Genomic DNA, 57,671 nt, shown 5'->3' with positions numbered 1-57,671 from the left:
CATTCTGGCCGGGGTACGCGGGTTTCTGTTCAAGTCAGACGCACGCAAGCACCTCATTTCCGCCATCGAGGCCCTGCTGGACGGCAGGCCTTACTTCACCAGCATCCTGCTGGAGAGGTTGCTGCACGACTACCAGGGCAACAAGGAGAACCGGACCGACATGCTGCTGACTTCGCGCGAGCAGAGCGTGGTCCAGCTGATCGCGGAGGGGCATACCAACAGGTCGATCAGCTCCATCCTGAAATTGAGTGTGAAGACCGTCGAGACCCATCGCGCCTCGGCCATGCGCAAGCTGAGGATGTCGTCCACCGCTGAGCTCGTCCGCTATGCGATCCGCAAGAAGTTGGTCTTGCCCTGAACAGATGCTGATGTCGGCAGTCGCCAAAGGCGCCGGAGTTTGCGCCTCGACAAAGTGGTCGTGACTGCAACTGCTTACCTTTTCGGGTGCCGACACGGGTTTCGTGTCGCACGCGGGAAGCAAGCCGTGACAGGAACCAGCCTCTGTAAATGGGCCATCAGCTACTTCGCGGTCGCAATCGTATGGCTGCTGCTTGCGGAAGTGCTTGTTGTCGCCGGGTTCGGCTTTCCGAACCACGACATCGGCGGCCCGGACACGCTCGTCATCGTGCACATGGTCAGCATCGGCTGGTTGAGCACGGTCCTGTGTGGCGCGCTGTTCCAGTTAGTGCCGGTGCTGATCGCAAGGCCGCTCTATGCGGAGCGCTGGACACTGCCGGCTCTGGCGCTGCTGACGCTTGGGCTGACCATCCTGCTCGCGGGCTTCCTGACGCTTGGCGGGCACTTCACCGGGCCGCCCTGGCTGCTTCCGGTCGGCGCGAGCCTGCTGATTGCGGGTTTCGCGTTGGTCGTTGCCAATCTCGGCATGACGCTCTGGTCGGCCCGTCCGCTGCCGGGGCAGGCGCGGTTCGTCGCAGCCGGGCTTGCCTGCATCTGTGTCACGGCGGCATTCGGCGGCATGTTCTCTCTGGTGCTGTCCGGAACCGCCGTCGGCACGCAATGGCCGGACCTGCTGGTGTCCGGCGTTCCGATCCACGCGATTGCCGGGCTTGGCGGATGGCTGACATTCACGGCCATGGGCGTCAGCTATCGCCTGCTGGCGATGTTCATGCTCACGCCCGACGGCGATGCGCGGCTGGGCCGGCTGGCCTGGCTTGCCGGCGTTGCCGCGCTGACCGTCGGAGCTGTCGGCGGCGTGCTCGCACTCTGGCGCGCGACCGGGGTGAATTTGGCACTTCTGCTGGCAGGAGTTGCGGCGCTGCTGTCGCTAATCGCCTACGGCCGCGACATGCTCGGCCTGTACAGAGCCCGCAAGCGCCGCGCGCTCGAGCTCAATACGCGCATGAGCCTCGTTGCGCTGGCGAGCCTGGTTGCGGTCGCAATCCTCGGCGCCGCGTTTGTTGCGACCGGTTCTCTCCCGTCGCATGTCGGGGTGCTCGCCTTTCTCGGCGCGTTCGGCTGGCTCACTGGCCTCGTGCTCGCCAATCTCTACAAGATCGTCCCGTTCCTGACCTGGCTCGAGACCTACGGTCCGGTGATGGGCAGAGTGCCGACGCCCCGCGTGCAGGATCTCGTTGACGAGCGCCGCGCGTTGAAATGGTTCGTGCTGTTCTTTGCCGGAAGCTGGGCGGCAACCCTGATGCTCCTGGTCGACGCGGCGCTCGGTTTCCGCGTCGCCGTCGCCGCCGTGACACTCGCGACGCTCGGCCTGAGCGAGGAGCTCATCAGGGCAAGGCGGCTTGCGGACGTGGCGGAGCCGCTGCGTCTGCCGACCGGAGCAGTCGTGCCCCAACTGTTGGTCTCGCGAAACTGAAAGGAGACTGCAATGACCGAGTTCATCGACGTCGATGTCCGGCCGATCCTGCGTGCAGGCGGCGAGCCGTTCTCGATCATCATGGCCGCGCTCGCGCGGCTCGCGCCCGGGGAGGGGCTGCGGCTCTATGCCCCCTTCAAGCCGGTTCCCCTGTTCGACGTCATGGCGAGCAAGGGCTTTGCGCATCGGGAGGCCGAGCTCGAAGGCGGCGAATGGGAGATCCGGTTTCTGCCGGACGACGGCTCGCCCGATGCGGCTGAACCGGCGCCCGCGGCGGCGAGTGGTGGCGATTGGCCGGAGCCCGCGGTTCATCTCGACAACCGCGACCTCGATCCGCCGGAGCCGATGGTCCTGATTCTGGCTGCAGTGGAGCGGCTCGCCCCCGGGCAGACGCTCTGCGCCTTGCTCAGTCGTGAGCCGGTCTTCCTGTTTCGGGAGCTGACCAAGCGCGGCCATCAGTGGCGCGGCGGCTTCACGCCGCAGAAGGATTCTTATCAACTGACCGTGAGGGTGCGCGCATGAATTTCAACGATGATGATCTCGTGGAGCAGATCAGGCAGGCGCTGAAGGTTGTGATCGACCCCGAGCTCGGCCACAACATCGTCGATCTCGGCTTCATCTATGATGTGTCGGTCGAGGACGGTGCCGCGCATATCACCATGACGGCGACGACACGCGGCTGCCCCGCCGCGTCCTTTCTCAAGGAGGGCGTCGCCAACAGCGCGTGCCTGGTTCCTGGCGTGGAATCGGTCGACGTCACCATGACGTTCGAGCCACCCTGGCAGCCCTGGATGATCGCGCCGGGAGTCAAGGCGTCGCTCGGATTTGCCGAGGTGAACTGATCCGCCGAGGCGGCCGGCTAGACGCCTTCGGCGCCCGGGCCGGACCAGATCTTTGCGGGGGCGCGAAGCTCTGCCAGGTCGAGCAGGTTGATCGCCCGGGCGGCGATCTGGTCGATCACCTCATCCAGCGACTGTGGTTTCAGATAGAAGGCCGGCATCGGCGGGGCGATGATCGCGCCGATCTCGGTCGCCTGCAGCATCGCTCTGAGATGGCCGAGATGCAGCGGGCTTTCGCGGACCAGCAACACCAGCCGGCGCCGTTCCTTGAGCTGCACGTCGGCCGCGCGCGTCAGAAGGTTGTCGAGCTGCCCCCAGGCGATGGCCGAGAGCGTACGGATCGAGCACGGCGCCACGATCATGCCCGCGACCGGATACGAGCCGCTGGCGATCGCGGCGCCGATATCGGAATGAAGATGATGGCGGAAGGCGAGGGCGCGCAGCCGCGCGAGCGCATCGCTTCCCACTTCCTCGCTCAGCGTACGCTCTGCCGCGGGCGAAACCACGAGGTGCACCGCGTAGTGTGGATCATCGGCCAGAAGCTCGACGATGCGCATGCCGATCGCAGCACCCGAGGCGCCGCTGATGCCGACGATGATGCCTTGCCGCCCGCTCATGTCAGGACCAGCGCGCGCATGGGCGTGCCCGACAGGCCGAGGCTCGACCACATCGCATCGACACGCGCGACCACGGCGGGATCCATGGCCAACGGAACGCCCCATTCGCGATCCGTCTCCGGCGGAATCTTCGTGGTGGCGTCGATGCCGAGCTTGCCGCCGAGACCGGATTTCGGCGAGGCGAAGTCGAGATAGTCGATCGGCGTATCGGTAAGCGTCACGAGATCGCGCGAGGAATCGCTGCGCGTCGAGACGGCCCACATCACCGCGCGCCAGTCGCGGATGTCGATGTCGTCGTCGACCACGATGAGGAGCTTCGTGTAGCTGAACTGCGGCAACATCGACCACAGGCCCAGCATCAGTCGCCGCGCCTGGCCGGGATAGCGTTTCTTGATCGCCGCGATCGCGACGCGGTAGGAGCAGGCCTCCGGCGGCAGCCAGCAGTCGGTCACCTCGGGGAACTGCTGCCGGATCAGCGGCACGAACAGCTGGTTGAGCGCCTCGCCGATCCGCGACGGCTCGTCCGGCGGCCGGCCCGTGAAGGTCGATAGGTACACAGGCTGACGCCGGCTGGTGATCGCCGTCACGCGCATCACCGGGAATTCCTCGACGGAATTATAGTACCCGGTGTGATCGCCATACGGCCCCTCGGGCGCGGTTTCGGTCGCGGAGACGAAGCCCTCGATGACGATTTCGGCCTCGGCCGGGATCGCGAGCGGGACGGTGAGGCATGGTGCGAGGTCAGGCCGCTCGCCACGCAGGATGCCGGAAAAGCGCAGCTCGGACAGCGTTTCGGGCAGCGGAAGCACGGCGGCAAGGATCGTGGCGGGATCGGCGCCGATGACGATCGCGACCGGCATGTCGCGCCCGAGCGCCTTCCATTGCTGGTGATGCCTGGCGCCGCCGCGATGCGCCAGCCAGCGGATGATGGCGCGGTCGCGGCCGAGCACCTGCATGCGGTAGACGCCGACATTCTCCTCCTGGTCCGCCGTCGCGGATTCCGGCGGCAAGGTGATCACGAGTGGCCAGGTGATCAGCGGCGCCGGCTCGCCGGGCCAGCAGATCTGGACCGGCAATCTTGCAAGATCGACGTCGGGCCCCATCGCGACGCAGTCCTGGACCGGGGCCGCCGCGCGTGTGCGTGGGCGCGTCGCCAGCGCGGCGCGCGCGAGCGGGAGCTTATCGAGGACATCCCTGATGCCGTGCGGTGGTCGCGGTGCGCGGAGCTCGGCCATCAACTCGCCGAGCTCTCCAAGACGGTCGGGCGTGATGCCCATGCCCCATGCGATCCGCTCGACCGTTCCAAACAAATTGGTGAGGAGCGGCATCTCCGAGAGGCGGCCGTCGTCCTTGATGGGCTGCTCGAACAATAGTGCCGGTCCGTGTGCCTCGAGCACACGCCGGTGAATTTCCGTGATCTCGTGGACGACGGAGACCTTCTCGCGAATGCGTCGCAACTGTCCGCGGCCTTCGATGAAGCGCAGGAAGTCGGACAAGTCGCGAAAGCGTGGCACATCACGTTGCAACTGGACAAGCTCCTAAAAAATGAGAGCTAGCCGGGTTGTTTTCGGTCTTCATTGTTCCCGCTCAAATACAGCGGCGTGCAATCCGTCCAGATGTGTGGCCATGAATGATCCGTCCGCCGCATCGCCCGGCCCGTTGCCGACGATTCCGCCGCTTGTCGCATTGGCCATGCGTCCGCTGCCTCTGCTGCCGCTGCAGCTCGCTCTCGGCGGTGTCCTGCAGCGGATCCATCGGCGCAACCCCGCAATATTCGACAGGCTCGGGGATCACGCGCGCGCGCGGTTCGGTATCAAGCCGATCGATCTGCCGTTCGCCTTCGTGGTCGAGGCCAGGCCGCCGCGCCTGTCGGTGGTGCGTGACTTGCCGCGTGGTCTGGATGCGCGGATCTCGGCTTCGCTCGCCAATCTTCTGGCGCTGCTCGAAGGCAGGGTCGATGGCGATGCCCTGATGTTCTCGCGTGAGCTCGTGGTCGAGGGCGATGTCGAGGCGGTGCTGGCGCTGCGCAATGCGATCGACGATGCCCAGCTCGATCTGGCCGAAGAGCTGTCCTCGCTGTTCGGTCCGCTGGGCGCGCCGGCGAGGCGGGCCTTCGAGGCGACCCGTGGCCGCGTGATCGCCTCATCCGGCCATGGCGGGCAATCGAGATGATGGAGCTGATCTGTCCTGCCGGCACGCCGGCGGCGTTGAAGAGCGCCATCGATGCCGGCGCCGATGCGATCTATTGCGGCTTCAACGACGAGACCAACGCGCGCAATTTTCCGGGGCTGAATTTCAGCCGCGACGAACTGCGCAAGGGGATCGCGCTGGCGCATGGCCGCGGCGCGAAGATCCTGGTGGCCATCAACACCTTCCCGCGCGCCTCCGCGGTCGACATCTGGCATCGCGCGGTGGACGACGCGGCGAGTGCGGGGGCCGATGCGCTGATCCTCGCCGATATCGGATTGATGGACTACGCCGCGCGGCGCCATCCGAACCAGCGCTTGCACGTCTCGGTTCAGGCCGCGGCCGCAAATCCCGATGCTATCGCCTTCTACGCCGAGAATTTCGGGGCGCGGCGCGTCGTGCTGCCCCGCGTCCTGAGTGTGCCGGAGATCGCCGAGATCACCCGGGAATCGGCCTGCGAGACCGAAGTCTTCGTGTTCGGCGGCCTCTGCGTGATGGCCGAGGGGCGCTGTTCGCTGTCGTCCTATGCGACCGGCAAGTCACCGAACATGCAGGGCGTCTGCTCGCCGCCGAGCCATGTGACCTACGAACAGACTGCGGATGGGACGAAGTCCAGTCTGGGCGGCTTCACCATCAACCGGTTCGGGTCGAGCGAGCCTGCGGGCTATCCGACGCTGTGCAAGGGGCGCTTCTCGACCGCGCAGGGCGCCGGCTATATTTTCGAGGACCCCGTCAGCCTGGATGCCACGACGCTGCTCAAAGGCTTGCGCGATGCCGGCGTGACCGCGCTCAAGATCGAGGGCCGCCAGCGCGGCCGTGCCTATGTCGAGAGCGTGGTGCGCCATTTCCGCCATGCGCTCGCGGCGCTCGCGAGCGGCAGTGAGGCAGACATCGCAAGCCTGAAGCCGTTCACCGAAGGGCAGGCCTCCACGGTCGGCGCCTATCGCAAGACCTGGCGCTAATCTTTTCGAATAGGTGAGGTCCGGAAGATGCAACTCAGCCTCGGTCCCGTTCTGTACAATTGGGCGCCGGAACGCTGGCGCGACTTCTATTTCCGGATCGCCGACGAAGCGCCGGTCGACGTCGTATCCATCGGCGAGGTCGTCTGCTCGAAGCGCTCGCCGTTCTTCGCAGACTTCATTCCGGGCGTGGTCGAACGGCTGCAGAGCGCGGGCAAGCAGGTGTTGCTGGGTTCGCTGATCCTGGTTTCGCTGCGGCGTGAGCGCCGTCAGACCGAGGAGCTTGCGGCGGCCGAAGGCGGGCTGGTCGAGGTCAATGACCTGACCTGTCTCAGGGCGCTCGCAGGCCGGCCGCACGCGATCGGGCCGTTCGTCAACATCTACAACGAGGCGAGCGCGGCCTTTCACGCCGCGCGCGGGGCGAGGCGCATCTGCCTGCCGCCGGAGCTGCCGCTGGCCTCGGTGGCGACCATCGCAAGGGCTGTTCCCGATGCCACGATCGAAGTGTTCGCGTTCGGCAGGGTGCCGCTGGCCATCTCGGCCCGTTGCTATCATGCGCGCCTGCACAAGCTCGCCAAGGACAATTGCCGCTTCGTCTGTGAGAAGGACCCGGATGGTCTCCTTCTGAACACGCTGGAGCAGCAGGACTTCCTGACCATCAACGGGGTGCAGACCCTGTCGCACACCTGCGCCAATCTGCTGGGCGAGGCCGGCATCTTGCGTGAGAGCAACGTCGGCTCACTTCGCCTGTCGCCGCAGGATTGCGACATGGTCGTCGTCGCCAGGACCTTTCGCGACGTGCTGAACGGCCGTGACGATGTCGAGGGCGGCAACCGCCGGCTTGCGGCGGCCTATCCTGGTGTGCCGTTCTCGAATGGGTTTCTGTGGGCAGAGCCAGGGCACGTCTATCGTCAGGCCCGATCAGGCGACGCGCAAGGCTCGGCGCAAATCGGGCCTCTCTGAACGGGTTCGGCGTTGGCGGGCGCTCAGAAATTCGTGGCCATTGCGGCCAGACGTCGATGGGCCCTTTCCCGCGCAGCCTCAATCGGCTGCTGCGGTCCCGTGGTTGGCCCGATCGGCACGAAACGGACATTGTCGATACCGATGAAGCGCAGGATGTCTCGCAGGTAAGGCGTTGCCATGTCGATGCGGCCGCGGTTCATGCCGGTGGCAAAGTCGCTGCCGCTGGCGAGAATCACCAGCGTCGGCCGGTCCTTGAGCAGTGGCAGATAGCCCTGTGACGGGTCGAACCGGAACGTCAGCCCGGGCTGAACGATGATGTCGAACCACTGCTTGAGCTTGTAGGGAATGCTGAAGTTCCACATCGGCGTCGAGATCAGCACCCGATCGGCCAACGAAAACCGCAGCGCCATGCGCTCGGCCTCGGCAAAGCTGTCGCGTTGCGTGTCGTTGAAGGCTTGCCCGTTCATCCGTGCATATTTGGCCTCGGCGATGGGGCCCGAGAATTCCGGCATCCGCTCCCGCCAGAGGTCCACGACATCGAGGTCCCAGTCCGGCCGGACTTGGCGAAAGCCGTCAAGAAAGACGCGCGCGCCGGCACTTGACTCGGAGTCAGGACGTGGCGAGCAGGAGAGGTGCAAAATCTTTGCCACCGCTCATCCCAACGCCCTGATGACGGCATCTGCCCTCGTGACGATCGCGACGTTCTGCATGGCGAAATTGATCGACGCGTGGTGCCAGTCGGCGTTCATGGTCGAGCAGCAATCTTCGGGGACGATCATGAAGTAGCCCTTGTCCGCCCCGGTGCGGGCGGTGTGCTCGACCGACATGTTGGTCCAGGCGCCGGTGTTGATGATCATGTCGCGCCCGGTCGCCTTGAGGATCGTCTCCAGCCGAGTGCCCTCCCACGCGCTCATCCGCATCTTCTCGACGACGAAATCGCCGGGCCGGGGTTCGAGGCCGGAGACGGGCGCCGCGCCCCAGCTTCCGCGCACCATCGCCTTGCTGTCGACGAGGCCTTCGAACAGCGGTGCGTTCAGCGTCACGCCGGGCGCGCCCGGCTCGACGACGAACCAGACATGAATGATCGCAACGCCCCGTGCCCGCGCGGCTTCTGCGAGGCGGCGGACATTCTCGACGACGTGCTGCTGCTTCGCATGCCCGGGAGCGCCCGACTCGGCGAAGGCGCCGCCATCCATGATGACGTCGTTCTGGAGGTCCTGGATGATCATGGCACAGCGCTGCGGATCAAGCCGCATGTCGCCGTCAGCAAGGATAGGCGCCGCCGGCGAGGCGCTTGGCGTCGCGCCGCCGCCGCTTCGCCGGCCGCTCATGTAAGGTTCGTGCCGCGGACCGACCTTGGTCGGAATGGCATAGACCGAATGTGTCGAGGTCAGATAAAGCGTACGGAAATCCGGCCCGCCCCAGGCGAGGTTGGCGACCATCTCGGGCACGCGGACCTTGCCGAGCAGTTCGCCGCGCGGCGAATAGACCCAGACCCCGCCGGGCGCGGTGACCCAGACATTGCCGTGCTGGTCGCACTTCATGCCGTCGGGCAGGCCGGCCTCGAGCTCGGAGCGGATGCCGCTTGCGAACACCCGCGCATTCGACAGCGAGCCGTCGGCATTGACGTCGAAGACGCGGACCACCGCCTGCACGGTGTCGTTGACATAGAGCAGCTTCTCGTCCGGCGAGAAGCACAGCCCATTCGGCTGGTCGAACAGATTGCGCTCGACCACGAGCTTCGGTTCGCCGCCGGGCACGAGGCGATAGACGCCCTGGAAGCCGAGCTGACGCGGCCGCTCGACGCCATAGACCGGCATGCGGCCGTACCAGGGGTCGGAGAAATAGATCGCGCCGGAGGAGTGCACGCAGACGTCGTTCGGGCTGTTCAGCTCCTGGCCCTGGAAGTGCGAAGCCAGCACCTCGCGCCGCCCGTCCGGCCGCTCGCGGATCAGCGACGATGTCGCGTGCTCGCAGACGATCAGATTGAGCTCGGCATCATAGGTCATGCCGTTGCACTTGTTCGAGGGACGCTTGACCTCGGCCACGCCGCGCCGCGCATCCCAGCGCCGGCGCACGTCACCCGGCATGTCCGAGAACAGCAGATAGTGATCGACCGGATGCCAGATCGGCCCCTCCGTGAAGTCAAAGCCGGTGCCGACCTGCGCGACCGGCGCATAGGGGTCGATCAGGGTTTCGAATTCGCTTCGCAAGGTGACGTGCGTCATCGGTCGATCCCCAAGATCATCTCAAGCCGGGAACCAGTTGCGTGCGGGCAGGGATTGCACGATCGGTCCGGGGACCTGATCGTGCAGGCGCCCGACGACGTTGCCGCCTTCGATCTTGGCGGGACGGTCGTGCACCGGCAGCAGATAGCGCGAATTGCTCAGCAGCTTCTTGATCGAGGCCTTCTCGGCGCGCTTGCTGGTGCCGTGGTTGCCCGTCGTGCGCGGCTCCCAATCGTGGATCTCGTTGAAGGGCGTCACGATCTGGTCGTTGAAATCGTAGATCACGTCGCCGCAGATGGTCGCAATCCCGTCGGCCGTCTCGACGATGACGTTCATCGAGCCCTCCGTATGCGCATTGGCGGCGTCGCAATAGACGCCGGGCATCAGCTCGATCGGACCGGTGATCTCGAGGTCGAGGAAGCGCAGCGCGCTCTTGGTGTGCAGCCGGTCGATCAGGTGCTTGATGTCGGGCGCCGGATATTGCGGATGCATCAGGCCGGAGACGGAATATTCGAGCTCCTTGCGGTTGAGCACGACGGTCGTGTTCATCGGAAACAGATCGTCCTTGCCGGCATGGTCGATGTGCAGATGGGTGTGGCAGACGAAGCGGACGTCGCCCATGCGCACTCCGTGGCGCGCGAGCTGGTTCTCGATCATGTTCTCGTGGTACTGCAGGCCGCGCATGCCCAGCGTCTCCATGATCTGGTTGGAGCGGTAGCCGGTGTCGACCACGACCGGATATTTCCCCCCGAGGATCAGGAAGCCGAGGGTGAGGACGCGGCGGGTGCGACCGCAGTCGCGGCCGAGAACCAGAAAGCTCGATTCCAGCTCGATATCGCCATAGTCCAGGATCTTGATCTCCAGCGCCATTCGTTGCCCTCCCTCATCTGTTTCTTGTCTGTCAAAGCCGGTAGACGCGCGTCGCCGTCGTCCTGAAGATGGCGTCCTGCTGCTCCGCGCTGAACGGCGCCGCGGCCGTGCGAAAGGCGCCGACGAGCTCGCGATAGGTGGTCCACAATTTCTCGATTGGGAAATTGGAGCCGAACAGGCAGCGCTCGGCGCCGAAGATCGCGACGGTATCCGCGAGTACGGCAGCGATGTGTGCGGGATCGTTGCGATGGATGAAAGTGCCGAGCCCGGAGAGCTTTGAGACCACGTTCGGACAGGCCGCGAGCCGGGCCATGCCACCGCGCCAGGCGGCGCGACCGCCAGGCGAGAGATCCTCCAGCATGCCGGCATGCTGGAGGATGAAGGTCACGTCGGGGCAGGCCTCGGCCAGCGCTGCGGCGTCCGGCATCTGCGGGGTGAACACCTGCAGGTCGAAGCTCCAGCCATAGCCGGCAAGACGCGCGACGTTGCGGCGGATCATCGGATCGGCGCAGAGATCCGCCCGGGCCGCAAAGCGGTACAGCGGGTTCTCATGCCAGTGCAGCTGCATGCGCACGCCGCGCACCAGCTTGTAGCGCTTTAGGCGGTCGAGCTGCGGACGCACGTCGTCCACGGCGAAATTGGCATAGGCGACGATCGCGTGCGGCCAGCCGTGTTCGTCCGCAGTCTGCTGCACCCACGCGGCCTCGTCCTCGAAGCGGTCGTTGGCCCAGTTGGTCTGCACATAGACCGAGCGCGTGACGCCGGTACCCTTGAGGTCGTCGAGATATTCCTGGATCGGGTAGTCGCGCCGGATCGGCTCGTAAGGTCCGAAGATGCGCGGCTGCATGGGGCCGATCAGCCACGGCAGGTCGGCCTGCCGCCAGATGTGATGATGGCCGTCGACAATATCGGTCACGCCGCTCTCCTTCGTCCCAACGCCAGAATATGCGCGACGATCGACGCGCTCGAACCGCCATCCACGAGGTCATCGACGAAGCGCTCGATGGCGACGAGCGCTTCGGTCTGCGGGCGGAAGCCGGGGCTTGTCGCCAGCGGCGTCAGCCAGCTCAAGCGCCAGGCCCGCCGCGACAATTTCGCGACGGCGTCGCGAAGTGCGTCGGTCTCGCCGCGCTCGAGTCCATCGGAGACGATCACCACCGCGGCGCCGCGCGCATAGCCGCCGAAGCGGGGCACGGCGAGGAAGGCCTGGAGCGCGTCGCCGATGCGGGTGCCACCGTCCCAGTCGCTGACCAGGTGCGCGGCGGCGTTCATGGCCTGCTCGCGGCGCTTCAGCCGCAGCGGGCGGGTGATGCGGGTCAGCCGCGTGCCGAAGGTGAAGACCTCGACACCAGGCGCGGCCTGCAGCAGCGCATGCGCGAGCTTCATGTTCTCCTCGGTGCGGCTCTTCATCGAGCCGGAGACGTCGATCAGCAGCAGCATCTTGCGCGGACGCTGGCGCCGCTTCATGTGACGGAGCCGCAGGATCTCGCCGTCGCTGCGGACAGAGTCGCGTAAAGTGCGGCGGAGATCGGCAAACGATCCGCGACGTGCGCGCATGCGGCGATGGCCGCGCCGTCGCGGCAGGCGGCGCGGTGCCTCGCGCGCCAGGCGGCGTAGGGCGTCGGCGGTTGAGGTCATCCGAAAGTGGCGCTCGACCAGCGCCTCGCTTCGGCTCGCGGCGAGGCCTGACTCGTTGGCCTCGTCGGAGAGCAGGGGCGCTTCGTCGCCGCGGCCCTCCTCCTGGAGGCGGACTGTCTCGTCATCCTCGCCCTCGTCGTCTCGTGCGATGGCCTCGCTGCCGCGGAAGTGGAGATCGAACAGCCGGTCGAAGGTCGCGCGGCGTTCGGGCGGCGGAGCCAGCGTCGCCAGGGCGGCCTGCTTGACCTGCTCGATGTCGCGCGGGCCGAGCAGCTCGATCGCGGCGAGGAATGTCGTGGTCTGCTCCGGCGCCACCGCAAAGCCGTTCGCGCGCAGCAGCGGGACGAACGCGACGAAGATGCGCGCGGCGCGCGGAAGCTGCGGCTCGGGGTTCATGCGGTCGCCTCCGCGAGCATGGCATCGAGCCGCGGCGAGATGAAATGCAGGTCCTCTTCGTCCTTCAGCGCCACGCCGATCGAGCGCTTGAACGCGTCCGGCCAGCGCGCGCCGCCCTTGTGCAGGAGCGTCGCGGCCTCGGCCCAGTCGACGGCCTCGGCAATGCCGGGCGCCTTGCTCAGGGGCTCGCGCCGCAATTTCTCGACGGCTGCGACGACGGCACGTGCCGTGGCTTCGGCGACGCTGGAGGCGCGCATCATGATGATCCGGGCCTCGCGCTCGGCGGTCGGATAGTCGATCCAGTGATAGACGCAGCGCCGGCGGAGGGCCTCATGCAGATCGCGCGTCCGGTTCGAGGTCAGCACGACCACAGGGCGTTCGGCCGCGCGCACCGTGCCGCGCTCGGGAATCGAGATCTGGAAGTCGGACAGGAACTCGAGCAGGAAGGCCTCGAACTCCTGGTCGGCGCGGTCGATTTCGTCGATCAGCAGCACGGTGGAATCGGGCGCGCGGAGCGCGGCCAGCATTGGCCGCTCGATCAGGAAGGTCTCGCCATAGATGTCGATGCTTTCGTCGCCGGCCTGGCGGATCGCCAGCATCTGGCGCGGGTAGTTCCACTCATAGAGTGCGGCGGAGGCGTCGATGCCCTCGTAGCATTGCAGGCGGATCAGTCGCCGGCCGAGCACGGCCGCGATCGCCTTGGCGGCTTCCGTCTTGCCGACGCCCGGCGCGCCTTCGAGCAGCAGGGGCTTGCCGAGCGCGAGGCCGAGATAGGCTGATGTCGCAAGGCCTTCGTCGGCAAGGTAATAGGCCGCCCGAAGCGCTCTCTCCAGCGCCTCCGGACTGTCGATGCCGACGATGTTGCTGCGAACCGCCACGACCGATCCTCTAGCGCCGCGCCTGCGGCCGCGCGCCGCCCTGGGCCTTGATTGCGCGCAACACCTTTTCAGGCGTGATCGGCAGGTCGTCGATGCGTACGCCGACGGCGTTGAAGATCGCATTCGCGACGGCCGGCAGCACCGGATTGGCGCACATCTCGCCGGGGCCTTTGGCGCCGAACGGACCGTCGGGAGCGGGCCGTTCCAGCACGGCGATATCGTGCGGGCAGATGTCGCCGGGGCCCGGCATCAGATATTCGACGAAGTCGCGCGGGCCGTGAACGGGATCGGGATAATAGGGCTCCGGGGTTTCGTAGAGCGCGTGGCTGACGCCCATCCAGGCGCCGCCGACCAGCTGCTGCTCGACCAGACGGGGGTTCAGCGCCCGACCGAGCTCATAGGCGGAGTCCATGCGCACCATCGCGACATCGCCGGTCTCGTCGTCGACCTCGACTTCCGCGACGAGACAGGCATGGGCGTAGCATGTGGCCGGCGACATCTCGCCGGTCTCCGGATCGACGTTGGAGAGCGGGACGAGAAAGATGCCGCGGCCCGAAATGGTCTTGCCCTGCTTGAACTGCGCGGCAATCGCGACATCCTTGGTCGAGATCGAGCGATGCGGCGCGCCCTTGACGTGGATATTGCCGCGGCCGTCGGTTTCGAGATCGGCGGCATTGACCTCGAGTTCCTCGGCTGCCGCCTCCATCATCACCCCGCGGGCCTCTCGCGCCGCGGCCATCACGGCGTTGCCGACCCGGTGGGTGCCGCGCGAGGCGAACGAGCCCATGCAATGCGGGCCGGTGTCGGAATCCGCCGTGTCGACATAGACGTCCTCGACCGGCACGCCCAGCGTCTCGGCGCAGATCTGCCGCGTCACCGACTTCATGCCCTGGCCGAGGTCGATCGACGACAGCGCCACCGTGAACTTGCCGCTGGGATTGGAGTGAACCAGGGCCTGGCTCGGGTCGCCGCCAAGGTTCATGCCGATGGGGTAGTTGATCGACGCCATGCCGCGTCCGCGATGCCTGGTCATGTCAGCGTCTCCTGGTGCCGAACACGGATGAGAACCGCGTCGCGCCATGCGATGGCGAGGCCGGGCGCGGCGGGGGAGGCGGCGGCGTCGGCGGAGGCGGCTCGCGCGGCGGTTCCCGCGTCGCGGTCACCGGCGCGCGGTCATAGCTCGTGCGCTGCTGTGCAGGCGCAGCCGGACGCACACGCGACTCCGTCGGTGTCGGCGGGATCGCGGCGCGGCTGCCGCCGCCGTCCTTGCGCGAGGAGGCGCGCCTGAAATCGTCGCGGATCGGCCATTTGGCCTTTTCGGCAGCGACCTGAACGCATTCGATCAGGGCGGTGTTCTTGGCCTCGCGCCGGTGCGCCTTCATGTCGCCGTCGCGATAGGCATTGAGAATGCGAAACTCCATCGGGTCCATGCCGACGAGGTTTGCGAGCTTGTCCATCTGGCATTCGATCGCAAAGTCCATCGCGGTGACGCCGAAGCCGCGCATCGCGGTCGCGGGCGTGCGATTGGTGAAGACGCAATAGACGTCGCCATAGACGTTCGGGATGGTGTAGGGGCCCGGCAGATGCGCGGCGCATTTCACGGCGGCGTAGCTCGACAGCCGCGTATAGGCGCCGCTGTCGAAAAATGCGCGGATCTTGCGCGCGACGATGCGGCCGTCGCGCATGACGCCGTCCTTTATGTAAATGCGTTCAGCACCGCGCGGCGGGCCGTACTGCATCTCCTCCTCACGGCCGAACACGTAGCGGACGGGCCGTCCCGTCAGCATGGCGCCGAGGATGGCGAGCGGCTCGGTCAAGGTGTCGACCTTGCCGCCGAAGCCGCCGCCGACGGTGCCGCCGATGAAGTGGAACGTGTTGGAGGGCACGTCCAGAATCTTGGCACAGGTGTCGACGGAGAAGAACAGCGCCTGGGTCGAGGTGTAGACGACGTAACGGCCGTTGGTGTCGGGCGCCGCAATGGCGCCGTTGGTCTCGGTGGGCGCGTGCTCGATCGGCGACATCTGGTAGCGCTGCTCCAGCACGTGGTCGGCGCTCGCGAGCGCCGCGTCGGCATCGCCGAAGCGCAGGCGCTGGTGGTCGTAGACGTCGTGATAGATGAAGGCGTTCTTCGGATAGGTCTCGTTGACCACGGGCGCGCCAGGCTTCAGCGCGTCCTCGACGTCGAACACAGCCGGGAGTGGCTCGTAATCGACCTTGACCTTTGCGATGGCCTCGAACGCCTCGCGCTCGCTGTCGGCGACGATGGCGAGGATCGGCTCGCCCTTGTAGCGGACCTTGTCGACCGCCAGCGACGGCTCGTCATCCTTGCCGAAATTGATCAGGCTGAGAAGCGTGTTGAGATTGACCGGCACATCGGTGCCGCGAATGATCCGGCGTACACCGGCCGAACGTTCGGCCTCGGTGGTATCGATGCGGCGGATCCTTGCATGGGCCTGCGTCGAGCGTACGACCTTCAGGTGCAGCATGCCTTGCAGCTTGTGATCGTTGAAGTAGCTCGACGTGCCCGTGACATGGCCGAGCATGTCCTGACGCTGGGTGCCCTTGCCGATTTCTTTTAAGTTATCGTCGCGCTCGTCAGCGAAGATATCTTTGCGCAGTTCCAGCATGGTCGCGTTCCCTTACGCGCTGACCCGGCCGCTCGCGGCGGCAAGGATGGCATTGATGATCGGCTCATAGCCGGTGCAGCGGCAGATGTTGCCGGAGATGGCCTCAATGACCTCGTCGCGGCTCGGCGAGGGATTGCGGTCGAGCAGCGCCTTGGCGGCCATCAGCATGCCTGGGGTGCAATAGCCGCACTGGGCCGCGAAATGGTCGGCGAAGGCGCGCTGCAGCGGGTGCAGGTTCGGGCCCTGCTTCATGCCGTCGAGCGTCTCGATGGAACGGCCGGCTACCGTCTCCGCCAGCGTCAGGCAGGAGAGATGAAGCTCGCCATCGATGAGCACGCTGCAGGTGCCGCAGCCGCCCTGGCCACAGCCGAATTTTGGCGTCATGTCGCCGATCAGCTCGCGCAGCGCCACCAGGAGATTGGTGCCGCCGTCGACGAAGATCGCGACATCGCGGCCGTTGTGACGAAACTGCAGGGGGATTTTTGACATGGCGATCTATTCCTGGCCTGACAGCAGGCGCCGTAGATGCACGCCGACGATCTCGCGGCGATACCAGGCGCTGCCGAGCGCGTTGTCGAAAGGCGATGTTCCCTCGGTCGCGGCGGATGCGGCGGCCGCGATGGTCGCGGCATCGAGCGAGCGGCCCTCCAGCGCGCGCTCGGCGGCACGGGCGCGGATCTGGGTCGGCGCCATCGATCCCAGCGCGATCCGGGCGCCCGCAATCCGTCCGCCGCTGATCGGCAGATGCGCGGCGAGCGTGACGACCGAGCCGCCCTTCGGCTTGATGCGCGCGATCTTGCGGTAGCGGAACGCGTCGCTGCTCGCTGGCCGGGTGCAGGAAACCGACAGCACCAGGGTTCCGGCCTGCCGTTCGCGCGCCTGTAGGAACTCTTCGATCGGGATATCGCGCGCGCCAAAGCCGCCCGCGACGGCGACGGTCGCGTCGAGCGCCAGCAGCGCCACGGTGAAATCGCCGTAAGGACTCGGCGCGAAAAGATTGCCGCCGACCGTGCCCATGTTGCGCACGGCGGGACCCCCGATCGAACGGGCGGGCGCGTGCAGGAAGGCAAGGTCCCGTTCGGCAAGGATGCGCGCGAAGGTGACGCCGGCGCCGAGCGTAATGCGTGGCCCCGAGGCGTCGATCCGGGTCAGCGCCTGGTCCTGGGCGCGGACCACGGTCGAGATCGCGACATCGCCTTCGTTCAGCGCGCGCATCACCAGCGTGCCGCCGCCGAGATACCGCGCGGTGCGGTCCGAGGACAATGCTCCCGCCGCCTCGCTGGCGCTTCCAAACGTCTTCACTGTCACGGCCATGACTATGCGGCCTCCCTCAGATGCCGGCGGATTGCCTCGAACCCGGCCTGGTAAATGTCTTCCGCGACCATGTGGGTGATGCGGTCGCGATCTTCCGGCTTGGTGGTGAAGCGGGACTCCCAGTGCCAGAAGGTGCGGTCGCCGTCGGTGACCGGCAGCAGCCGGACATGGGCGACGTAGTTGAACATCGGCACCGGCGTATCGAGCAGGCAATAGCTGAAGGACTGTTCCAGGTCCGACAGTGCCAGCAATTGCTCGCGCAGCTCGGAGCCGTCGTTGAGCTTGAACCGCCTGATGCAACCGATCTTGTCGGAAGACTGCGCGCGCTCGATCGAGGACGTCGCGACAACCGGATGCCAACGATCGTGTCCGTTGAAATCGCGCAGCACGGTCCACACCGCATCGGTCGGTGCGTCCAGGATCGTGCTCTTGACGACATGCGGCACGGTCAGCCTCCGAACACGCGCTTGAGCGCATCAAATCCGCCCTGGAACACGCCGCCGCCGATATTGCTGACGAGCTCGGTCTCGCGCTCCGGCGCGCAATCGAATTCGGCGGTCCATTCCATGAAGGTCTGGTCGCCGTCGGTGACGGGGGTCAGCCGCAGGGTTGCGACATAGTTCTCGACGCCCATCGGAGATTCCAGGATCGAATAGGTGCAGAACATGTCGTAGTCGGAGAGGCCGAGCAGCTTCTCGCGGATGCGGTCGCCGTTGCGCAGGCGGAAATCCCTGACGCAGCCGATCTTGTCGGCGGGCTCGCCGCCCTCGATGCGGCTTTCGGCGATGGCCGGATGCCAGTTCGGCAGGCCGTTGAAATCGCGCACCCGCGCCCAGACGCGGTCGTTGCGGGCATTGACGACAGTGGAGACGTAAACGCGGGCCATGGCGCGACCTCAGCTCTTCTTCCGCGGCCCGCGCTCGGCCGGCGGCTCGCCGCCCTCGGCCGCGGGCGGGGCGGCCGCCGGCTTGTCGCCGCCACCTCCGCCACCACCGCTCTTGCGGGCGGAGTCCTTGATGCCCTGCATGTCGCGGGCTTCGCGGATCAGGCCCGGCATCTTGGCGAGGCTGCCGCCTTCGACGCCGATGTCGGAAAGGATGGAATCGATCAGCGGCGCCTGGACGCGATAGCGTAGCGCCGAGTCGATGACCTCGTCGGTGGCGCTGCGGCCGCCATTGCCACCATGGCCGTTGCCGTTGAGGCCGTCGACCTGGAGGATGCGGATGCCCTCGATCTTCTCCATCGGCTTGACGCTCTCGCGGACGATGCCCTCGATCCGGTCGAGCAGCTTGCGGCGGAACAGCGAGTAGCGCGCCTGGTCGGTCAGCACGTTCTCGGCCTCGTTCAGCATCCGCTGCGCTTCCGCCTCGACGGCCGCGCGAACGCGCTCGGCTTCCGCGGCGATCCGGGTCTCCTCGGCCTGTTTCTCGGCGAGCAGCACCTCGACCGTCTTGCGCCGTTTGGCGATCTCGCTCTCGCGCGCGGTGATGACGCGCTCGGTGGCTTCGGTCGCGCGCATCCGCGCTTCCTCGGCGGCAGCGCGGGCCGCGGACTCTTCCAGCGATTTCTGGTGGATGGCGATGGCCTTTTCCATCAGCACAGTCTCGACGTCCTTTTCGCGGTTGACCTCGAGCTTGCGTAGCTCGCGCTCACGGCCGACGCGGGCCTCGTCGAGGCCGCGATCGGACGCGATGCGGGCGCGCTCGACTTCCTCGCGGGAGGCGATCTCGGCTTCCTGCAGGGACTGCACGCGGGCGACCTCGAGCTGCTCGATGGCGCGGCGGCGCTCGATGCGGGCGGCCTCCAGCGCCTGCTCGCGCGAGACGTCGGTGGTCTCGACCTCCTTGCGCGCGACGATCTCGGCCTGCCGGACCTGGCGGTCGGCGTCGATCCGCTCGGACTTCTTGGTCGACAGCGCGATGACGCGGTCTTCGTCGGCGATCTCGATCGCCTTCTTCTGCTCGATGTTGAGCACTTCGCGCTTCTTCGACGAGTTGATGCGCTCGGCCTCCAGCGCCAGGTCGACTGTGATGCGCTGGCGCTCGATGGCGTCGCGCCGCTTGAGCTCGGCCGCCTCCAGCACGCCGGCGCGCTCGATTTCGAGCGAACGGGTGTCGCGCTCGGCCTGGATCCGCTCGGCCGCGACCGCCTTCTCCTGGGCGATGCGGGCCGCCTCGATCGCCTCGCGCGAGGCGATGTCGGCCTCCTCGACGGCGCGGTTGCGGGCGATCTCCAGCGAGCGCACGCGCTCCTCCTGGGCGATCCGGCTGGCCTCCGTGGTCTCGCGCGCGGCGATGCCGGCGACGTCGAGCGCCTGGTTGCGCTCGATCTCCAGCTGCCGCGTGTTCTGCTCGGCGGCAATGCGCTCGGCGGCGAGCGTCCGCTCGCGGGCGATGCGGGCGGCCTCGACCGCGCGCTGGGCCTCGATCTCGGCCTCCTGGATGGTGCGCACCTGCTGGATCTCCAGCGCGCGGGTGCGTTCGTCCGAGGAGATGCGCTCGACATTGACGATCAGCGTCTGGGCGATGCGGGCCTTCTCGGTCGCCTCGCGGGCAGCGATCTCGGCCTCGTCGACGGCACGCGTGCGCTCGATCTCGCGGCGCCTGGTTTCCTCCTCGTTGGCGATGCGGGCGTCGGTGACGACGCGGTCCTGCTGGATCCGCGCCTTCTCGATGGCTTCACGCGCCGCGATCTCTGCTTCCTCGACCGTGCGCATCCGCTCGATCTCACGCTGGCGCACGTCGCGCTCGGATGCGATGCGGGTGGTGTCGATCGAGCGCTGGTTGGCGATCCTGGTCTTCTCGATCTCCTCGCGCGCCAGCAGCTCCTTTTCCTCGATGGTGCGGGTCCGCTCGATCTCCTTCTGGCGGGTTTCGCGCTCCGAGGCGATGCGGGCTTCCGCGATCGCCTGGTCGTTGGCGATGCGGGCGCGCTCGATGGCCTCGCGCGCGGAGATCTGCGCCTGCTCGGCCTCGGTTTCGCGCAGCGCCCGTTCGCGGGCCACTTCCGTGCGCTGAAGCGCACGGCGCATCTCGATGTCGCGTTCCTGCTCCAGGCGTGCTGTCTCGCTCTCGCGCTCGATCTCCAGCGCCTGCCGCTCGGCTTCCAGATTGCGCGCGCGGATCTTGATCATCGAATCCTGCTCGATGTCGTTGCGCAGCTTCCGCTTGGCCTCGATGTCCTGCATCAGCTGGGTCAGGCCTTCGGCGTCGAACCGGTTCGACGGGTTGAAGAATTCGAGATCGGTCTGGTCGAGATCGGTGATGGCGACCGATTCGAGCTCGAGGCCGTTCTGGGCGAGGGCTTCGGCCGCGTTGGTCTTGACCCGCACGACATAGTCGCCGCGCCGCTCGTGCATCTCCTCCATGGTCATCTCGGAGGCGACCGAACGGATCGCGGAGATGAACTTGCCGGCCAGCAGCGCATGGAGCTGCCCGGGCTCCATGGTGCGGCGGCCGAGCGTGGCAGCCGCGATCGAGACGGCCTCGCGGGTCGGCTGCACCCGGACATAGAAATCGGCTTCGATGTCGACGCGCATGCGGTCGCGGGTGATCACGGCGTCCTGCCTGGAGCGGACGATGCCCATCGGCAGCACGTTCATGTTGACGGGCGTGTAATCGTGGATGAACGGCAGCACGAACGCGCCGCCATTGATCACCACGCGCTCGCCGAGGAAGCCGGTCCGGACGAACGAGGTCTCCTTGGAGGAGCGATGGTAGAGCCAGTTCACGATATAGACGCCGACCACGATCACGACGACCGCGACGATCAGCCAGAGGATCAATTCACCGACCAACATCCCCGACATCTTTTCCTCCCTCGAACCTTCAGGCGTTACCGCGCGCCGATCGCCTTGAATTGACGTACCTGCTCCGTCAGCGCTCGCTCCACGGGAAGCCGCTCCATCGAGGAGGCCCCGTAGAAGCCGTGGCAATGGCGGGTGTTCTTCATGATGAAATCGGCATCGGCGGGATCAGCGATCGGGCCGCCATGCGCCAGCACCAGGATATCCGGGTTGACGCTGAGCGCGGCGGAGGCCCAGGTGTCGATCTGCGCCGGACAGTCCTTCAGCCTCAATGCGGTCTGCGCGCCGATCGACCCGCCGGTCGTCAGCCCCATGTGGCAGACGACGATGTCGGCGCCGGCGATCGCCATCGCGGCCGCTTCCTTCTCGCTGAACACATAGGGCGTCGTCAGCATGTCCTTGTCGTGCGCCTTGGCGATCATGTCGATCTCGAGCGCGTAGGACATCCCGGTCTCTTCGAGATTGGCGCGGAAGGTGCCGTCGATCAGGCCGACGGTCGGAAAGTTCTGCACGCCTGCGAAACCAAGCGCCTTCAGCTGGTCGAGAAACGCGTCCATGTCGCGGAACGGATCGGTGCCGTTGACGCCCGCGAGCACCGGCGTCTTCGTGACTACGGGCAGCACCTCGCCGGCCATGTCCAGCACGATGGCGTTGGCGTCGCCGTAAGCCATCAGGCCCGCGAGCGAGCCGCGCCCGGCCATGCGGTAGCGTCCGGAATTGTAGATCACGATGAGATCGACGCCGCCGGCCTCCTCGCATTTGGCTGACAGCCCGGTGCCGGCGCCGCCGCCGACGATCGGCTCGCCGCGCTTCGCCATCTCGCGGAACCGCCTCAGGAGTGCTGCGCGTTCAAACCTTGGCATCGCTTACCTCGCTAGTCTCCGCCGCGCGCCGGCGCGGCCGAACAGGGTTCGGAACGCACCGACGATGGCGGCGGCGAAGTCGGGATCGTTGATGTTCTTGGGCGTGCGGATGAGCTGCCGATTGCCGGTCTGCCGCACGGTGCGCTCCAGCGTGCGGAACAGCGCGGCATCGGCGTCCGGATCCCAGAACGGCTGGCCCCGCGCATCGAGTGCGGAGACGCCGCCCTCGGGCAGGAAGAAGCGCACCGGGCCATCCATCTGGTTGAGGCGCTCGCCGATCCACCGGCCGATGCGCTCGTTCTCTTCCACGCTCGTCCGCATCAGCGTCACCTGCGGATTGTGGACGTGGAATTTGCGGCCGCGGTAGCGCTCGGGAATGGTGTCGGGCGCACCGAAATTGACCATGTCGAGTGCGCCGACCGAGCCGACATAGGGGACGCGCGTGCGGATGATCGCACCGAAGCGATCCTCGGTTGCGGGAAACACGCCGCCCATCAGGAGATCGCAGACTTCCGTCGTGGTGAGGTCGATGACGCCGGCGAGCTGGCCGGACTCGACGAGTTTCTCCATGGAACGGCCGCCGACGCCGGTGGCATGGAAGACCAGGCACTCGAAATCGTCGCGCAGCTCGGCAGCGATCTTCTGCACCGCCGGCGTCGTCACGCCGAACATGGTGATGCCGACCGCAGGCAGGCCGCCGGCCTCCCGCGCCGTCGCGGCCCGCACATCCAGCCGCGCCTTGACCATGCCGGCGAGCGCATTGGCACCGTTGGCGAGCACCGCGCGCGAGATCGAGTTCAGCCCCTGCACGTCGGTGACGGAGTACATCATCGCGATATCGGCGGGGCCGACATAGGGCCCGACATCGCCGGAGGCGACGGAGGAGATGATCAGCTTCGGCACGCCGACGGGAAGCGCGCGCATCCCCGGGGCAACCAGCGACGCCGCGCCCGAGCCGCCGGCCGAGATCACGCCGGCGACATTGCCCTGGCGCCGCAGCCAGCTGGCGAACGCGTCGGCCATCGCGGTCACGGCAGCGCCGCGGTCGGGGCCGAACACCGCGGCACCGCCGCGGCCGTGGTTGAGCGCGATCTCCTGCGCGGAGACATCGCAGCTGGAATGCTTGCCGCTGGTCGAGACGTCGACCAGCCGCGTGCGCAGGCCGGTTTCGGCGATGATGTCGCGGATGAAGCGCAGCTCGAGGCCCTTGGTGTCGAGCGTGCCGACGACCAGCACGACGGGCGGGCCGGCGGTCTGCGCCGCCAGCGGCTCGCGCTTGCGCCGCGCGGTCTCGTCGAGCCGCGCGACCTGGGTCGAGAGTGTGCGCGCCGCCGCCTCGATGCGGGCGATCGGCACCGGCTGCGACCATCGCGTCGGCAGCGTTGGGTTGGAGACGTAGATGCGGATCGGCCCGTCGCGGCGCGGCGCCGGCACCGGTTTTGTGTCCGGGCCGGACGCTGAGATCTCGAGATCCGGCTCGAGCTCGGCGTGGAGCCCGACGCCGAGCAGGCGTTGCTGGAGCTCGCGGTCGGCGGCGAGCCGCGCGGAGTCGATGATGCGATTGATGCGGCCATTGACCATGATCGCGACGTTGCGCGAGACAGCGGTGGCGACGCCGATGTTCTGCTCGATCACCAGCACGGACATGTCGCCGTCCTCACCGAGCCGCAGCAGCATCTCCTCGACCTGCGCCACGATGACGGGTGCGAGACCCTCGGTCGGCTCGTCCATGATCAGCAGATGCGGATTGGTGAGCAGCGCGCGCGAGATCGCCAGCATCTGCTGCTCGCCGCCCGAGAGCTGGCCACCGCCGTGATCTTTGCGCTCGGCGAGGCGCGGGAAGGTGTCGTAGATGCGCTCGACCGTCCATGCGCCGGGACGCATGCCGCCGGCCAGCCGCAAATGCTCGTCGACGCTGAGCGAGCGCCACAGGCGGCGTCCCTGCGGCACGTAGCCGACGCCGAGCCGGGCGATCTGGGCGGAGGGCCGCCGCGTGATGTCCTCGCCGCGGACACGGATCGACCCGCCGCTGACGCCGACCAGCCCCATGATCGCCTTGCACAGCGTGGTCTTGCCCATGCCGTTGCGGCCGACGACGGAGAACACGCCGCTCTCCAGCGTCAGGTCGACGCCCTGCAGGGCGTGCGAGTGACCGTAATAGACGTCGAGCCCGCGGACCTCGAGCGCGGCGGCGGAGCGGCGGGCCTCATTCATGGCCGCCTCCGAGATAAAGCTCCTGCACCTCGGGGTCGGACTGGATCTCTTCCGGCAGGCCCTCCTTGAAGATGCGGCCGTTGTGCATCATCGTGACGCTCTCGACGACGCGCAAGGCGACGTCCATGTCGTGCTCGATGATGATGTAGCCGATATGCGCCGGCAGCGAGGTCAGGATCTCGATCAGCTCGGCCCGCTCGGTCGGGGACAGGCCCGCGGCCGGCTCGTCGAACAGCACGAAGCGCGGGGCGCCGGCGAGCGCGAGCGCGATCTCGAGCTGGCGCTGCTGGCCGTGCGCGAGCTCGGCCACGCGCTGGTCCTTTACGGCGGCCAGATGCACGGCCTGGACGAGGTTGTCGGCCGCATGCATCAGGGCATCGTTCTGTCCCGGCCGCAGAAACGAGAACCGTCCGCGCGAGACGCCGCGGCAGGCGAGATAGACATTGTCCTGCACGGTGAGGCCGGGGAACAACGCTGAGATCTGGTAGGTCCGGCGCAGCCCGCGGCGGATGCGTTCATAGGGCGGGAAGTGGGTGACGTCCTCGCCGAAGAAGCGGATGGTGCCGGAGGAGGGCGCGAAGTCGCCGGTGATGCAGTTGAACAGCGTGGTCTTGCCTGCGCCGTTGGAGCCGAGCACGGCGCGGCGTTCGCCGGGCCGCACGGTGATGGTGACGTCGGTCAGCGCCGCGAGCGCGCCAAACAGCCTTGTCACGCCGCGCAGCTCCAGCGCGGCACCGGCGCCGACGGCCGAGAGGCGCTGCGCGACGCTATCCATGACCGCGTGCTCCGCTTTGGCGGTCGGTGCGGGAGCGTTGGCTCTGGCGCCAGCGCTGCCATAGGCCGATGACGCCGTCCGAGGACCAGAACACGATGGCGAGGAACCCGAGCCCGATCAGTAGCCGGAAGCGGTTGCCGTCGAGGCCGAGCCTGACCAGGAAGTCGAGCGCGAAGGTGCGCAGCAGCACGAAGATCAGCGCGCCGATGAAGGGGCCGATCGGACGCGTGATGCCGCCGACGACGGCGATGATCAGCACGTCGATGCAGGCCCCGACGCTGACCGAGCCCGGCGAGATCTGGCGGTAGTTCCAGACCTGGAGCACGCCGGCAAGTGCGGCCACGAAGGAGGCGAAGGCATAGGCGGCGACACGGTGCGCATTGACGTTGAAGCCGAGCGCCGCCATGCGGCGCGGATTGTCGCGTACGCCCTGCAGCGCAAGGCCGAAGGGGGCACGCGAGATATATTCGACCGCGAAATAGCAGAGCGCGGCAACCGCGAGCACGACGTAATAGAAGGGAATGTCGGCGCGCCAGTTCACGCCCCAGAAGTGCGGCGTGGCCACGGTGTTGATGCCGGTATGGCCGTTGAAGATCGCCCAGTTCTGGTTGGTGAAATAATAGAAGGCAGCTCCAATCGCGAGCGTGATCATGATGGTGTAGATGCCTTCGGTGCGCACCGCGAGCGCACCGCCGAGCGTGCCGAAGGCGGTCGCCAGCGCCAGCGCCATGGGCACCGCGAGCCACCACGGCCAGCCCAGGCTGATATTGGCGTTGCCGCTGACGCCGAACACGGCGACCATGTAGGCCGAGAAACCCGCGATCGTGAGCTGCATCAGGCTGACCATGCCGCCATAGCCGGCGAGGAACATCAGGCTGAGCGCCATGATGCCGAGGATCAGCGTGGTCGCGAAGATCTCGATCAGGAAGAAGCCGCTCGCGATCAGCGGCATGATCAGGAGAATGATCGCGACGATCCAGGCGGCGGGATTGTTGATCTCCGGCCATGTCCGCGCGGGGCGCTGCGCGACATCGGCGGGACGAACGGCAATGCGGGCATCGTGGGTGAGCGACATGTCAGCGCCTCGCCAACAGGCCTTGCGGCCGGATCGCCAGCACCAGCACCATGATCAGGAAGGTCACGACGATGGCATAGGTCGGGATGTAGACCGAGCCGAGCTGCTCGGCGAGGCCGATGATCAGCGCGCCCAGCGCCGCGCCGGGGATCGAGCCCATGCCGCCCACGATCACGACGACGAGGGAGGCGAGCAGGAAGCGGATGTCCTCGCCCGGGGATAATGACTGGAAGGTGCCGCCGACGACGCCGGCAATGCCCGCAAGTCCCGCACCGAACGCGAACACCGCGACGAAGACGAGCTGGATGCGCACTCCGGTCGCGGCGAGGATATCGCGGTCGTCGACGCCGGCGCGGATGATCATGCCGGCGCGGGTGCGATTGAGCGCGAGCCACATCGCCACGCCGATCACGACGGAGGCGGCGAAGATCACCAGCCGCACCAGGGGGTACCGGAGATAGACCGGCTCGCCCGATGATTTGATCGCCGTGACCAGCGGCAGCTCGATGGGGCCGATCAGCCAGTTCGGCGTCTGGATCTGGTAGAAGTCGCCGCCACAGGCCCACAGCATGAGATCGGCGAACACGATCGAGAGCCCGATCGTCACCATGGTCTGCCTGAGGTCCTGGCCTTCCATCCGGCGGAACACGATCAGCTGGAGCAGGACGCCGACCAGGGCGGTGAGGATGAAGGCGACGATGAAGCTGAGCAGCCAGGAGCCGGTCGCCGTGCTGATGGCGTAACCGACATAGCCGCCGAACAGATAGAGCGAGCCGTGCGCGAGGTTGACGTTGCGCATCAGGCCGAAGATCAGCGTGAATCCGCTGGCGACGAGAAAGTAGAGTCCGCCGAGCGTGATGCCGTTGAAGACCGCGTTGAGGAAGACGCGCTTGCGGCCGATGGCTTCTTCGAGGCCGGGCGGCCAGACCGCGAAGACCAGCCAGAGCGCGATGGCAATGGCAATGATCGAGATCAGCGCCCAGGCCGGATGGCGTTCGACAAAGCGGCTCATGTGCGCCACCCGCTTGGCCAGGGCGCATCCCGAAGGCCCACCAAATACAGGTCAGGCAGCCTTGCGCCGGCCGCTAGCCTCGCCATGAACGTGCGCTCCCGTCGGTCGCGACCCTCTTTCGGGATCGCGTTGCCCGCATCCTAGCGGGGCTGCGAGGGCGACGTTTGATTGTGAGTATCTTTTCGTGGCCCGCTCAGGCGCGCAAAATCTTGGCCGCGCGACGATAATCGGTCGGGGCCATTCCCACATTGGCGGCGAAGAAGCGGGTGAAGCCGCTCTGCGACGAGAAGCCGAGATCGAAGCCGATATCGGCGATTGGCGTCTCGCTGGCCACGAGCGCTTCGAGCGCATGTTCCATGATCAGCGTGTTGAGATAGAGGTTCGGCGTCACGCCGGTCTGGACGCGGAACAGCCGGTAGAAGTGCGGTCGCGACAGTCCTGATTCCCGCGCGATCGTATCGAGCTCGATCTCGGCGCCGGGGCTCTCCGACATCATCTTGATGCATTTGCGCACGCGGAAATCGGTGACGGAGCCGTTTGCGCGTGGATCGCGCGCGATCTCGGCCTGCTGCCAGCTTTCGTCGTAGCAGATGTCGATCAGCCGCCGCAGCTCGGAATCCAGGCTGGAGAGTGATGGTGCGCCGCACACGAGCGCGGCCGTCCGCCTGATGTGCTTGTCCAGCGCCGGCGTGCGCCGGAACTGGGTGCGGCCGAAACGCATCCGGTGGGTGCCGGAGGCATCGGGCGCAAACCATTCGGCGTTGACATAGAGCACGAAGAAGATCGCGCCGCCGTCGAGATCGGCGGGCAGGAAATTGTGCGGCTCCCAGGGATTGACCGCGACGACGGACGTCTCGTTGAGATCGTGGTGTCCCTCGGAGACGTCGATGCATGCGGGCATGCCGCCAACATGGAAGATCAGGTGACCTTCACGATGGGCGTGAATATTGAAAGGGCGGTTCAACTGATAAACCGTCGCCCGGCCGAACCGGCCGTGGAAGACGGCGAGCGCACGGCTCATGCCTTCCCCTCCCGAATGTTCTTGTCTTTTCGCTCAGCGTTCAACAACGCCGACGAGATTGCAAGAGCGGAGAGCGACCGCGTCAGCAAGTCGCTCCCCGGGATGCGCATCGCAGGGGTGATGCGTCAGTATTTCTTACATTCCGGCACGGTGCGGCTCGGCAGCCCGATCTTGGAGAATACGGCTGGGTCGTAGCCGAGGGTCTGGTTCACGTTCGGGATCACCTTCACGACCTTGCTGAACAGCGCGCCCTTGCCGTCGTCGACCACCTCGGTGACGAAGTTGGTGCCGATTGCCTGGCGGTTGGAGTCGAGCTTGATCTTGCCGTTCGGCGCGTCGATCTCGATCTTGGCGAGGGCTTCCTTGTACTTGGCTTGGTTGTTGGAGAGATCGCCATTGACCTGACGCAGCGCCAGGATCAGCGCCATCGTCGAGTCATAATAGTTGGTGGCGAGCAGCGACGGGCTCGGGAAGCGTTTGTTGGGCGGGAAAGCGTCCTGATAGGCCTTCACGAATTTCTGCCAGCCCGGATCCTCCCAGGTATCGGCCTGGCCGCTCGCCGCGATGGTGCCGACCAGGGCGTTCTTGGCGTTGCCCTTCGACGACAGGATGGTCTGGTCGATCATGATGGAACCGCCCATCAGATGCGCCTTGCCGCCGGCCTGCTGGTACTGGTTGAGGAAGTTGACGGCATCGGCGCCGCCAAGCCCGAGATAGATCGCGTCGACATCGTCGGGCAGTGCGGCGATCACCGAGGCGAAATCCTTGGTGCCGAGTGGCACCCATTGCCGGTTGGTGACCTGTCCACCGGCGCCGCAGAACTCGAGCACGAGGCCGAACACCTGCGTGTAGATGAACGAATAGTCCTCACCCACGGTCGCGATCTTGCGATACTTCTTTTCCTCATAGGCATATTTGCCGAGGCCGACCTGCCACTGCGCGCCGTCCATGTTGTAGCGGAAGAAGTTCGGGGCGGGATCGACATAGGTCGTCTCCTGCGCGCCGGAGGCCGCGTTAATGAAGGTCAGCTCGGGATGGGTTTTTGCGAAGTTCTTCACCGCGATGCCCTCGTCGCCGGAGAGCGGCGAGAGCAGGATCTGCACCTTGTCCTGCTCGATCAGCTTGCGCACGGCGCGTACCGCGCTGTCCGGCGTTGCGTCGGTCGAGGCGACGATGAATTCGAGTTCCTTGTCGCCGACCTTCTTGCCCAGGACGTTGAGGGCCGTCTGGTGGCCGCGCATGCCGTCCTCGCCGAGCACCGTGTACGTGCCTTCGAGGGTTGCGGTTACGCCCACCTTGATCTTTTCCTGGGCGATCGCTGCGCTTGAAAGAAACAAGCTGCTCAGCGCGAGCAGTCCCACACTGCATTTCGACATTGTGCTCCTCCCTGTGTGCCGTCTTTTGTCGCCGCGTGGCTCTCGGCCCGCGGCTTTGATGGGAAAGCTAACCGAAGTCGGATGCGGTGCATGCGTTGGCGCCCCCTTTGGTTTGACGGGCAGTCTCATTTTTGAATGGTGCGGCGCAAATGGTTTCGCGGTGCAACAGGCGGTCACAGGAACGCTTCCGGCGGGGCTCCGTTAGCGGAGCAAATTGCTGGAGTTGTCCATGATCGAATACCCCAAGCCGCCTTATCCTTCGCAACAGCAGCCGATGCCCGGTTCGACGCGTGCGATGAATCCGCGTCCCGATCATGGCGAGGAGAGTTACAAGGGCGCCGGACGCCTGGCCGGGAAAAAGGCGCTGATCACCGGAGGCGACAGCGGCATCGGCCGCGCGGTCGCGATCGCCTATGCCCGAGAGGGCGCCGACATCGTCATCTCCTATCTGAACGAGGACGAGGATGCAGCCGAGGTCAAGGCGCTGGTGGTGCAGGCGGGACGCAAGGTCGTCCTCATTCCCGGCGACATCAGCAATCCCGAGCACTGCCGCGGCATCGTGCGTCGCACCGTCGACGAGCTCGGCGGCATCGATATCCTCGTCAACAATGCGGCCCATCAGGCCACGTTCAAGGACATCGCCGACATCAGCGACGAGGAGTGGCAGCGTACGTTCGCGACCAACATCCACGCCATGTTCTATCTGACCAAGGCTGCGGTCCCTCATATGAAGCCGGGAGCTGCGATCATCAACACGGCGTCGGTGAACTCGGACATGCCCAACCCGACCTTGCTGGCCTATGCCACGACCAAGGGCGCCATTCAGAATTTCACGGGTGGGCTGGCCCAGATGCTCGCCGAGAAGGGCATTCGGGTCAACGCCGTCGCTCCAGGTCCGATCTGGACGCCGCTGATCCCGTCGACGATGTCGGAGGAAAGGGTCAAGAATTTCGGCAAGCAGGTCCCGATGCAGCGCGCCGGCCAGCCGGCCGAGCTCGCAACCGCCTACGTCATGCTGGCCGATCCGCTCTCGAGCTACACCTCGGGGGCCACGTTGGCCGTCACCGGCGGGAAGCCGTTCATCTGATTGGATGCGCCTCGTCAGCGTCTGCGACGTTGAGAGCAGCGCAAGAATCGTGGCGGCGCCGGAGGCCGGGCCGCCACGTCCTGGCCAGCAGATCGATCAGGCGGCGTTGGACGCCTTGGCGTTGACGCCCTTGCGGAGCGCCACCGTGTTCAGCTTGGTGTTGGCCGCCTTCTCTTCGTTCAAATTGGTCGTGAGGAAGCGCACGATGTCGTCGTGGCCGAGCTCTTCCGCCCAGGCGATCAACGTGCCGTAGCGGCAAATCTCGTAGTGCTCCACGGCCTGCGCGTTGGCCACGATCGCGGCATCGAGCACCGCCTTGTCCTCGATCTCGCCGGCGGTCGCGTCGGCTTCCTCGATCAGGCCGTCAATGGCCGGACATTGCGTGCCGCTGGGCTCCTTGCCGAGCTTGGCGAACACCTTGTCGAGCCGTTCGACCTGCTTGTTGGTCTCGTCCAGATGAGCCTTCAGGCCGGCGGCGAGATCCCTGTTGGTCGCCTTGTCGGATCATCTTCGGCAGCGCCTTCAGGATCTGCTGCTCCGCGTAATAGATGTCCTGCAGCCCGTGCAGCAGCAGGTCTTCCATCGATTTGATGTCCTTGGTGAAGAATCCCATAAAAGACGCCTCCTTTTCACAATGATGACACTGGAACGCTGCGCAGCCGCAGCTGTTCCATTCCCGTGTGCAGATCGGGAGAGCCGAATGAGCGATGGAATTGATCATCTTGCAGGCCTGCTCGGACGCGCGGCGATGGACGTGTGGGGCGACATGCCTCGCGACATCCAGGAAGCGCTGTTCGAGTCCGCCATGAAGGGACGCGAGAGCGAGCGCGAGGAGCTCGCACGGCTGCTGCACGAGCGCCATCCGCGCACGCTTCATCCGGCCCGGCCGGGATGATGCAGCGGGTGGAACGATCGTACGCGCCGCTGATTGGTAAACTGAGCGACGCGTCGCCGAATGGCTCGCATGGGGCCGCGGGAGGCGCATCGCTCGACCGTTGGAAAATTTGTGAGTCGATCGCCGTGACTGAGGTAAACATCGGAAAATGGTACGACCCGATCTCGGAACGGTGGATCGTGCCGCGTGAAGCGCGCGCCATCGCCGGCTATGGTCAGTCCGGCGCCGAGAAGGTGCCGGAGAGCCACGAGAGACGCGAGGCGCAGCGGATCTGGGAGCTGTTGGTGGATTGCTGCGCAGGGGAGTGATGCCGAGCCTCAGGCGGATTTGGGCCGAAGCCAAACTGTCGTGGTCCCCCCTTTTAAGCGCCCGTCAAATAGTTGTGGTCAGATAGATCCCGGGCGCTCCGCGGCACCTTTGAAACCGCTGAGCCTTTCGTTCCTCGCAGTGCGGCCGATAGCTCCGGGCTTGGGCGAACGCCTCCTGCAACGACCTCTGGCATCGCGGGGCAGCCCAGCGTTTCCGTCATCGCTGATCTCGACGACCTCACGATCGGATCGGTATATTACCACCCCGATTAGCAGGCCGGACGCCGGAACAAGGATCACGCGATGGACGATACGATTGGCTTTCCCGATCCCGGTCTCGACCTGTCGGATGGCTTCAAGCCGCACACCTCGCATTGGGGCGTGTTTTCCGCGCGTCAGGGCGCGGCCGGGCTGGAGGTCAGGGCCTATGCGGGCGACCCCGATCCGAACGGCATCATCGACAATTTCCCTGGTGCGCTCCGCCATCAGGCGCGCATATCCCAGCCGGCGATCCGCCGCGGCTGGCTCGAGCGCGGGCCGGGTCCCGACGATCGCCGCGGCCGCGACGAATTCGTCTCCGTGAGCTGGGAGAAGGCGCTTGACCTGCTCGGCGACGAGCTGTCGCGCATCCGCGACACGCGCGGGCCGGGCGCCGTGTTCGGCGGTTCCTATGGCTGGTCGAGCGCCGGCCGCTTTCATCACGCCCAGAGCCAGGTGCACCGCTTCCTCAACATCGCGATGGGCGGCTATGTGCGCTCGGTCAACACCTATTCCTCCGGCGCGTCCTCGGTGCTGCTGCCGCAGATTCTGGCGGGTTACGAAGACATCACCAAGCGCAATGTCACCTGGGAGCAGATCGCCGATTCCACCGACATTGTGCTGGCCTTCGGCGGCATGGCGCTGAAGAATTCCATGGTGGCCGGCGGCTCCATCAGCAAGCATGTCGAGCGTGGCGCCATGGCCGCGGCCCGCAAGCGCGGTTGCGAGTTCATCCTGGTCAGCCCACTGCGTGAAGACCTGCCCATCGAGGCCGGTGCGGAGTGGATGACCTGCGTGCCGAGCACCGACACCGCCTTGATGCTCGGCCTCGTCCACACGCTGGTCAGCGAAGGCCTGCACGACCAGGCCTTCCTCGATCGCTACACCGAGGGATGGCCGGTCTTCCTGCGCTATCTCACCGGCGAGAGCGACGGGCAGGCAAAGCATGCCGAATGGGCCGCCGCGATCTCAGGCGTCGAGGCGGAGACGATCCGCAAAGTCGCGCGCCGGCTCGCCGGAAAGCGCGCACTGATCACCGTCTCTCATTCGCTGCAGCGCGCCGAGCATGGCGAGCAGCCGGTATGGATGGGCATGGTGCTGGCGGCGGCGCTCGGCCAGATCGGCCTTCCCGGCGGCGGCTACGCCTATTCGCTCGGAGCGATCGGCTATTACGGCCGCCGCGTCAACGACGTGCCGGGGCCGACGCTGGGGCAGGGCCGCAACGGCGTCGCCGATTTCATTCCGGTGGCGCGCATCGCCGACATGCTGCTCAAGCCGGGCAGCACCTATCGCTACAATGGCGAGACGCGGACCTATCCGGACATCCGCATGGTCTACTGGGCTGGCGGCAATCCCTTCCATCATCACCAGGACATCAATCGCCTGCGCAAGGCGTTTGCGAAACTCGATACGTTCGTCGTGCATGAGCTTGCCTGGACCGCCACCGCCCGTCATGCCGACATCGTGCTGCCGTCGACGATGACGCTCGAGCGCGAGGACATCGGCTATTCCAGCAACGACCCCCTCATGGTGGCCATGCACCGGATCGCCGAGCCGTTCGGTCTTTCGCGCGACGATTACGACATCTTTGCCGATCTCGCCGATCGTTTGGGGGCCCGCGAACCCTTCACCGAGGGACGCACGTCGCGGCAATGGCTCGAGCATCTCTACGAGCCGACCCGCGCCTCGCTCGCCAAGCGTGGCCTGGAAGCCCCTCACTTCGACGAGTTCTGGGCGCGCGGCAGCCTCGTCGTTCCGCAGCAGCCCGATGACGGCGGACGGCTGCGCCGCTTCCGTGAAGATCCGGTCAATCACGCGCTGCCGACGCCGAGCGGGCGCATCGAGATTTTCTCGCAGAAGATCGCCGGCCATGGTGATGCGGATTGTCCGGGGCATCCGGTCTGGCTCGACAAGACCGACATGCCCAGGCCGGGGGCGCCGTGCTTCCTCGTCGCCAACCAGCCGGTGACGCGGCTGCACAGCCAGCTCGATTTCGGCGGGCATTCGCTTGGCTCGAAACATCGCGGCCGCGAGGTCGCGCGGATGAACCCGCGCGATGCGGACGCGCGCGGCATCAAGGACGGCGACATCATCCGCCTGTTCAACGATCGCGGTGCGTGCCTTGCCGCGGTCCACGTCACCGACGGCATCGCGCCCGGCGTGGTGCAGCTTCCGACCGGCGCCTGGTACGATCCGATGGATCCGGAAGACGAGGCGCCGCTCTGCGTTCACGGCAATCCGAACGTGCTCACCCGCGACATCGGGACCTCGTCGTTCGCGCAAGGCTGCACCGGGCAGCTGACGGTGGTCGAGGTGGAGAAGTTCACCGGTAATCTGCCGCCGATCCGCGCGTTCGATCCGGTGTAGGGTGTCGTAGCCCGGATGGAGCGCAGCGTTGCGCCAAGAAAATGGGGCCGTCCTGTGTGGGAGCAGGGACGGCCCCGAGAGGCTCGCCGGCCCCGGGAGGAGGAGGGCGCGAGCCGCCGGATGCCTAGGCCGCGGCGCTGGCGGTCCAACCAATCTGCGGGGAAGGACGACGCCGCGGCGGCGCTTCGACCTCGAGCCGCTCACTCCTGCTGGCGAGGCGCCAGCGCGCCGGTGATTGACCGCTGATGCGTTTGAACACGGTCGAGAAATGCGCCTGCGTGCTGAAGCCCACGGCAAGCGCGATCTCCGCCAATGGCCGCTCGGTGCTTGCAAGCAGCGTCTTCGCCTGCTCGGTGCGGTGATTGAGCAGATATTCGCGGGGACGGTAACCGGTCGCGGCGCGGAATTGTGCCGCAAAGTGCATCCGGGACAGGCCGGCGACATTGGCAAGCTCGGACAGGCTGATGCCGCGGTGGAAATGATCGGCGATATATTGCTCGACACGCCGCAGCCGCCATTTCGGCAAGGCATTGACCCTGGCGCGCGGCAACTCGATCCGGGTGAGATGCATCGCCAGGGTCTGGCCGATGCACTGCGTGAAATGCCGGTCTGCGGCATCACTTTGCTCGATCAGCGCCTTGGCAAGCTCGGCGGCGAGCGGATCGCGCAGCAGCACGAGGTCATTGAGCCCGTCGGCCGCAACGACATGGGCCGGAAGATGATCCGTGGAGATGTGGACGTGCAGGAAGGCGCATGGCGACTGGAATTGCACGCCGAGAGATTTCGAGGGAGCGGTGACATAGAGCGTCCCCGCAGGCATGGTGCCGTCGAAAATGATCTGGCGGTCCCGTGTCAGCTTCGCGCGCGTGGTCTTCAGGGCGATGCCGATGAAATAGCGATCGTCCGGCGTCGTCGTTTCGTGCGACGAGCTGCTCCGCGAGTCCTCCCATCGCGAGATCGTGATGTCCTGGATCGCGCCGTCCACAGTGCGATCGATCTGACGCCATTGGCTCTCCCGGGCGATCACCTGCGTCGGGCGAAGAACCTCGTGATCCCGCGAGCCGGCCGGAAAATCGATCCAGGCATGGGCCGCGTGCAAATTGTTCGACATCGCTCGTCCTCTCCTGGCTCTGCCGCGGTTTGCAACGACCGGCAAACGCGCAAAGCCAATGCTGTCCATGCTCGGAGGATAGGCGTGAGCTGGCCAGGACGCCCGTTAGTGGTGATTAGGATCTGTTAGATTTTGTGCGCGTGCACCAGGTGCGACAGCCCGCCGCAGACGTTTGATTAAGTCCAATTTGTCAGAGATTTGCCCGGCTGCCCCTGTTTGAGGGGACCTCAACGAGCATCGCGTGGCGCGCAGGCCCTTCGCTGGACCTCGCATCGGTGCCGGGTATAGTCCCTGCGCGTTTCGAGGAAGCAGTCGTCAAGATGAGCAAGATGTGACCGACCTCTCGGCAGGACATGGCTCCCGCAGCGGCGGCGCCGGAACGATCCTTGATCTCGATGCCGTCTCGTTCGGGCCGTTTTCGCTGCGCTCGCGGCTGCTGGAGAAGGACGGCGTGCCAGTCAAGCTCGGCAGCCGTGCGATGGATATTTTGCGCCTGCTCGTCAGCCGTGCCGGCGAGGTGGTGCCAAAGAACGAGATTCTCAGCTACGCGTGGTCCGGCCTCTCCGTCGAGGAGATCAGCTTGCGGGTTCATGTCGCGGAGCTGCGCAAGGTGCTCGGCGACGGCAAGGACGGCGTCCGCTACATCACCAACATTCCGAGCCGGGGTTATTGCTTCGTCGCGCCGGTGCAGCGTGGTCCACGCGCGGAGCCGCTCGCACTCACGTCGCGGCCGGCCGAAAAGGCGACGTCGTCACCGTCGCTGCCGCATCGTCTGGACCGGATGGTCGGGCGGGACGAAATCGTGGCCGAGCTGGCGCCGCGCTTGCTCCGCGATCGTTTCGTTACGCTGCGAGGGCCTGGCGGCATCGGCAAGACCACCATTGCGGTCGCGCTCGCGCATGACCTGTGCGACAGGTTCGAGGGCAACGTCCATTTCCTCGAATTCGGACCGCTCAAGGACGCCGCGCTGGTGGCGAGCACGGTTGCCGCCGCGCTGGGTCTCGTCGTGCATCACAATGATCCGAGTGGCAGCATCGTCAGTTTCCTGCGCGGGCGGCGGCTGCTCCTCGTTCTCGATAGCTGTGAGCACGTCATCGACACGGTCGCGCGTCTCGCGGAAGACATCTATCGCGAGGCGCCCGGCGTTGCCATCCTCGCCACCAGCCGCGAGTCGCTGCTGGTGGCCGGCGAGCAGATTTTCGAGCTTGCTCCGCTGCCCGGCCCGCCGCAAGGCACGCGCCTCAGCGCCGGCGAGGTGCTGAATTATCCGGCGGCGCGCCTGTTCGTCGACCGCGCCAGTGCGGCGGGGCACCGCGACGATCTCACCGACGAGGATGCGGAAGTCCTGGTGCAGATCTGCGGCAAGCTCGACGGCATCGCGCTCGCGATCGAACTTGCCGCCGCGCGCGTCGGGCTCTACGGGCTGCGCGAGATGGCGGCGCTGCTCGACAGCCGCCTGCAGCTCGAATGGCGCGGGCGGCGAACGGCGCCGCCGCGGCAGCAGACGCTCGGTGCCACGCTCGACTGGAGTTTCGGCTTGATCGGCGAGAACGAGCGCAACGTGTTCCAGCGGCTCGCGGTCTTCGCAAGTCACTTCACCCTGAAAGGCGCAATAGCGGTGGCGGCCGAGGAGGAAACGCCGGAGGAACGCGTCATCGACGCGCTGGAGCAGCTCGTGGCCAAGTCGCTGGTGTCCTCGCAGCCGGACGGCGCATCGCGGCACTATCGCCTGCTGGACGCAACGCGTGCCTATGCCATGCAGAAGCTGGCGGATGGCGGCGAGGCAAGCGTCATCGCGCGCCGTCACGCTTGTTATGTTCAACGCACGCTCGAAGCCGGGCTGACGGCGCAGGGTGGCAGCGGCCAGCCGTCCCGCTCGCAGGAGCGCGCGGGCCTGCTCGCCGATGCCCGCGCGGCGCTAGCCTGGAGCTACGCCAATGATGACGGCGCCGACTTGCGCGTGCCGCTTGCCGGCAGTTGCACGGGCCTGTTCGTCGAGCTGAATTTGCTGAACGAGGCGCGCATCTGGTCCGATCGCGCACTCGCGATGCTCGGCGCCGCCGATCGTGGCGGCCGTTGGGAGCTCGAGCTTCAATCGACGCTCGGTCACGCCTTCATGTTCACCGAGCGCAACAGCGATCAGGCGGAAGCGGCGCTCAGGCGCGGGCTGGAGATCGCGCAGGCGATCGGCGACCACGCCAACACATTCAGGCTGCTGTCGCGATTGAACATGTACTACCGCCGGACCGGCGGCTACCGGCATCTCGTGCCGACTGCGCGTCACGCCGAGCGGATTGCGCGCCTGATCGGCGATACCGCGGGCATTGCCGGCAGCAAGGCGCTTCTCGGCGTGTCATATCACCTCGCCGGCGACCAGGCCGAGGCGCAAGCTCATCTCGACGAGGGCATGCGCGACGACGCCGCGCTGCGGGGCACGCAACCCGGACATTTCGCCTATTCGCGTACGCCGCAAATTCCGCTCGCGCGCGTGTTATGGCTGCGCGGCTATCCCGATCGCGCGCTCGAATGCGTCCTCCCGCTCGTCGGAGCGTCAGCGCCGCGCGACGTGGTCATGCATTGTATCGCGCTGTGCTGGTCCGCCTCGGTGTTCGGTTGGGTCGGCGACTGGTCCGCCGTCGAGACCATGAGCACTCGCCTGGCGACGCATGCGAGGATGCACGGGCTCGTCCCCTATGAGGCCGTTGCGACCGGGTTTCGGGCGCAGACCATGATCGCCCACGGCGAGGTGACCGGCGGTATCGACCTGTTGCGGAGCGCGCTTCCACGTCTGCACGCGGATCGCTACGAGCTCTATATGTCGGCGTTCGCCGCGGATCTGTCTTCCGGGCTGGTCTCGTTGGGGCGCTTGGCGGAAGGCGCTCAGGTCTTGCACGAAACCATCGACCGCGTCGAGCAGGAAGGCGGCGCCTTCGACATGCCGGAACTGCTGCGTCTGCGCGGAGAGCTCGAGGCGCAGAGTGGAAACCTCGACGCGGCCGAGGCAAGCCTTGTCGCATCGGCGGAGCTCGCCGAGCAACAGGGCGCGCTGTCCTGGCGGCTGCGAACCGAGATGTCGCTGGCGCGGCTGCGCGAGCGGCAGGGTGTACGAGATCCGCGCCAACAGCTCGCCAAGACCTATGCGCGGTTCACCGAGGGGTTCGACACCGCCGATCTCAGGGCCGCACGGCTCATGCTGAATCCGCCTTCCGCCTGATCAAGCCGAACAGCGGCGGCGCCTCCGCAGCGATCCGCCACCCGGTTGCTGTCAGCCCTTGTGTCCGTACAGTCGCGCAAGGAAGCCGCGAACGAGCGCAGCGATTTCGTCGGTGGCTTCATCCAGCGCGAAGTGCCCCGCTTCCAGGATGTGAACCTCCGCATCCGGAACGTCGTCGCGATAGGCCGAAGCGCCGGCGACCGCGAACGACGGATCGTATTTGCCCCAGACCACCAGCGTCGGCGGCCGGGTCTTGCGCAACCATTCCTGCCATTTCGGATAGGAGGCGACGTTGGTCCGGTAGTCCAGGAATAGCGTGGTCTGGATCTCGGCCTGTCCCGGACGCGTCAGGAAGGCGTATTCGTCGGTCCAGGTATCGGGGTCGTAACGTTCGGGGTGCGGGCTGGAGCCGAGATGCCGCTGGCGCGTCGCAGCCAGCGAGGTGAAATTGGCCTTGAGCGCCTCGAGCTCGTGGGCCGGATCGGCCCAATATCTGCGACGCGCCTCCCAGAGCGAGCTCAAGCCCTGCTCGTGCGACACGGCATTCTGGATGATGATCCCGCGGACACGTTCAGGATGCGCCAGCGCCATGCGGAAGCCGACCGGGCCGCCATAGTCCTGCATGAACAGGACGTAGTTGCTGAGACCGAGCTTCACCGTAAGCTCGCCGATCACGCCAACGATGTTGTCGAACGTATAGTTGAAATCGGACGGCGGCGGCGCGCTGCTGTTGCCGAAGCCGGGATAGTCCGGCGCGATCACGTGATATTTGTCGGCGAGCAGCGGCAGCAAGGGCTCCCACATCCGCGACGAGGCCGGAAAGCCGTGCAGCAGCAGCACGGTCGGGGCGTCGGCGGAGCCGGCCTCGCGATAGAAGGTCTTGAGACCGCCGATATCGATGGTGTGATAGCTGATCGAGCGCCGGCTCGATCGCAATTCCTGTGCCGATGCCTGTACGACGGCGCAGGCCATTGCGGCGGAGAGGGCGAGTGCGGCTGGAATGCTCATATCGTTGCTCTTGCATGTAGCGTGAGGATTTGTAGGAAGTGCTGCCGCGGCGTCGGGAGCCGCCAACTCAGGCATCTCCCGAGACATGGCCGCAGCCAGGATTTACGAAGCCTTCGCCATCGGCTTGCCCGCGAGAGCAGCCAGCAGGGCCTGCGCGGCCGGACCCGACGAGTGCGGGTTCTGGCCCGTGATCAGCAGGCCGTCGCTGACGACATGAGGCGCCCAATTGGCCTTCTTCGAGAAGGTGGCGCCGAGGCGGAGCATCTCGTCCTCGACCAGGAACGGCACCACCTTGGTGAGGCCGACTGCTTCCTCCTCACCATTGGTGAAGCCGGTCACCTCCTTGCCCTGCACCAGCGGCTTGCCGTCCGGCGTCTTGACGTGGCGCAGCGCGGCGGGGGAATGACAGACGATCCCAACATGCTTGCCGGCGGCAAAGAAGGACTCGATGAGCTTGATGGAGTTCGGGTCTTCGGCGAGATCCCACATCGGGCCGTGGCCCCCGGGATAGAACAGCGTGTCGAAGTCCTGCTGCCTGACGCTGTCGAGGCGAAGGGTCCTGTCGAGCTGCGCCTCCGCGGCAGCGTCCTGCTCGAAACGCACCGTCAGGTCGGTGCGGAATTCGGGCTCGTTGCTCTTGGGATCGAGCGGCGGGCGGCGGCCCTTGGGCGAGACCAGCGTGACCTCCGCACCGGAATCCCTGAAGATGTAGTAGGGGGCTGCAAGCTCTTCGAGCCAGAAGCCCGTCTTGCGTCCGGTGTTGCCGAGCTGATCGTGGGACGTGAGAACCATCAGTACCTTCATGACTGTCTCCCTGAGGGCGTTCGTATGTTGACGCATTCCACGCGCGTGGTTGCGTCGCCTGGGTTTCGTTCGAGCACGTCATTCGTTGCTCGCAAACCCAATCTGCGCTCAAGGCGGGCTGTTGGCTCGTTATGTATTGTTGGGCGTTGAGAGCGGCCATGTCAGGCGTACCGCCGCTATTCGAAGACGGCGTCGAAGATCTCGACGTCCATCAGCACCGGCTTGGCAATCACGGTCCCATCGGGCCGCAATGTCTGCGCGCGCCGAAGGGTCGGCACCACGATGCCGCCGAAGCTGTCATGTGCCCAGGAGGAGTGTGCGACCTTCATCCCGAAGAGATCGTGATCTGTCCGCCGCTGCAGGGCGCTCTCGTCGAAATAGAAGATCTGCTCGGGCGCGAGCGTCATCAGGTGAGCCGGGAAGCGTGCCCGCAGCCGTCGCCAGGTTTCGGCATTCTCCTGCCAGGGCGACAGCTCCTCGATCACGACATCGGGGTGGGCAAGCAGGAATGGAATCGTCAGATAACTCCAGATCGCGACGCCGCAGAAGAAGACGAGATGCAGTTCATCGGCCAGCGCGGGTGGATCGACCTCGGAAAATGCAAGGCCGGGATTAGCCCAGGACCGCAGGACCTCACCATCCAGGCTCTCGATCGTGATTGCATCCGGTTGAAAGGAGCCGGAGTGTTCACCCCCGGTGATGCCGGTGAAGCGCACTGATTGCGTCCGGGTCGAGCCTTCCGCGGTCACATCCTTGAATTCCCGGGCGTGGCCGGCACTGGAGAACAGCGTCCCGCCAACGGAAAGGTGGAGCGTGAACCGGTTCAAGCTGTTCCAGCGGGCCATTCCGCCGCTGGCATCGATTACATCGTCAAGAAGCGCCATGTCCCGCCACATCCACCGTGCAGTGTCTCCACCATGGCGGGGCGCATGCGGCTTGGCGTGTTAGAAGTTGTTAGGAGTTGCGAGCGAGTAGCATGGCAGTATCTCGTTGAAGATACTCTCAATTCAGGGTGCCCAGCAGCTCCCTGGCAGCGATCAGATCGCGGGTCTGGAGGCCCTCCTGGTAGCGCGCAACGAGGGGGTTGAGCAAAGCGCGGACGTCAGCGGCCTTGCCGGCCTGCTCCCAGATGCGGCCGAGGCTGATCGCCCCGCGAAGCTCCCAGCCGACCGCGGATTGACGCCGGGACAGATCGAGCGATTTGCGCAAGGTGCTCTCGGCCTCCGCAGCTTTGCCGGACCCGGCGAGGATGTCACCCTTGATCCTGAGCATCTCCGGCATGTCGAAGGATTCGCCGTGATCGGGAATCTGGGCGATCGCCTCGTTGATCGTCTGCAAGGCCTCGTCGGGCTGGTTCTGGGAAGCGAGCCCCTCCGCGAGCGCCGTCGCAAACACCGTCGTCATGATGCGGTGCCGTGTCGCGTACAACGTGGCCTGACTGCGCCGGAGGTGCTCGATCCCGGCCGCGACGTCGCCGCGGCGCAGCAGCAACTCGCCCTTCTGGCCGATGCCGACCGCGTGATAGGGGCCGAGGAAGTGCCGCGCGGAATGATCGATCAGCCGCTCGATCAGGATTTCGGCACTGGCCCAGTCGCCGACCCAGAGGAACACGTAGATCGTCCAGATCAGGGAGATGCCGAGGGTGAGCGGCTGCTCGAGCAGCTCGGCCTCGCGCACCGTGTATCTGGCCACCTCGACCGCTCGCTCGGGCCGGCCCGTGAGCCAGAGCCCGCGCGCCAGCGCAACCAGCGCGACGATGCGGTCGTCATAGCCGAGATGCCCGATATTCAGCCGTTGCGAGCCGGGATTGTGCACCATCGCGCTTTCGCAGAACCGAACCGCCTTGTCCTGGTTGCCGATCAGATGATGCGCGACGCCGCGCATCCAATCCACGTTCAGCGTGGCGGCTGAATCATTCAGTTTGCGCGCAACGCCCTCGCCCTGTTCGCTGGTCTCGAGTGCGCCGTGAAAATCTCCGACCCTAGTGAGGTAGATGTGCAATCCGCGCAGCAGCCAGAGCTGCCAATGCAGGTCCTCGAGCTGGCGGGCAAGCTCGAGACTGCGCGTGAAGGCCGACCGGACCGCTTCCGTATTACCTTGCGTGAACATCACGGAGACGCCGAGCGCGGCCTGCAGGGTCATCTCCTGCCGGCTGTCCACGGCGCGCGTGTCGAGGGACGCCAGCGCCTGCTGGGTCCATCGGTAGCATTCCATCAGCAATGTCAGTTCGAGGAAGAACTGCGCGGCCGAGGCCGCCAGATCCACGCCGATCGTCCGGTCGCCGCCGTCCGAAAAGCTGTAGGTCAGCGCAGCCCTGACATTGGGCAAATGGTCGGCATAGGGAAGGAAGCCGCCCGCGCTCTGCATGCCCGTGGATTTCAGCGCAATGTCGCGCAGGAAATCGCGGAAATATTCGGCGTGGGCGTGCGCGACGCGGTCCGCTTCGCCGTTCTCGACGAGCTTGTCCGCCATGAAGGCGCGGGTGGTGTCGAGCAGACGATAGCGCAGCCGCCGCTCCGCCGGCGAGGTCGCGATCAGGGATTTGGAGAGCAGGTTCGAAATGGCTTCCACACCTTCGCCCTCGCTGATGCCCTGGCAGGATGCGATCGCAAGCGCGGCTTCCAGCGTGAACGGCCCGACGAACACCGACAATCCGCGCAGGGTCGCGCTCTCGGTCGGCGGCAGCAAATCGTAGCTCCAGGCGAGCGCCGCGCTCAGGGTCTGGTGCCGCGGAATCGCGGTGCGCCGTCCCCGCCACAGCAGCGAGAAGCGGCTGTCCAGCAGTGATGCGGTCCCGGCAATGCCATAAGCGTTGACACGTCCGGCCGCGAGCTCGATCGCCAGGGCGATGCCGTCCAGCCGTCGGCAGATCTCGGCGACGAGCGGCGCATCCTCCTCGGTGAGCTCGAATTCGCTCAGGCTCTCGGCAATGCGTTCCACGAAGAGCTGGCTTGCGGGATAGGCAAGGATGTCGGCAATGCCGAGGCCTTCGCGCTGCGGCGGGCAATCCAGCGGAAACAGCCGGTGGACGCGCTCACCTTCGGTGCGAAAGGATTCGCGGCTGGTGGCCAGAATATGCAGCTTCGGCGCCTCGCGGACCATGCGTTCGGCCAGAGGGGCGAGTTCGTCGAGGATATGCTCGCAACTGTCGAACACCAGCAGCATGCGCCGGCTGCGCAGGACCGTCAGCAGGCTCGGCACGGGATCGTCGGCATTGACGGTCAGGCCCAGCGCGGCCGCAATGGTGCCGGGAACGAGCCGGACATCCGTCAGCGCGCCGAAATCGACGAAACATACCTGGTCATCGAAGCCGGCGAGCTCGCGATGCGCGACGGCAAGCGCGACCGACGTCTTGCCGATCCCGCCCGGGCCGACGATTGTGACGAAGCGATGCTGGGCAAGCTCGGCCGAGATCTTCTCGACCGCATCGTTCCGCCCGATCATCTTGGCGAGCGGCGCGGGCAGCGAGCGGGGCGAAGCGTCGGGCAGGCTGGTCCGGCTCTCCGAAGGCGCAGCCCGGAGCAGCGGGGCCGCGAAGCAATAGCCACGTCCGGGGACGTTGATCACGTAGCGGGAGCCTTCGCCGGCATCGTTCAAGGCCTTGTCGTTCAAAGCCTTATCGTTCAAAGCCTTGCGCAACGTCGTGATGTGGAAACGCAGGCTGCCTTCGTCGACGTTCACATCGGCCCAGATGCGCTTGATCAGCTCCCGCTTGTCAACGACCTCACCCGCACGCTCGGCGAGAAAAATGAGGATGTCGAGCGCACGGCCGCCGAGGTGAAGCGGGACGCCGTCCTTCTCGAGCAGCCGCGACTTCGTGAACAAGCGAAATGGCCCGAAGGCAATGACCGAATCTTGCTCGTTAGTGTCCGGCACGGGCCAACAATTCCAGTGAAAAGGCTGAAGTCTGCAGTTTTGGTCTAACAGAACGAGACGTCCAGTAAACTGGCCGAAAGTGGCGAAATCGCGTGGCGATCATCGCAATCGCCTGATCACGCGAGGAGCGTCGCAAATCTAACTTAAACGCGAGTGGTCCAGCGAGCGATCGGGACAATCCGGCAATGCGCTGGACCGCGATGGCGGATCCGGATCTCGGTCGTCGCGACGGTGATCATAACAGAATCTTGCAACGTCTAACGAGCAAAGCACGCGAACAGCATCCAGTATGGCATTCGCGTTAGATGCAATTTTCAACGGGAGGCTATGATGTCCGCGATCGGCGCTCGGCCGAACGACCATGTCGTTCGATCTCAATTTGTACCCGGCCTCGATGATCAGTCGCGTGACTGGGAGCTCGTGCTGCGGGAATCCCACCATCGCATGAAGAACACGCTGACGCTGCTGGGTGCGTCAGTCCGTCGCGATTTCACGCGCGCGGGCACGGGCGATGTGTCGCTGGCGGTGGACCGGTTCGAGCGGCGCATCGTCGCCTTCGGCAGGCTCTATCAACTTCTGTCCGATCATGACGATCTGCCGTTGGTCTCCGCAGCGGCCTTCTTCGAAAGCCTGTGCGAAGCGATCTCCGAGGCTGTGCTGGAGCCGGCAGGCATCCGCTGCGAGGCTGCAATCGAAAACGGCTCGTTGCCGGCGGCGCAGTGTCATCGGCTCGCGCTGATGCTGACGGAGCTGGTCACGAACGCGGCAAAGCATGCCTTCCCGAGCAAGAAGGGTGCGCTGATCCGCATCGGCCTGGCCCGGCGCGGCGGCGCCTGGCTCTGCACGGTGGCCGACAACGGCATCGGTGCGACCGGTCCGCTCCAGGGCACCGGCAGCCGGATCCTCGAAGGGCTCGCACGCAGCATCCAGGCGCGGCTGCAGGGCGAGGCGGGCGAGGGCGGCACCCGGGTCACCATCGTGATGCCGATCGCTGCGGCGTGAGCCCTCCCTCACAACGGCTAGCGGACTCTAACACCCCATAACGGGTAAAAATCTCTCGTTTGCGCGACAGTCCTGACGTTCGGAGCGGGTGTCGATCCCGGACCCGCGGCTTGAAACAAGGAGTTGGACATGGCTGTGATCGAGCTGAATCGCCAAGCTGAAACCAAGCCCTCGAAATCTCATGGAGTTGATTTGAAGCTCGAGGTCCTCGTGATCCCGGTGTCCGATGTCGACCGCGCCAAGGCGTTCTACACGCGCCTCGGCTGGCGACTGGATGCCGATTTCACCTCAGGCGACGACTGGCGCGTGATCCAGTTCACGCCGCCGGGCTCGGCCTGTTCGGTGATCTTCGGCACGAACGTCACGGCGGCCGCGCCGGGCTCGGCGCGAGGCCTGTATCTGGTCGTCTCCGATCTCGAGGCGGCACGTCAGGATCTGCTCGCCCGCGGCGTCGAGGTCAGCGAGCCGTTCCACGGTGCCGGCGACGTTCATGCCGGGCCTGACGAGCCATATCTGTTCGGCAGCGTCCGAGTCAGTGGTGCTGACCCGAAGCGCGGCAGCTATGCTTCATTCGCCGCGTTCAGCGATCCCGACGGCAATGGCTGGCTGTTCCAGGAAGTCACGACACGATTGCCCGGACGTATTGCAGGCGACGGCACGGCATTCGCCTCAGCGACCGATCTGGCCGCAGCGCTGCGTCGCGCGGCGCTGGCGCATGGCGAACATGAGGCGCGGACTGGCGGACACGACGAGAACTGGCCGGACTGGTACGCCGACTACATCGTCCGCGAGCAGGCCGGCCAGCCGCTGCCGACTTGAGCCGCAGCGAAAGGCATCTTCCGATCCTGGCCGACACGGCGCGCGATGACTGGTCGTCGCGCGCCGTGTCGTATTGCGCGCATGTCATCGCACTCTTGCGCGGACTCGCAACGGCTAACGCAGGCTAACAATGCATAACGAGCAAACTGCCGGGGCCTGCGCCAATCTCCCTGCACGCCAACCGATGCGTTGATTTCGAACTCGGTCAGCGTCACCGACCAAAGCAAGGGAGATCCAACATGACCGCGCAAGCCCGAACCGAGAGCCTCAATCCCGACCGCCGTCAATTGCTGAGCCAGGCCGCGATGACCGCGGTTGCCGCCAGCGTGTCGAGCCTGTTGCCGCTGCATCCTGCCAAGGCTGCCGCAGGCGGCGCCATCCGGCCCTTCCAGGTCAGCGTGCCCGAGCAGGATCTGCTCGACCTGCGCCGGCGCCTGGCTGCCACGCGCTGGCCGGATCGCGAGATCGTCACCGATCAGTCGCAGGGCGTGCAGCTGACGACGGTGCAACAGCTCGTGCGCTACTGGCAGGGCGACTACGACTGGCGCAAGGTAGAAGCGCGGTTGAACGCCTTGCCGCAATTCGTCACCGAAATCGACGGCGTCGACATTCACTTCATCCACGTCCGCTCGCGGCACGAGAACGCACTGCCGATGATCGTCACGCATGGTTGGCCCGGCTCGATCATCGAGCAGATGAAGATCGTCGGTCCGCTCACCGATCCGACCGCGCACGGCGCCAAGGCCGCGGACGCGTTCGACCTTGTGATTCCCTCGCTTCCCGGCCACGGCTTCTCGGGCAAGCCGACGGTGCTCGGCTGGGACCCCCAGCGCATCGCGCGGGCCTGGATCGTGCTGATGAAGCGGCTCGGCTACAGCCGCTATGTTGCGCAAGGCGGCGATTGGGGCAATGCCGTGACGGAGCAGATGGCGCTGATCGCGCCGCCGGAATTGCTCGGCATCCACACCAACATGCCCGCGACCGTCCCCGACGACATCGCCAGGGCGCTTCAACCCGGCGGAACGCGCCCGGCGAACCTCTCGACTGAGGAGCGCCTTGCCTACGACCAGCTCGATGATTTCTACAAGCATGGCCTCGGCTACGCGATCGAGATGTCGAACCGGCCGCAGACGCTCAATGGCCTCGTGGATTCGCCCGCGGGCCTCGCGTCCTGGATGCTCGATCACGATGCGCGCAGCGCCGCGATGATCGCACGCTTGTTCGATGGCCGGACGGAAGGGCTGTCGCGCGACGATGTGGTCGACAACATCACGCTCTATTGGCTCACCAACACCGCGGTCTCCTCGGCGCGGCTGTACTGGGAGAACAAGCTGGTGTTCTTCGCGCCCAAGCAGGTCAAGATTCCCGTCGCCGTCAGCGTCTTTCCGGACGAGATCTACGCCGCGCCGCGGAGCTGGGCCGAGAAGGCCTACCCCAAGCTGATCCACTACAACCGCCTCGACAAGGGCGGACACTTCGCGGCCTGGGAGCAGCCGGCGCTGTTCTCTGCGGAAGTGCGGACCGCGTTCCGTCCGCTGCGGCAATCGATCTGAGATGCGAACCCATACATCAGGAGTGCAAGCAATGAACCGTCCCGAACGCACCTTCACGACCCAAGACATCCACCTCGATCGCCGCCTGCCGTCCTACTGGCGTGTCACCTTCGACATGCCGCCGGTGAATATTTTCGGTCCGAAGCAGCTGCCGCTGCTGGGCGACATCGTCACCAGGATCGAGACCGATCCGGAGGTGAAGGTCGTGGTGTTCGACAGTGCCGTCGAAGGCTTCTTCATCACCCATTACGATTTCCTCGCGCCGTTGGAGGATTCGCTTCGTATCCCGCCCGGGCCGACCGGCCTCGAAGCATTGCCCGACATGCTGGTGCGCCTCAGCCGCGCGCCGGTCGTCTCCATCGCCGCGATCCGGGGCCGCGCGACCGGTGTCGGCAGCGAGCTCGCGCTCGCGAGCGACATGCGTTTTGCCAGCCGCGAGAAGGCGATCCTGTCGCAATGGGAGGTCGGCGCGGGCCTCGTGCCCGGCGGCGGGCCGATGGCGCGGCTGCCGCGCCTGATGGGCCGCGGCCGTGCGCTCGAAGTCCTGCTCGGCGCCGACGACATCCATGGCGATCTCGCCGAACGCTACGGTTACGTCAACCGGTCGTTGCCGGATGCCGAGCTCGACGGTTTCGTCGAGGCACTCGCAATGCGCATCGCCTCGTTCGACAAGGAGGCGATCGCCGAGACCAAGCGTCTTGTCGATGTCGCAAGCCTGCCGCCGGATGCCGAAATCAAGCCGGAGTGGGACGCGTTCCTGGCCTCGCTCGGCCGCCCCGCGAGCCAGACCAGGATCAAGGCGCTGATGGCGCGGGGCTTCCACCGCGCCGGGGACGTCGAGAACCGGCTCGGCTTCCACGTCGGACAGATCGGCAGCTAACGGAACCGTTGCGACGCGCGGCCGGTTGGAGCGGCGGCAGGCGGTCACGCCGATGCCGCCTTCCACCGGTACAGAGCGCCGGTGCGCAAAACAAACGAGGAGAGTTGAGATGATCCGCAAAGCGAAAGCAGTATGGAAGGGCACCGGCCGCGACGGCACCGGCCATCTGACGAGCGAGTCCGGCGTGCTGGCCGAGACGCCCTATTCGTTCAAGACCCGCTTCGAGAACGAGAAGGGCACCAATCCCGAGGAGTTGATCGCTGCGGCCCATGCCGGCTGTTTTACGATGGCGCTGGCCTTCGGGCTTCAGATGGCAGGTTTCACGCCGGACGAGCTCTCGACCGAAGCCGCGGTGACCCTGGAGCCCGAAGGCAAGGGCTTCAAGATCAGCAAGTCCGCGCTGACCTTGCGTGCCAAGGTGCCGAACCTCGACGAGGCAGGTTTTGCCAAGTTCGCCGGCGAGGCCGAGAAGAACTGCCCGGTGTCGAAGGTGCTCAACGCGGCGATCACGCTCGACGCCAAGCTGGGCTAGCGGCGAGGGACAGTTCGTGCCATCCGGGTGGACGACCCGGATGGTCGTACAGGGTATGCCCGGCTTTCGGCAGGGCTGCGGAAGGCATAGGATGTGGCAGATGCAGGACCGACAGAGCGGTCAATTGGGAGCGGACAAATGACGACGGAACGCGCAGTTTTGGCCGGAGGCTGCTTCTGGGGCATGCAGGATCTGATCCGCAAGCAACCAGGCGTGATCTCCACACGCGTCGGCTACACCGGCGGCAAGGTGAAGAACGCGACCTACCGCAACCACGAAGGCCACGCCGAGGCGATCGAGATCATGTTCGATCCCGCCAGGACCAGCTACCGGACCATGCTGGAGTTCTTCTTCCAGATCCACGATCCCACCACGCTCGATCGCCAGGGCAATGACCGAGGCACCAGCTATCGCTCCGCGATCTTCTATGCGAGCGATGAGCAGAAGAAGATCGCCGAAGACACCATTGCCGACGTCGAGGCGTCCGGCCTGTGGCCCGGCAAGGTGGTGACCGAGGTCGCGCCCGCAGGCGAGTTCTGGGAGGCCGAGCCCGAGCATCAGGACTATCTCGAACGCTATCCTGACGGCTACACCTGCCACTTCATCCGGCCCGGCTGGAAGCTGCCGCGCCGCGCGGCTGCGGTGGGAGGCTAGATCAAGACGCCAGGCGCCGTCAGGCCCGCGATCGCGTGATCAGGTCGCGGGCGATGCGCATGTCGGCGATGTCGGAGCCTTCGGCAAACGTCCCGCAGACATTGTCGAGAGCCACCCGGGCTTCCGCGCCCCGGCCGGCTCCGATCATGGCCCGCGCGAGGCTGGTCGCGCAGCGGAGCTCCCAGAAGCGCGCGCCCTGCTCAACGGCAATGTCGATGGCCTCGCGAAAGTGCGCCTCGGCGTCTGCTGAATGCCGCGCGCTCCTGAGCATCAATTCCCCCTTGATGCGGAGCAGCTCCGGCAGATACCAGCGCTCCTGCCGGTCGTTGCAGCGGGTCAGGACGTCCTCGATCGTGTCGAGGCCACGGTCGACCTGGTCGGCTTCGAGGAAGCACGCGGCGAGCTCGCCGAGCAGCGGCAGAAAGCGCGGCAGGAAGCGCGCATCGCCGGCGCGGTTGAGCTCTTCGCGCAAAAGCGGCAGGCCGGTGGCGATGTCGCCGCGCCTGGCCACGACCGCGGCGTTGAAGGCGCGTGCCCATAGGCCCCACAGCCGGATTCCGTGGCGTTCGGTGTGTTCGAGCAGCTCGGCGCCGTGGCGCTCGGCGGCCTCGAAATCGCCGGACCAGAACGCGATCGGGCAGGCGGCCTGTCCCAGCACGCTGCAGAAGGTCAGCGCATGGCCGTTGGCGCGGCCTTCCTCGATGTTCTCAGCGGCGAGCGCCTGGGCCTGATCGGCGAGGCCCTGAAGCCAGAGGATGCGGGCCCGGAAATATTGCGTCGATATCCTGAGATCGAGCGGGAAGATTTTCGGCTTCGCCACCAGCACATGCAGCGAGGCGTTCACCCGGTCGATGCGCTGCCGCGCGTCGTTCTGGTCCCCGAGATAGTGCAGCGCGACGGCCATCAGGCGGTCGCCCAGCATGAGATCGGTGCTGTCGGGCGAATTCGCTGCCACCTTCGCAAAGCGCTCGGCGAGCCCGCGGGCCTTGCCGAACTGCCCGTTGTTGAACTGGTCGATGCACAGGCCCCAGAGTGCGCGCAGCCGGAAGTCCTTGTCGTCGAGGCTCTCAGCCAGCTCGAGCGTCGTCTCGAGGATCGGGCGCGCCTCGCGCGCGCGACCCTCGCCGTACATCAGCGACCAGCCGAGTGCCGACAGGAGCTGCATGCGGATGCGGTCGTTGTCGCCGTCGTCTCCGAGCGCCGCCAGTGCCGTTCTGCTGCGCTCGCGGCATTCGGCGAACAGCGACAGACGCACCCACAGGGTGACGGCGGCGGCCGTCAGCGCAATGCCGAGCCTGGTGTCGCCGTCGGGCGCGAAGGCCCAATCCAGCGCCGCGCGCACATTGTCGAGCTCCCCGCCATAGGTGCCGAGCCATTCGGGCAGCGGCGTCGACGTGTCGGCCCCCGCGCGCTCGAAGAAATCGCGAAAATGCTCCGCATGACGCCGCGCGAACTGCCTGGTTTCACCGAGCTCGTTCAGTTTCCCGAGCGCGTAGGTGCGCGTGGTGTCGAGCAGGCGATAGCGCAGCGCCCGCGAGCCGGATGGCGAGATCAGCGATTTGGTGACCAGGCTGTCGATCGCCTCCAGCGTCTCCGAGTTGCTGAGGCCGTCGCCCGACGCGACCGCGGCTGCCGCCTCCGGCGCGAACGGCCCTGCGAACACCGACAATCGTCGCAAGGTGGCGCTTTCCGCCGGAGACAGGAGGTCGTAGCTCCAGTCGAGGGCGGCGGCGAGCGTCTGGTGCCGCGGGACGGCGGTGCGCCGTCCGCGCCATTGCAGCGAGAAGCGGCTGTCGAGCAGGGAGGCGGTGCCGGCGATGCCATACGCATTGACACGGCCCGCCGCGAGCTCGATCGCCAGCGCAATGCCGTCGAGCCGCCGGCAGATGCTGGCGACAAGCGGCGCCTCTTCCGCGCTGAGCTGGAACGGCCCGGAGCTCTGCGCGATGCGCTCGACGAAGAGCTGGGCGGCGGGATAGGCAAGAACTTCTGCGACGTCGAGACCCTCGCGCTCGGGCGGACAATCCAGCGGAAACAGCCGGAATATCCGCTCGCCTTCGCTCCGGAACGACTCGCGGCTGGTGGCGAGAACACGGAGCTGAGGCGCTTCGCGAACGATGCGCTCAACGAGAGGCGCCAGCGTATCAAGCACATGCTCGCAGCTGTCGAAGATCAGCAGGGCTGGCCCGGTCTTCAAAAATGTCAGCACGGCCGGCGTCGGATCTTCCGCGCTGGCGGTCAGTCCGAGAACGGAGGCGATGGTGGTCGGGACATGGCTCGCATCCCGCAGCGGACCGAAATCGACGAAGAAGACGCGGCCGTCGAAATCCGCCGAGCGCCGATGCCCGACCGTGACGGCGACCGCCGTTTTGCCGATGCCGCCCGGGCCGACCAGGGTCATGAAGCGATAGAGCGTCAGGCCGTTTGAAATCTTCTCGATGACCTCCTCGCGTCCGACCATCTTCGCAAGCTGAGTGGGCAGCGAGCGAGGAGGAATGATCTCGGCGGCGGCTGGCGCGACCTGCGAGGCGATTTGGGCGAACGGGGCGACAAAACAATAGCCGCGGCCGGGCACATTGAGGACATAACGGGCCGATTTACCGGTATCGCCGAGCACCTTGCGCAACGCTGCGACATGGAAGCGCAGGCTGCCCTCGTCGACATTCACGTCGGCCCAGATGCGCTTGACCAGCTCTCTCTTGTCGATGACTTCTCCGGGGCGCTCGGCAAGCAGGATGAGAATATCGAGCGCGCGGCCGCCGACATGAAGCGGCTCCCCTTCCTTCTCCAGGAGCCGGGACTTGGGAAACAGCCGAAATGGCCCGAATGAAATGGCCGAGTCTTGGTTGTTATTGTGAGCTGGCACGTGCCATTGCCCCCCGCAACGGGAGTCAAGAGGTATTGTTGTGGTCTAGCAGAACGAGGCGTCCAGTAAACTGGCCGAAAGCAGCATGGCTGGCAGACCTGCGCAGATGGCGTGGGTCGGCTTCGGCCCCGCCTGAATCATGCCGGAAATGGAAGGGGTTAGGTCGCCGTGGTCTTACCCGGGTCCTTCGTGACGATGTGCGCCGACAGCGTGACCAGACCCATCAGCGCAGCCAGCAGCCAGAACGCCAGGGGCAATCCGGCAAAACGTGCGACGAAGCCGACGCCGGCGGGCCCGATGAGAATCCCTGCGTAGCCCGCGGTCGTGATCGCCGCGACCGCAAGGCCGGTGGGCATCACCGTTTGCCGCGCCGCCCGGCGGAACAGCACCGGCACCAGATTCGACGCGCCGAGCCCGATCAGCAGGAATCCGCCGATGGCGACCGCCGCAATGGGCGCCGTCAACAGGACCACGAAACCGGCGATCGCGATGAGGCTGCCCCAGAGCAATGTCGCGCGATCGCCGATGCGCGCAACGACGGCGTCGCCGCCGAGCCGGCCCGCAGTCATCGCGATCGAGAACACGATGTAGCCGGCGCCGCCTTGCGCCTCGGTGACCAGACCTGCGCCGATGACGAGCAGCGCGCCCCAATCCAGCATCGCACCTTCGACCAGGAAGGTGATGGCGCCGAGCAGCGCGAGCAGCAGCACCGATCCGTGCGGCAGCACGAACAGCGGGCCCTCCTGCACCTGCACGGAGCGAAGCAGGCGCGGCGAGGTCGCGACCATCGCGATCAGCATCAGGACGGAGCAGATCAGCGTGCAGGCGAGCGTTCCGAATTGCAGCGAGAGCAACGCCGTCATTAGCGCGGATCCGGCAAAGCCCCCGATGCTGAACAGGGCGTGGAAGCCGGACATCAGCGGGCGGTGCGCGGCGCGCTCCACCTCCACGGCGTGGATGTTCATGGCGACGTCGATCGAGCCGAGCGCGGCGCCGAATGCGAAAAGCGCCAGCGCCAGCGTTGCGGGCGTAGCCGCAATCGCGAGCAGGGGCAGAACCAGCGCCAGACCGAACCCGCCCGCGATGATGATCGGCCTGCTGCCGTAGCGCGCGCTCACGATCCCAGTCACCAGCATCGCGATGACCGAGCCGATGCCGAGGCTGAGCAGCAGCAGTCCGAGGACGCCATCATCGACGCCGAGCCGCGTCTTCGCGAACGGCACCAGCGGCGCCCAGCACGAGATGCCGAAACCCGCAACGAGGAAGGCAAGCCGGGTCGCAAGGCGGGTCGAAGGCCGGTCGGCGGAAGACATGGAAACTCCGGGAAAGCGGGGCAGGGCGATCGACAAGCCCGACGATTGTCGCGACTTTATGTCTGTGGTGCGCATGAGGTGCCGCGGCCGCAGGGGCACTTCCGTCGTCGCGTTCGATCGTTGGAACCGGTGCAGACTGTCTGCGTGTAGCCCGGATGGAGCGAAGCGCAATCCGGGGCCGCTCGCCCGGCATTTCGCACTGTCCCGGATTTCGCTGGCGCTCCATCCGGGCTACGGCGCCGAGAGCCTGTGTCGCCCTCTGTCAATCCATGCGCACAAAAATATTCCACTTTACCGAAATTCGGTTTAGGCGTATGTGTTTGCCCATCCCGGCTCACCAAGAGGGGCGACTATGTGGTCGTCACTGTCGCGAGCCGGGCTTGCGGTGGACGCGGCAGCGTCGGCACGAGAGGCGCGGGCAGGGCGGGTAGTCCCTGTGAGCCCGAGGCTTCGTGCGGACGACGGCGCTGCCAGGCTTCGTCTCGTCTGTAAGTTTCCGGCTTCGTCGACGGGGCCCGGGAAAACTGCGGCGAAGTGGCGGGCCGCGCGTACGGCAAAACCGTGTGGTCCTGGCCGTCGTTGCTACGGTCAAGTCCTTGCGAAGGTGCGAGCGAGCCCAACCGGGCAGACTGCATCATCCAAATTCGCGGGGCGAGGGAGACCAGAAGGAATGGTCGGCTCCCGGGAGATCACGGCATAAGCCGTCCAGCCACTGCGCAGGGAAGGCCGAGTGATCGGCACCACCTGTATGCTGCTGTGCGGTTCTTTCTGCGCGTGCTTTTCGCGCAGCGGACCGCGGGTGCGCGCCAGCACCCGGCCTTCCCTGCGCCCTCTTGGATGAGAGGGTGGCGAGACCAAGCAAAGCTCGGGCGAATTGCGCCGCGAGGCCGCGATGCCGCGTCTGCAACTTGAGCTGCGTGCCACAATCTCAATCTCGTAGGGTGGGCAAAGCGCAGCGTGCCCACGCCTTGTCGCTCATGGACGGAGATCGTGGGCACGGCGCTATGCGCCTTTGCCCACCCTACGGCACCGCCGCTGGGATGTGCATTGGAGCCTCGCAATGACGGTGGAGAGACTGTGCGTCATACCCCCGCTCTCGTACCCCGACGCAGCGCTTCCCTGGTTCGTTCTAACCCGCAAGAATCCGCCGACAGGCGTTCACGTACACCTGCGCGCCGGTGACGATATCGGCATCGGCGGTGTTCTCGGTCCAGTGATGGCTGATGCCGCCGATCGACGGAACGAACAGCATGGCGGCGGGCATGACGGTTGCCAGCATCTGCGCGTCGTGGCCGGCGCCACTGGGCATGCGAATGGATCGTCCGCCGGCTAGCGCCTTGCTCGCGGCTTCGATTGCGTCCTGAAAGCCGGAATTCATCATGGCAGGCGCGCCGGTGCGGATCTTCTCGACGGTAACGGTGCAGGGACCGTTCGCGCTGGCTTCGTCAGCCATGGTCCGCAGCAGCTGCTCCAGCCGGGCAATGACGGCCGGATCGTCGTCGCGGATCTGGAACAGCATCTCGGCGCCGCCGGGAATAATGCTCGGCGCGCCAGGATCGAGCGAGATGCGGCCGGTGGTCCAGACCGTTCGCGGGCCGCAGGAATCAGGAAAACGCTGGTCGATCGCGACGCAGAATTTGGCCAGCGCCAGCCCCGCATCCTTGCGCACGGCCATGCGCGTGGTGCCGGCGTGATTCTGCTCACCGGCGAAATTGATACGGTACTGCCAGATGCCGACGATGGAGGTGACGACGCCAATCGCAAGCTTGCCGCTTTCGAGCGTGTCGCCCTGTTCGATATGTGCCTCGAGATATCCGACGTGCCGGCTCGGCTCGACGCCGATGCGCGGGCGTCCTGCGAGCCCCATCTCGGCGAGCGCATCGCGCATGGTGCGGCCGCCAGTGCGGTCGCGCGCGGCGTCGATCTCGGCTTCAGTCACCTGACCGACATAAGAGCGCGAGCCGAGGAAGCTGCCGAAATGACCTTCCTCATCGCACCAGGCGGCCACTTCGACCGCGCCTTTCACGGAGGGGTCGGCATTGAGCACGCGCGCCGCCTCGAGCGCATAGACGACGCCGAGCGGGCCATCGAGCCAGCCGGCGTAGTTCTGGCTCTCCAGATGCGAGCCGGCCAGCAGTTTCGGCCCGGACTTGGCGCTGGTCCCAAACACGTTGCCGATGCCGTCGATCGAAGCAGAGAGACCTGCATCGGGCAGCTTGCGCACCAGCCAGTCCAGCGAGAGCTTGTGCGGCTCGGAGAAGGTCGGCTTGTGCACGCCGGTCTTGTAGGCGCCGATGGCGCGGAGTGCGTTGAGGTCGGCGAGGACGCGCTGGCCATCGGCGCGCGGCTTGGTGTCAGGCATGCTCAGTAACCTTCAGCGCCTCGGTGCGGATCTCCTCGACCAGCCGTTCCTTGAGCTGGACGAATTCCGGCGTGGTCTTGATCTTGTAGGAGCGCGGATGCGGCAGGTCCACTGTGATCTCGGCCTTGATACGGCCGGGACGCGCGCTCATGACGATGACGCGGCTGCCGAGGAAGATCGCTTCCTCGATGTCGTGGGTCACGAACAGCACGGTCTTCTGGTCGCGCTCCCAGATCCCGAGCAGCATCTCCTGCATCAGGGCGCGGGTCTGGTTGTCCAGCGCGCCGAACGGCTCGTCCAGCAGCAGGATCTTCGGGTCGTTGGCGAGCGCGCGCGCGATCGCCGTGCGCTGCTGCATGCCGCCCGAGAGCTGCTTCGGCCAATGATTCTCGAAGCCGGACAACCCGACCTGGCGGATGAAGGCGTCGGCGATCTTGTGCCGCTCCGCCTCGGACACGCCGCGCTCGCGCAGGCCGAAGGCGATGTTCTCGCGCACGGTGAGCCAGGGAAACAGCGTGTAGGACTGGAACACCATGCCGCGATCGGCGCCGGGACCAGCCACCTCGCGCCCGTCGAGCGTGACGCGCCCGCTGGTCGGACGGTCGAGGCCCGCAACGATGCGCAGCAGGGTGGACTTGCCGCAGCCCGAGGGGCCGAGGATGGTGACGAAGTCGTTGTTGCCGATGACGAGATCGGTCGGCTCCAGCGCCTTGGTCGGCGCGTTGCCGTGGCGTGCGGGGAAGGTGCGCGAGACCTGTTCGACCTTGAGGATCGTCATGCGAGCCTCCACGGAAACAGCCAGGCGTTGAATGCCTTGAACATGAAGTCGGAGAGGAGGCCGATCAGCCCGATCACGATGATGCCGAAAATGATCTGGCCGGTGTTGAGCAGCGCCTGGCTGTCGGTGATCATGTGACCGATGCCCGAGGACGAGCCGATCAGCTCGGCGACGATGACGTAGGTCCAGGCCCAGCCCAGCACCAGCCGCAGGATTTCCGCGATCTCGGGTGCGGAGGAGGGCAGCAGCACGCGGCGGATGATGCCGCGGTCGCGGGCCCCCAACGTATAGGCCGCCTCGACCAGATCGCGCCGCGTGGCGCCGACGGTCACGGCGACCATCAGGATCACCTGGAATACCGAGCCGATGAAGATGACGAGGAGCTTCTGCAGCTCGCCGATGCCGGCCCACAGAATCAACAGCGGAATGAAGGCGGAGGCGGGCAGATAGCGCGCGAAGGAGACGAACGGCTCGAGGAACGCCTCGACCGGCTTGT

Annotated in this window: 50 protein-coding genes and 1 pseudogene (2 of these 51 running past the window's edge); 18 read left to right on the top strand and 33 right to left on the bottom strand. The window is 66.2% G+C overall.

The window, feature by feature from the left end; translation table 11 throughout:
* From GGD67_RS22575 to GGD67_RS22560, 4 genes are all read left to right on the top strand, one after another.
* On the top strand, positions 1–358 hold the 3' portion of the coding sequence (locus GGD67_RS22575; protein WP_026201965.1) for a response regulator transcription factor. Its footprint begins 278 nt before the window's first position; the window shows 358 of its 636 coding nt (coding positions 279–636); its start codon lies off the left edge, out of view; it ends in the stop codon at positions 356–358.
* A gap of 126 nt (positions 359–484) precedes the next feature.
* Positions 485–1,831 carry a hypothetical protein gene (locus tag GGD67_RS22570; protein ID WP_179735920.1) on the top strand — a complete coding sequence of 449 codons (1,347 nt, stop codon included), beginning with the start codon at positions 485–487 and terminating at the stop codon, positions 1,829–1,831.
* 12 nt (positions 1,832–1,843) lie between these two features.
* Entirely contained in the window at positions 1,844–2,353 is a 510-nt protein-coding gene (locus tag GGD67_RS22565) for a DUF2249 domain-containing protein (protein WP_179735918.1), read from the top strand.
* Positions 2,350–2,673: a metal-sulfur cluster assembly factor gene (locus GGD67_RS22560; protein WP_092253157.1), complete on the top strand. Its 324-nt coding sequence runs from the start codon at positions 2,350–2,352 to the stop codon at positions 2,671–2,673. The genes GGD67_RS22565 and GGD67_RS22560 overlap by 4 nt, the downstream gene beginning before the upstream one ends.
* Positions 2,674–2,690: 17 nt before the next feature.
* Here the strand turns inward: GGD67_RS22560 and GGD67_RS22555 are convergent, their stop codons facing one another.
* Positions 2,691–3,287 carry a UbiX family flavin prenyltransferase gene (locus GGD67_RS22555; protein ID WP_179735915.1) on the bottom strand — a complete coding sequence of 199 codons (597 nt, stop codon included), beginning with the start codon at positions 3,285–3,287 and terminating at the stop codon, positions 2,691–2,693.
* Entirely contained in the window at positions 3,284–4,813 is a 1,530-nt protein-coding gene (locus GGD67_RS22550) for a UbiD family decarboxylase (RefSeq protein ID WP_179735914.1), read from the bottom strand. The genes GGD67_RS22555 and GGD67_RS22550 overlap by 4 nt, the downstream gene beginning before the upstream one ends.
* Positions 4,814–4,913: 100 nt before the next feature.
* Here GGD67_RS22550 and GGD67_RS22545 point away from each other — a divergent pair, with 100 nt between their 5' ends.
* The 3 genes from GGD67_RS22545 to GGD67_RS22535 are packed head-to-tail and all read left to right on the top strand — an operon-like array spanning position 4,914 to position 7,396.
* Positions 4,914–5,459: an SCP2 domain-containing protein gene (locus GGD67_RS22545; protein WP_018318081.1), complete on the top strand. Its 546-nt coding sequence runs from the start codon at positions 4,914–4,916 to the stop codon at positions 5,457–5,459.
* On the top strand, positions 5,459–6,436 hold the full coding sequence (locus GGD67_RS22540) for a peptidase U32 family protein (protein ID WP_179736015.1): 978 nt from the start codon (positions 5,459–5,461) through the stop codon (positions 6,434–6,436). The genes GGD67_RS22545 and GGD67_RS22540 overlap by 1 nt, the downstream gene beginning before the upstream one ends.
* Before the next feature lie 27 nt (positions 6,437–6,463).
* The gene (locus tag GGD67_RS22535) at positions 6,464–7,396 is read left to right on the top strand and encodes a U32 family peptidase (protein WP_179735912.1); all 933 of its coding nucleotides are present in this window, start codon (positions 6,464–6,466) and stop codon (positions 7,394–7,396) included.
* A gap of 23 nt (positions 7,397–7,419) precedes the next feature.
* Here GGD67_RS22535 and GGD67_RS22530 read toward each other — a convergent pair whose 3' ends face one another.
* The 20 genes from GGD67_RS22530 to GGD67_RS22435 all read right to left on the bottom strand — a co-directional run bounded on the left by GGD67_RS22530 (position 7,420) and on the right by GGD67_RS22435 (position 29,488).
* Complete coding sequence (locus GGD67_RS22530) at positions 7,420–8,046, bottom strand: FMN-dependent NADH-azoreductase (protein WP_179735910.1); 627 nt, start codon at positions 8,044–8,046, stop codon at positions 7,420–7,422.
* A gap of 3 nt (positions 8,047–8,049) precedes the next feature.
* Positions 8,050–9,624: an isochorismatase family protein gene (locus GGD67_RS22525; protein ID WP_179735908.1), complete on the bottom strand. Its 1,575-nt coding sequence runs from the start codon at positions 9,622–9,624 to the stop codon at positions 8,050–8,052.
* 21 nt (positions 9,625–9,645) lie between these two features.
* On the bottom strand, positions 9,646–10,494 hold the full coding sequence (locus GGD67_RS22520; RefSeq protein ID WP_018318076.1) for an N-acyl homoserine lactonase family protein: 849 nt from the start codon (positions 10,492–10,494) through the stop codon (positions 9,646–9,648).
* Between the two features lie 31 nt (positions 10,495–10,525).
* Positions 10,526–11,410 carry an amidohydrolase gene (locus tag GGD67_RS22515; protein WP_179735906.1) on the bottom strand — a complete coding sequence of 295 codons (885 nt, stop codon included), beginning with the start codon at positions 11,408–11,410 and terminating at the stop codon, positions 10,526–10,528.
* Positions 11,407–12,528, bottom strand: coding sequence for a VWA domain-containing protein (locus tag GGD67_RS22510; RefSeq protein ID WP_179735904.1), 1,122 nt, complete (start codon positions 12,526–12,528; stop codon positions 11,407–11,409). The genes GGD67_RS22515 and GGD67_RS22510 overlap by 4 nt, the downstream gene beginning before the upstream one ends.
* Positions 12,525–13,406 (bottom strand): MoxR family ATPase, encoded by an 882-nt coding sequence (locus GGD67_RS22505; RefSeq protein ID WP_018318073.1) that lies wholly within the window; start codon positions 13,404–13,406, stop codon positions 12,525–12,527. Before GGD67_RS22505 ends, GGD67_RS22510 begins: the two co-directional genes overlap by 4 nt.
* A 10-nt stretch (positions 13,407–13,416) precedes the next feature.
* Positions 13,417–14,439: a xanthine dehydrogenase family protein molybdopterin-binding subunit gene (locus GGD67_RS22500; protein WP_018318072.1), complete on the bottom strand. Its 1,023-nt coding sequence runs from the start codon at positions 14,437–14,439 to the stop codon at positions 13,417–13,419.
* 1 nt (position 14,440) lies between these two features.
* A complete protein-coding gene (locus tag GGD67_RS22495; RefSeq protein ID WP_018318071.1) occupies positions 14,441–16,033 on the bottom strand; it encodes a xanthine dehydrogenase family protein molybdopterin-binding subunit in 1,593 nt (530 codons plus the stop codon).
* A 12-nt stretch (positions 16,034–16,045) separates the two neighbouring features.
* Positions 16,046–16,522, bottom strand: a complete 477-nt coding sequence (locus GGD67_RS22490) for a (2Fe-2S)-binding protein (RefSeq protein WP_028143768.1) — start codon at positions 16,520–16,522, stop codon at positions 16,046–16,048.
* Positions 16,523–16,528: 6 nt separating this feature from the next.
* The gene (locus GGD67_RS22485) at positions 16,529–17,347 is read right to left on the bottom strand and encodes a xanthine dehydrogenase family protein subunit M (protein ID WP_179735902.1); all 819 of its coding nucleotides are present in this window, start codon (positions 17,345–17,347) and stop codon (positions 16,529–16,531) included.
* Positions 17,348–17,349: 2 nt separating this feature from the next.
* Entirely contained in the window at positions 17,350–17,793 is a 444-nt protein-coding gene (locus GGD67_RS22480; protein WP_092253134.1) for an SRPBCC family protein, read from the bottom strand.
* Between the two features lie 2 nt (positions 17,794–17,795).
* Positions 17,796–18,233 carry an SRPBCC family protein gene (locus tag GGD67_RS22475; protein WP_018318067.1) on the bottom strand — a complete coding sequence of 146 codons (438 nt, stop codon included), beginning with the start codon at positions 18,231–18,233 and terminating at the stop codon, positions 17,796–17,798.
* A gap of 9 nt (positions 18,234–18,242) precedes the next feature.
* Entirely contained in the window at positions 18,243–21,155 is a 2,913-nt protein-coding gene (locus GGD67_RS22470; RefSeq protein WP_179735900.1) for a flotillin family protein, read from the bottom strand.
* 26 nt (positions 21,156–21,181) lie between these two features.
* Positions 21,182–22,015, bottom strand: coding sequence for a phosphoenolpyruvate hydrolase family protein (locus GGD67_RS22465; protein WP_018318065.1), 834 nt, complete (start codon positions 22,013–22,015; stop codon positions 21,182–21,184).
* Positions 22,016–22,018: 3 nt separating this feature from the next.
* Complete coding sequence (locus GGD67_RS22460; RefSeq protein WP_179735898.1) at positions 22,019–24,229, bottom strand: ABC transporter permease; 2,211 nt, start codon at positions 24,227–24,229, stop codon at positions 22,019–22,021.
* Positions 24,222–25,004 carry an ABC transporter ATP-binding protein gene (locus GGD67_RS22455; RefSeq protein ID WP_018318063.1) on the bottom strand — a complete coding sequence of 261 codons (783 nt, stop codon included), beginning with the start codon at positions 25,002–25,004 and terminating at the stop codon, positions 24,222–24,224. Before GGD67_RS22455 ends, GGD67_RS22460 begins: the two co-directional genes overlap by 8 nt.
* Positions 24,997–26,079: a branched-chain amino acid ABC transporter permease gene (locus GGD67_RS22450; protein ID WP_179735896.1), complete on the bottom strand. Its 1,083-nt coding sequence runs from the start codon at positions 26,077–26,079 to the stop codon at positions 24,997–24,999. Before GGD67_RS22450 ends, GGD67_RS22455 begins: the two co-directional genes overlap by 8 nt.
* 1 nt (position 26,080) lies before the next feature.
* Complete coding sequence (locus GGD67_RS22445; protein ID WP_092253950.1) at positions 26,081–27,091, bottom strand: branched-chain amino acid ABC transporter permease; 1,011 nt, start codon at positions 27,089–27,091, stop codon at positions 26,081–26,083.
* Between the two features lie 193 nt (positions 27,092–27,284).
* Positions 27,285–28,112: a helix-turn-helix transcriptional regulator gene (locus GGD67_RS22440; RefSeq protein WP_028143759.1), complete on the bottom strand. Its 828-nt coding sequence runs from the start codon at positions 28,110–28,112 to the stop codon at positions 27,285–27,287.
* Positions 28,113–28,237: 125 nt separating this feature from the next.
* Complete coding sequence (locus GGD67_RS22435) at positions 28,238–29,488, bottom strand: ABC transporter substrate-binding protein (RefSeq protein ID WP_018318059.1); 1,251 nt, start codon at positions 29,486–29,488, stop codon at positions 28,238–28,240.
* Positions 29,489–29,717: 229 nt separating this feature from the next.
* On the opposite strand from GGD67_RS22435, the gene GGD67_RS22430 reads away from it, so the two are divergent.
* A complete protein-coding gene (locus GGD67_RS22430) occupies positions 29,718–30,575 on the top strand; it encodes an SDR family oxidoreductase (protein WP_179735894.1) in 858 nt (285 codons plus the stop codon).
* 96 nt (positions 30,576–30,671) lie between these two features.
* Here GGD67_RS22430 and GGD67_RS22425 read toward each other — a convergent pair.
* Positions 30,672–31,188, bottom strand: a pseudogene (locus GGD67_RS22425) (ferritin-like domain-containing protein).
* Between the two features lie 87 nt (positions 31,189–31,275).
* Here GGD67_RS22425 and GGD67_RS22420 point away from each other — a divergent pair.
* From GGD67_RS22420 to GGD67_RS22410, 3 genes are all read left to right on the top strand, one after another.
* Positions 31,276–31,470, top strand: a complete 195-nt coding sequence (locus GGD67_RS22420) for a hypothetical protein (protein WP_018318056.1) — start codon at positions 31,276–31,278, stop codon at positions 31,468–31,470.
* On the top strand, positions 31,467–31,778 hold the full coding sequence (locus GGD67_RS39095) for a hypothetical protein (protein WP_210286610.1): 312 nt from the start codon (positions 31,467–31,469) through the stop codon (positions 31,776–31,778). Before GGD67_RS22420 ends, GGD67_RS39095 begins: the two co-directional genes overlap by 4 nt.
* Positions 31,779–32,081: 303 nt before the next feature.
* Positions 32,082–34,403 (top strand): molybdopterin guanine dinucleotide-containing S/N-oxide reductase, encoded by a 2,322-nt coding sequence (locus GGD67_RS22410; RefSeq protein ID WP_179735892.1) that lies wholly within the window; start codon positions 32,082–32,084, stop codon positions 34,401–34,403.
* A 124-nt stretch (positions 34,404–34,527) separates the two neighbouring features.
* Here the strand turns inward: GGD67_RS22410 and GGD67_RS22405 are convergent, their stop codons facing one another.
* Positions 34,528–35,514, bottom strand: coding sequence for a helix-turn-helix domain-containing protein (locus GGD67_RS22405; RefSeq protein ID WP_179735890.1), 987 nt, complete (start codon positions 35,512–35,514; stop codon positions 34,528–34,530).
* A 331-nt stretch (positions 35,515–35,845) separates the two neighbouring features.
* Here GGD67_RS22405 and GGD67_RS22400 point away from each other — a divergent pair, with 331 nt between their 5' ends.
* The gene (locus GGD67_RS22400) at positions 35,846–38,728 is read left to right on the top strand and encodes a winged helix-turn-helix domain-containing protein (RefSeq protein WP_179735888.1); all 2,883 of its coding nucleotides are present in this window, start codon (positions 35,846–35,848) and stop codon (positions 38,726–38,728) included.
* A 51-nt stretch (positions 38,729–38,779) separates the two neighbouring features.
* Here GGD67_RS22400 and GGD67_RS22395 read toward each other — a convergent pair whose 3' ends face one another.
* The 4 genes from GGD67_RS22395 to GGD67_RS22380 form a co-directional block, all read right to left on the bottom strand.
* A complete protein-coding gene (locus GGD67_RS22395) occupies positions 38,780–39,736 on the bottom strand; it encodes an alpha/beta fold hydrolase (protein WP_179735886.1) in 957 nt (318 codons plus the stop codon).
* Positions 39,737–39,838: 102 nt separating this feature from the next.
* Positions 39,839–40,540 (bottom strand): type 1 glutamine amidotransferase domain-containing protein, encoded by a 702-nt coding sequence (locus GGD67_RS22390; protein WP_179735884.1) that lies wholly within the window; start codon positions 40,538–40,540, stop codon positions 39,839–39,841.
* A 176-nt stretch (positions 40,541–40,716) separates the two neighbouring features.
* Entirely contained in the window at positions 40,717–41,424 is a 708-nt protein-coding gene (locus GGD67_RS22385; protein ID WP_179735882.1) for a hypothetical protein, read from the bottom strand.
* Between the two features lie 118 nt (positions 41,425–41,542).
* Entirely contained in the window at positions 41,543–44,416 is a 2,874-nt protein-coding gene (locus tag GGD67_RS22380; RefSeq protein WP_179735880.1) for a winged helix-turn-helix domain-containing protein, read from the bottom strand.
* A 330-nt stretch (positions 44,417–44,746) separates the two neighbouring features.
* Here GGD67_RS22380 and GGD67_RS22375 point away from each other — a divergent pair, with 330 nt between their 5' ends.
* From GGD67_RS22375 to msrA, 6 genes are all read left to right on the top strand, one after another.
* Positions 44,747–45,418 (top strand): sensor histidine kinase, encoded by a 672-nt coding sequence (locus tag GGD67_RS22375; RefSeq protein WP_179735878.1) that lies wholly within the window; start codon positions 44,747–44,749, stop codon positions 45,416–45,418.
* A 129-nt stretch (positions 45,419–45,547) separates the two neighbouring features.
* Positions 45,548–46,237, top strand: a complete 690-nt coding sequence (locus GGD67_RS22370; protein WP_179735876.1) for a VOC family protein — start codon at positions 45,548–45,550, stop codon at positions 46,235–46,237.
* Between the two features lie 239 nt (positions 46,238–46,476).
* The gene (locus tag GGD67_RS22365; RefSeq protein WP_179735874.1) at positions 46,477–47,790 is read left to right on the top strand and encodes an epoxide hydrolase family protein; all 1,314 of its coding nucleotides are present in this window, start codon (positions 46,477–46,479) and stop codon (positions 47,788–47,790) included.
* Between the two features lie 31 nt (positions 47,791–47,821).
* Positions 47,822–48,670: an enoyl-CoA hydratase/isomerase family protein gene (locus GGD67_RS22360; RefSeq protein ID WP_179735872.1), complete on the top strand. Its 849-nt coding sequence runs from the start codon at positions 47,822–47,824 to the stop codon at positions 48,668–48,670.
* Between the two features lie 109 nt (positions 48,671–48,779).
* The gene (locus tag GGD67_RS22355) at positions 48,780–49,202 is read left to right on the top strand and encodes an OsmC family protein (protein WP_092253109.1); all 423 of its coding nucleotides are present in this window, start codon (positions 48,780–48,782) and stop codon (positions 49,200–49,202) included.
* A 138-nt stretch (positions 49,203–49,340) separates the two neighbouring features.
* Positions 49,341–49,856, top strand: a complete 516-nt coding sequence (gene msrA, locus GGD67_RS22350) for a peptide-methionine (S)-S-oxide reductase MsrA (protein ID WP_179735870.1) — start codon at positions 49,341–49,343, stop codon at positions 49,854–49,856.
* Positions 49,857–49,875: 19 nt separating this feature from the next.
* Here the strand turns inward: msrA and GGD67_RS22345 are convergent, their stop codons facing one another.
* The 5 genes from GGD67_RS22345 to GGD67_RS22325 all read right to left on the bottom strand — a co-directional run.
* A complete protein-coding gene (locus GGD67_RS22345; RefSeq protein WP_179735868.1) occupies positions 49,876–52,722 on the bottom strand; it encodes a winged helix-turn-helix domain-containing protein in 2,847 nt (948 codons plus the stop codon).
* A 158-nt stretch (positions 52,723–52,880) separates the two neighbouring features.
* The gene (locus GGD67_RS22340) at positions 52,881–54,035 is read right to left on the bottom strand and encodes an MFS transporter (protein ID WP_092253103.1); all 1,155 of its coding nucleotides are present in this window, start codon (positions 54,033–54,035) and stop codon (positions 52,881–52,883) included.
* 1,129 nt (positions 54,036–55,164) lie between these two features.
* Positions 55,165–56,397, bottom strand: a complete 1,233-nt coding sequence (locus GGD67_RS22335) for a Zn-dependent hydrolase (RefSeq protein WP_179735866.1) — start codon at positions 56,395–56,397, stop codon at positions 55,165–55,167.
* A complete protein-coding gene (locus GGD67_RS22330) occupies positions 56,390–57,175 on the bottom strand; it encodes an ABC transporter ATP-binding protein (RefSeq protein ID WP_020508750.1) in 786 nt (261 codons plus the stop codon). The genes GGD67_RS22335 and GGD67_RS22330 overlap by 8 nt, the downstream gene beginning before the upstream one ends.
* Positions 57,172–57,671: the 3' portion of an ABC transporter permease gene (locus GGD67_RS22325; RefSeq protein WP_028142738.1), read on the bottom strand. 274 nt of this gene lie beyond the right edge of the window; the window shows 500 of its 774 coding nt (coding positions 275–774); its start codon lies beyond the right edge, outside the window — the gene reads right to left on this strand; its stop codon occupies positions 57,172–57,174. The genes GGD67_RS22330 and GGD67_RS22325 overlap by 4 nt, the downstream gene beginning before the upstream one ends.

The organism is Bradyrhizobium sp. IAR9 (assembly GCF_013408065.1).
Classification (GTDB): Bacteria; Pseudomonadota; Alphaproteobacteria; order Rhizobiales; family Xanthobacteraceae; genus Bradyrhizobium.
The sequence above is the reverse complement of the archived record's forward strand: the minus strand, read 5'-3'. Positions and strand labels throughout refer to the sequence as shown.

Excerpts from the sequence above, each read along its gene's own strand:
- GGD67_RS22540 (WP_179736015.1), top strand. The coding sequence starts at position 5,459 with ATGGAGCTGATCTGTCCTGCCGGCACGCCGGCGGCGTTGAAGAGCGCC.
- GGD67_RS22475 (WP_018318067.1), bottom strand. The coding sequence starts at position 18,233 with ATGGCCCGCGTTTACGTCTCCACTGTCGTCAATGCCCGCAACGACCGC.
- GGD67_RS22385 (WP_179735882.1), bottom strand. The coding sequence starts at position 41,424 with ATGGCGCTTCTTGACGATGTAATCGATGCCAGCGGCGGAATGGCCCGC.
- GGD67_RS22340 (WP_092253103.1), bottom strand. The coding sequence starts at position 54,035 with ATGTCTTCCGCCGACCGGCCTTCGACCCGCCTTGCGACCCGGCTTGCC.
- GGD67_RS22510 (WP_179735904.1), bottom strand. The coding sequence starts at position 12,528 with ATGAACCCCGAGCCGCAGCTTCCGCGCGCCGCGCGCATCTTCGTCGCG.
- GGD67_RS22555 (WP_179735915.1), bottom strand. The coding sequence starts at position 3,287 with ATGAGCGGGCGGCAAGGCATCATCGTCGGCATCAGCGGCGCCTCGGGT.
- GGD67_RS22470 (WP_179735900.1), bottom strand. The coding sequence starts at position 21,155 with ATGTCGGGGATGTTGGTCGGTGAATTGATCCTCTGGCTGATCGTCGCG.
- GGD67_RS22430 (WP_179735894.1), top strand. The coding sequence starts at position 29,718 with ATGATCGAATACCCCAAGCCGCCTTATCCTTCGCAACAGCAGCCGATG.
- GGD67_RS22440 (WP_028143759.1), bottom strand. The coding sequence starts at position 28,112 with ATGAGCCGTGCGCTCGCCGTCTTCCACGGCCGGTTCGGCCGGGCGACG.
- GGD67_RS22535 (WP_179735912.1), top strand. The coding sequence starts at position 6,464 with ATGCAACTCAGCCTCGGTCCCGTTCTGTACAATTGGGCGCCGGAACGC.
- GGD67_RS22410 (WP_179735892.1), top strand. The coding sequence starts at position 32,082 with ATGGACGATACGATTGGCTTTCCCGATCCCGGTCTCGACCTGTCGGAT.
- GGD67_RS22465 (WP_018318065.1), bottom strand. The coding sequence starts at position 22,015 with ATGCCAAGGTTTGAACGCGCAGCACTCCTGAGGCGGTTCCGCGAGATG.
- GGD67_RS22525 (WP_179735908.1), bottom strand. The coding sequence starts at position 9,624 with ATGACGCACGTCACCTTGCGAAGCGAATTCGAAACCCTGATCGACCCC.
- GGD67_RS22335 (WP_179735866.1), bottom strand. The coding sequence starts at position 56,397 with ATGCCTGACACCAAGCCGCGCGCCGATGGCCAGCGCGTCCTCGCCGAC.
- GGD67_RS22565 (WP_179735918.1), top strand. The coding sequence starts at position 1,844 with ATGACCGAGTTCATCGACGTCGATGTCCGGCCGATCCTGCGTGCAGGC.
- msrA (WP_179735870.1), top strand. The coding sequence starts at position 49,341 with ATGACGACGGAACGCGCAGTTTTGGCCGGAGGCTGCTTCTGGGGCATG.
- GGD67_RS22485 (WP_179735902.1), bottom strand. The coding sequence starts at position 17,347 with ATGGCCGTGACAGTGAAGACGTTTGGAAGCGCCAGCGAGGCGGCGGGA.
- GGD67_RS22435 (WP_018318059.1), bottom strand. The coding sequence starts at position 29,488 with ATGTCGAAATGCAGTGTGGGACTGCTCGCGCTGAGCAGCTTGTTTCTT.
- GGD67_RS22370 (WP_179735876.1), top strand. The coding sequence starts at position 45,548 with ATGGCTGTGATCGAGCTGAATCGCCAAGCTGAAACCAAGCCCTCGAAA.
- GGD67_RS22450 (WP_179735896.1), bottom strand. The coding sequence starts at position 26,079 with ATGTCGCTCACCCACGATGCCCGCATTGCCGTTCGTCCCGCCGATGTC.
- GGD67_RS22445 (WP_092253950.1), bottom strand. The coding sequence starts at position 27,091 with ATGAGCCGCTTTGTCGAACGCCATCCGGCCTGGGCGCTGATCTCGATC.
- GGD67_RS22390 (WP_179735884.1), bottom strand. The coding sequence starts at position 40,540 with ATGAAGGTACTGATGGTTCTCACGTCCCACGATCAGCTCGGCAACACC.
- GGD67_RS22545 (WP_018318081.1), top strand. The coding sequence starts at position 4,914 with ATGAATGATCCGTCCGCCGCATCGCCCGGCCCGTTGCCGACGATTCCG.
- GGD67_RS22330 (WP_020508750.1), bottom strand. The coding sequence starts at position 57,175 with ATGACGATCCTCAAGGTCGAACAGGTCTCGCGCACCTTCCCCGCACGC.
- GGD67_RS22560 (WP_092253157.1), top strand. The coding sequence starts at position 2,350 with ATGAATTTCAACGATGATGATCTCGTGGAGCAGATCAGGCAGGCGCTG.
- GGD67_RS22365 (WP_179735874.1), top strand. The coding sequence starts at position 46,477 with ATGACCGCGCAAGCCCGAACCGAGAGCCTCAATCCCGACCGCCGTCAA.
- GGD67_RS22360 (WP_179735872.1), top strand. The coding sequence starts at position 47,822 with ATGAACCGTCCCGAACGCACCTTCACGACCCAAGACATCCACCTCGAT.
- GGD67_RS39095 (WP_210286610.1), top strand. The coding sequence starts at position 31,467 with ATGATGCAGCGGGTGGAACGATCGTACGCGCCGCTGATTGGTAAACTG.
- GGD67_RS22520 (WP_018318076.1), bottom strand. The coding sequence starts at position 10,494 with ATGGCGCTGGAGATCAAGATCCTGGACTATGGCGATATCGAGCTGGAA.
- GGD67_RS22355 (WP_092253109.1), top strand. The coding sequence starts at position 48,780 with ATGATCCGCAAAGCGAAAGCAGTATGGAAGGGCACCGGCCGCGACGGC.
- GGD67_RS22490 (WP_028143768.1), bottom strand. The coding sequence starts at position 16,522 with ATGTCAAAAATCCCCCTGCAGTTTCGTCACAACGGCCGCGATGTCGCG.
- GGD67_RS22460 (WP_179735898.1), bottom strand. The coding sequence starts at position 24,229 with ATGAATGAGGCCCGCCGCTCCGCCGCCGCGCTCGAGGTCCGCGGGCTC.
- GGD67_RS22500 (WP_018318072.1), bottom strand. The coding sequence starts at position 14,439 with ATGACCAGGCATCGCGGACGCGGCATGGCGTCGATCAACTACCCCATC.
- GGD67_RS22395 (WP_179735886.1), bottom strand. The coding sequence starts at position 39,736 with ATGAGCATTCCAGCCGCACTCGCCCTCTCCGCCGCAATGGCCTGCGCC.
- GGD67_RS22495 (WP_018318071.1), bottom strand. The coding sequence starts at position 16,033 with ATGCTGGAACTGCGCAAAGATATCTTCGCTGACGAGCGCGACGATAAC.
- GGD67_RS22405 (WP_179735890.1), bottom strand. The coding sequence starts at position 35,514 with ATGTCGAACAATTTGCACGCGGCCCATGCCTGGATCGATTTTCCGGCC.
- GGD67_RS22455 (WP_018318063.1), bottom strand. The coding sequence starts at position 25,004 with ATGGATAGCGTCGCGCAGCGCCTCTCGGCCGTCGGCGCCGGTGCCGCG.
- GGD67_RS22375 (WP_179735878.1), top strand. The coding sequence starts at position 44,747 with ATGTCCGCGATCGGCGCTCGGCCGAACGACCATGTCGTTCGATCTCAA.
- GGD67_RS22420 (WP_018318056.1), top strand. The coding sequence starts at position 31,276 with ATGAGCGATGGAATTGATCATCTTGCAGGCCTGCTCGGACGCGCGGCG.